Source organism: Paenibacillus sp. Y280 (assembly GCF_056786335.1).
On the sequence record NZ_JBXCIW010000004.1, the window covers coordinates 288,358 to 336,909 of the forward strand.

Consider the following 48,552-nt stretch of genomic DNA (forward strand, 5'->3'; position numbering starts at 1 on the left):
TCGCCTAATACTTTAACATACGCCCAACAATTGGGGCAACCTTTACCCTATCTTAAAATATTAATATTTTTTCAGAATGTCCATCATCTGACCGTATTCGGTCTTGTCGAGATGCTGTGCCATGATTTGCTGAATCGCCGTCAGCTCTTGCTCCGTCAGCCCATTTTCAACATATTGAGAGATCGTTTGCAATGATTCCTGGGGCAGCTTGGTCATCAATAGTTCGAACAGCGCCTCCTTGTCGTCATCGCTCATTTGCTCCTTTACCTCGGTCAAATCTTCGGTCGTCATCGCCGTTTCGGTATCATCAGCCGACATACCCGCTTCGGTATCATCCGTGCCTGCTGTTCCCTCCTGCACCTCTCCGCCACCTGCCGCAGCACCTCCACCCGCCTGTGTACCGCCCCCAATGCCAATATCTGTTAGCGGAGGATCAGTAGCCTCGCTAAACGCATCTACCGATGCTGGAGGCTCGCTCTGCTCATTCGTGCCCGCTTGAGAATCAGGCGTTTCCTCTTTGGAGCCTTGTGTTTCATCATGAATAGGCGGAGTCTCTTCTTTCCCAGCCGTATCCGTCGTTACGAGCGGATCTGCGCCCCAGAGCTTCCCCCAAACGCCAGTCATCGCCATCGGCGGCACCTCAAGCGGCAAATTAAACTGTTTTAGCAGCGTTTCTACATAACTTGTAACAATATAGCCCGTCGTCCATATCGACAAAAAGCTTAAAATCAGTCCTGCCGCAACTAACTTCCCAAGCCATCCGATTCTCTTTAACACGCTCGCACCAATCCTCTCGATCAGCAGCCGAAGGTTGCCCTTTCTATCAGCTGCTATTTCCCATAATCTGTTACATACTATTATGGTCAAGTTTAGAGAGAGACATTCCCTCCTCACGGGCTATATTCCAAAGACAAACAAAAAAAAGGATGACCTCAAAGGGGCCATCCTCCGCTAAGCTCGTATTTTATTCGTAGATCGGACGAACAGGGTTTGTCTGCTCGCGGTTGCGGCCTACCGAGAAGATTGCGATCGGAATGCCTGTAAGCTCGGATACGCGGTTCAAGTAGTTGCGCGTATTTACCGGAAGATCGTCGAGCGTTTTTGCGCCGGAGATGTCCTCAGACCAGCCTGGGTGCTCCTCATAGATCGCTTCGCACTCGGATACCATTTTCAGGCTTGCTGGATAAGTCTCGATAACCTCTCCGCGCAATTTGTAGCCTGTGCAAATCTTAACCGTTTCAAGACCTGTCAATACGTCAAGCGAGTTCAGGGACAGACCCGTAATACCGCTAACGCGGCGCGCGTGGCGGACAACAACCGTATCGAACCAGCCAACGCGGCGAGGACGGCCTGTTACCGTACCGTATTCATGGCCTTTGTCACGAATCAATTGACCGATCTCGTTGTCCTGCTCCGTTGGGAACGGGCCATCGCCTACGCGAGTCGTGTACGCTTTGGCAACGCCGATAACTTGCTTGATTTTCGATGGACCAACGCCTGAACCGATACAAACGCCGCCTGCCGATGGGTTGGAGGATGTTACGTATGGATAAGTTCCTTGGTCGATATCAAGCATAACGCCTTGAGCGCCTTCAAATAGCACCTTCTGACCGGCATCGATTGCATCGTTCAGAATAACTGAAGTGTCGGATACATATGAACGCAGTACTTCAGCATAGCCGAGGTAATCACGAACGATGGAGTCAGCATCAAGCGGCTCGCCGCCGTATACTTGCTCGATCAGTTGGTTTTTCTCAACGATAATGCTGCGAACTCTTGCTTCGAATTCCTCAGCGTCCATCAAATCAGCGATACGGATACCGTTGCGAGCCGCTTTGTCCATGTAGCAAGGGCCGATCCCTTTGCGTGTCGTACCGATCTTGTTATCGCCCTTGCGGTCTTCCTCAAGGCCGTCAAGCACAAGGTGGTAAGGCATAATCACATGCGCGCGATCGCTAATTTTCAAATTGTCGGTTGAGAAGCCATTATCATGAATATAGTTAATTTCGTCGATCAGCGCTTCTGGATTAATAACCATTCCGTTGCCGATAACGCAAGTTTTATTATGATTGAAAATACCCGATGGAATCATCGTCAATTTATATTTTTTGTTATCAATAAGGATCGTGTGTCCGGCATTGTTTCCTCCTTGGTAACGAGCGACGACGTCGGCTCCCTCTGCCAAGAAATCAGTGATTTTGCCTTTACCTTCGTCTCCCCACTGTGTACCAACAACAACAACCGTAGACATAATTATAACCCCCGTCCGGTGTTTATAAACACCGAAAATTACCGTCAAAATGCTGTAGCACGAAATTTCCTCTTTTTGAAGGCTTCATGTTTTCAGTCAAAAGACAGCATTAATAGTGTAGCAGTCCATCATCGAGAAGTCAAACTAAAAAACGAACAATTGCATAGCTACCCCTGCAATTGTTCGGATATTCATGATGCTTGCATCGGATCCTGATGCGCGCGGTCAATACTTACGAATTTATTGTATTTTTTCAGAAAGACCAGCTCTACCGTGCCTACCGGCCCATTCCGCTGCTTGGCGATAATGATCTCGATAATGTCTTTTTTCTCGGACTCTTTATCGTAGTAATCATCCCGGTACAGGAACGATACGATATCGGCATCTTGCTCGATCGACCCCGATTCCCGAAGGTCGGACATCATCGGACGCTTGTCCTGCCGCTGCTCAACGCCCCGGCTGAGCTGCGAGAGCGCGATAACCGGAACTTCAAGCTCACGCGCAATTTGCTTCAATGTACGCGATATTTCAGATACCTCTTGCTGCCTGTTCTCGCCCGCCTTGCCGCGGCCGGAAATAAGCTGCAAGTAGTCGATCAGAATCATGCCAAGCCCTTTTTCCTTCTTCAAGCGGCGGCATTTGGCGCGAATCTCGGCGACCGTAATCCCCGGCGTATCATCAATAAAGATTTGCGCCTCGGATAACGAGCCTATCGCCATCGTCAGCTTCTCCCAGTCGTCGCCCTCGAGGTGGCCTGTCCGCATGCGCTGCGCATCCACATTCGCTTCCGCGCAAATCATACGCTGAACCAGCTGTGCCGCTGACATCTCGAGACTGAATATCGCGACGGTCTCGCGGGCGCGTACGCCTACGTTTTGGGCAATGTTAAGGGCAAATGCCGTTTTACCTACCGAAGGACGCGCTGCAACGATAATAAGGTCACTCCGCTGGAAGCCCGCCGTCATCCGGTCAAGATCCGTGAAGCCTGACGGTATGCCCGTTGTGCCGCCTTTATTGGCGTACAGCTGCTCGACCTTCTCGAATACTTCCATCAACACATCGCGGATGGAAATAAACCCGCTGCCTGAGCGGCGATTCGATATTTCGAGAATTTTCTTCTCCGCGTCGCCGAGCAGCACCCCAACATCCTCCGAATTGGCATAACCATCGGATACGATGTTCGTTGCTGTTCGGATAAGCCGCCGCAGCATCGATTTCTCTTCTACGATTTGCGCGTAGTAATCGACGTTGGCCGCGGTCGGCACCGAATTGGCCAGCTTCGCCAAATAGCTGACGCCGCCTATTTCTTCAAGCAAATGCTGATCCTGCAAATGCGCGGTCAAGGTTACGAGGTCAACCGGCTGGTTGTTCTCGGCGATCTCGACCATCGCCTCATAAATTTGTCGGTGAGGACCGCTGTAGAAGTCTTCGCTGCGCACCCGCTCCATCGCTGTAATAAGCGCTTCCGCTTGCAGCAATATCGCTCCGATGACAGCCTGTTCCGCTTCTAGGTTTTGCGGTGGAACACGGTCAAACATCAGCTCTGTACTCATGGGTCCCTCCTAAAAGGTTGCGAAGCAACCTACTTCGTACGCATATGCCAAGTTTTTCTTAGAAAACCTACTTCTATTCCTCAGACACCTGAACGCTTAGCTTAGCTTTCACTTCAGGGTGAAGCTTAACCACAACCTGTGTAACGCCTAGCGTGCGAATCGGATCTTCCAGTTCGATTTTACGTTTATCGATTTTGATGCTTTGCGCTGCAAGAGCTTCGCCGATTTGCTTGCTTGTGATGGCGCCGAACAATCTTCCGCCCTCGCCAGCTTTTGTCTTAATGACTACCGTCATCTCTTCCATCTTCTTGCCAAGCGCCTCGGCATCTTCCTTTTCCTTCTCCTTGCGCTTTTGCTCAGAGGCATGCTGTACCTCAAGCGTCTTCAGATTGCCATCCGATGCCAGCTTCGCCAGCCCTTGCGGCAATAGAAAATTGCGCACATACCCTTCGGATAGATCCTTTACTTCCCCTTTTTTCCCTTGTCCTTTAACATCCTTCAAAAAGATCACTTTCATTCAAATAAACCCTCTTCCGTTTCAATTTCGTCCAAAACCCGCTTCAGACGCTCGGCTACTTCAGCCACTGATCCTTCAAGCTGAGCGGCAGCATTCGTTAAATGGCCGCCTCCGCCCATTCTCTCCATAACTACCTGCACGTTCATATGGCCCAGCGAACGCGCGCTGATGCCGATAAGACCGTCTTGTCGCTCCCCAATTACGAAGGAAGCAAGTATATCCGTCATATTCAGCAGCGTATCCGCCGATTGCGCGATGAGCAGCTGCGAATATTTACGTCCGCTTTCCGTTACTGCAATAGCCACATGCTCGTAGAGCACCTCGGCATGCTTAATGATTTCCGCCTTGCGCACATACTCTTCAAGGTCTTCCTTCAACATTCGCTGAATCATCATCGAATCCGCCCCGTTGCGGCGGAGGAAGGAAGCAGCCTCAAACGTCCGAGCTCCCGTACGAAGCGAGAAGCTCTTCGTATCTACCGTAATGCCGGCAAGCAGTGCCGTAGATTCCCTGACATCCAGCACGACGCGGTCATGAATGTACTGCAGCAGCTCCGTTACGAGCTCGCACGTTGATGAAGCGTAAGGCTCCATATACACAAGGATCGCATTCGCAATAAACTCCTCGCTGCGGCGATGATGATCCACGACAACGATGCGCTCCGTTTGCGTGAGCAGCTTCGGCTCCTTCACCATCGATACCTTATGCGTATCGACGACCACCGCAAGCGATTGCGGCGTAATAAGCGCGGAAGCTTGCTCTGGCGATACGAACCGCTTCGACAGCTTCTCGTCTTCCTTGATAAGCTCCATCATCTTCTGAATCGCCGGATTGACGCCTTCAAGGACGATATAAGCTTCTTTGCCGAATAGCTGCGCCGCCTTCATTACGCCGATCGCTGCACCGATTGCATCCATATCGGGCATCTTATGCCCCATAATGACAACGTTGTGGCTCTCTTTTATGAGATCACGCAGCGCATGAGCGACAACCCGCGCGCGCACGCGCGTCCGCTTCTCTACCGCATTGGATTTACCGCCATAGAAGGACTGGCGGCTTCCCACCTTAACGGCCGCCTGATCGCCGCCTCTTCCGAGCGCGATATCCAGGCTCATATGCGCCCATTGGCCAAGCTCAATGATGTGCTCGGCGCCCGCTGCGAAGCCAATGCTGAGCGTAACCGGGATTTTATGGTCGCCAGTAATTTCTCTCACTTCATCCAGAATAATAAATCTGGATTGCTCCAGATGCTTCAGCGTCTTCTGGTCGGTGACAAGCAGGAAACGGTCGGACGTTAATCTTTTCAAATAAACATGAAATTTTTGCGCCCATTCCGTAATCTCTGTCGTAACCTTCGAGAGCATGGAGCTGCGCTGATGATCGTCGAGGCCCTGCGTCACTTCCTCAAGGTTATCGATCATGACGACCCCTAGAACAAGCTTCTCATCATCGTATTTCCGCCCAAGCTGCCAGCGCTCCGTAATGTTTTGGACGTACAAAATCCGCTCCTTAGGCTTAAAGATGAGCTGGTACACGGAAGATCCGATCGTCGCTTCGATCGTACCACCCTCCCGCTCCTTCACCTGCTGCAAAGTCGGAAACAGCTCCGCAAGCGGCACGCCGATCACGTTTTCCCGCTCCACGATTCCTGCAATATAGGGATTATGCCATTCAACAATTCGATCTTCGTTATATAAAATAATGCCGAAAGGCAGCTCGCTCACAACATCGTTGCCCGCCTTCTTCACCCGATAGGACAACGTGCCCAAATACGATTTGAGATCTTTGCGGAACGCCCGCTCCGCCATCACGGTATAAAACAATACCCCGCCAGTCAGCAGCAGCCCGAGCAGTCCGAGCAGCCACTCGAACCAGGCAAGCGCCACCGACAGGAGCACCATTAAGACGAAAGCCCATATCTGATGCATGCCGTGCCAACGTGTTACCAAAAACTTAGGCATTTCCAATCCGCTCCTGTGCTATGGTTTCGTAAACGACTTGCGGATCGGGAAAGCGGTATCCAGGACACCAATTAAGCTTAGCGGCGGGATTAAAAGCACCGGAATCGCAATAAGGATCGGCACCGCTTTATTCCATCCTCGCTGATTTGCAAGGAAAAAGAAAAATCCGACAGCCTGAAACGTAAAAACAAAACTAAGCAGAGGAACCAAATTCATTAAAGCTACTGCAAAAAAAGAATCGCTCGTCCTTGATGCAAACAATTCCATTACATAAGTAAGCAGGTACAAAACAACGAGCAAGCGTGGCAGACGCCAATCCTTGGCACGCGTAAACCTTGGCACTTCTGGTCCGCCGCTCCACTTAACGGCTCTGCGCGAGACAAACTGCGAAATGACGGTAAGCCCGAACGCGATCATAATAAAGGTAACAGGGATCGAATTGATCATCGTGTGAATGACGATATCCGTCAGCTCTGAATCCCATTCCGTAGGCAGATAGCGCTGCGCCATTAGCTCCTCTACCGTCGAACGTACAAATGTGCTTAATTCTCCAAGGAGTGAAATATCGAGGAACACCTCGAAAATAAGCAGCTCCAGCATCAATTGAGCGAGAATTACGACACCGACCGTCCGAACAACCTTTGATGCGGTCGCTTGCTTTATGAACAAGTGGCCCATCACAATGGACGGTATGAGGAAAAACAATCCGATAATAAGTGTAGCCGGTCCTCCGATAATGAACGCCAGCACCCATACGGGAAGCAAATGCAATGCAATCGATTTTGGCGGCAAAGTCGTGTACAGCACGACATAAGGCACCATAAGCAGCAGCATAGCAATGACGTTAAAGAGCGGTACGAGAAGAGACAATAATAATAAGAGTGCCGCACAACTCCACAGCACTGGTTTCAAGCCGGTTTTCAAACCGTTCACCTCTTGCTTATATAATCTGGTTTCTTACGAAACTTTTACAACTCATTATAGCATAAAAGCTCAACATATCACGTACAATCCCACTCACTCGCTATTAGGATGAACACCCGCTTCGCCGCTCATACAAAAACAAAAAGACGGAACAGCAATCCCATTCCGCCTTAACTTCTTCCTATAATACCCCATTAGCTTTGAAAATAGTACCTTAAAACGGGCTGGCTTCGCCACCGTCTTAGTTATTATCCTGCAGCACTTTATGATGCTCCATAATAATTTTTTGGCAGTAATCGATAATCTCACTTCTGCGGACAATTCCGATAAAACGGTTCATGTCGTCGACGACCGGCACGAAATTTTGCAGCTTGGCCAGCGAGATCAGATCATCCATATTGGCATCGATTCGCACCGTCTTATTATTCATCCGAAGCGGCACATCCATGAGCCTTATTTTATTGGTCTGCTCAAGCGTCAGGTCAGCATGCTCCTTAATGTACCATAGCAAGTCGCCTTCCGTAACCGTGCCTGCATAGCCGCCATCATCGTTAATGATAGGCACCGCCGTATAACGGTGGTATTCCATTCTCTCAAGCGTTTGTCTTAATGTTGTGTCCTGCGTTAAGCATACGACATCCTGCTTCGGCAACAAAAAAAACGCAATATTCATTTCCTAACAACTCCGTCCCGTTTGCTCATTCCAACCTTTTTTGCCCTAGGCAGCAGACGGACGGAGCAAGCAGCCTTTATGGCTGCTTTAGCGTCGTCTCACTGCTCGATAGCGTCACTACCTCTTTTGGCTTGTTCACTGTATACTTATCCGGCAAAATAAGGCTGGACGCAGGCGTATCTTCGTTTAACCAGCTTTTGATCATCGCCTGCACCTTCGCCAAATCATCCTCATCGGCAAAATAATACCATGCTCCGCCGCTTCTCAAGCGGTGTCCGCTGCCAAGCAGCGAGTGGCTGTAAATATTACGCTCCTTCGCCTGCAGCATGCCTTGACTAAAGTCGACAAGCTGCTGGGGACGCATATCCGTGCTAAAGTTGTCGCCCATAATATCCAAAAGCTGCGGAACTTTAGACCATTGATTCAATTGTTTCGCTTTATCCATTAGAAGTCCTAAAAAAATCTGATGCCGCTCCGTACGATTCACATCGCCGCCAGCATCCTCCCGGTAACGGACATAATTAAGCGTATCCTTGCCGTTATAGCTTTCCTGGCCCGCTTTGATGACAAATTTCTCGTGATCCGGATCGTCATTGACCATATCTTCTTCAATAGGAAGCGCGATACCGCCGAGCGTGTCGATCACTTGCCGAAAGCCTTCAAAATTAATAGAAGCATAATAATGAATAGGCGCGTCTAAGAAGTTTTCTACAGTATCCATGGCCATTCCCGCTCCGCCGAAAGCGTAAGCGTGCGTAATCTTATCCTTCTTGTCCTTCCCAATGATCTCCACATACATATCTCGCGGAATCGAGACCATGAGCAGATCACCGTCATTCGGACGAACAACCGTATAGATCATCGTGTCCGAGCGTCCAATTTCTTTGCCGCGCTGGTCAACCCCTAGCAGCAATACGGAGAACGGGTCCTGCTCCTTATCTATTGTACTAACCGGAACGGGTTCCCGTCCATCGATCGGTTTATAAGATTGTTCTAATTGTTTTTCAACATGGCTTTGCAAGAACCAATCAAATCCAAGTGCGGCCAAAGCCCCTCGGTTAAAAAAACCTGCAATAAGTAGAATAACGACTGCGGCAGACGCCGTGTATAACCATTTGCGTTTATTCATAAATGATGACTTCTCCTATCTATTCTATTCTATTCTTTTATAAATGGCTTTCTCAGTTTAGACGATAAAATGTCGAAACAGGTTACAAAACTTTTACAACGGATGGATACCATTTTGGATTTTTTTTATAAAGCAAAAAGGTCTATTGACTTTCAATGACGAATACAATCATTTCAAGTATATGAATAGAAAGGGTGACAATCTTGAACTTACCTCCCTCCATTCAACCGGACAAATCATCAACTGGTCTTGACCCTAAAGTAGCAGGCTTGCTTTGTTATCTAGGGGGCTTTATTACCGGTATTATATTTCTTATCCTCGAGAAGCAAAGCCGCTTTGTCAGACTGCACGCCGTTCAATCCATCGTCGTTTCCGTTTCCCTTTTCGTACTAAACATTTTTCTTGTATTTATTCCAATCCTCGGTGCAATTTTGGGCTTTCTTCTTCCGATTGTCGGCTTCGTCCTGTGGATCGGACTTATGCTGCTTACGCTGCAAGGCAGACTGGGCAAGCTTCCCATTATTGGCGATTGGTCGGAGCAGCAAGCCAACAAATTTTAACCTTTCTTTTCGTTCAAAAATGGGACGGCCTGCTGCCGTTCTTTTTTTGTTTGGCCTATAAGTTCATATGAACCATTCATTAAACCATACAAGTGATCTCGTAAAAACGAGGTATTGGCTAATATTGATCTATTGCTGCCTTAAAATCGGTTTTATTGGCTCTTTGAAGCCTTTTATCCGTGATTCAACGGTTTGATGAATGGGCTGAAAGTTCGTACTATTAAAGTAACTGAATACAAAATTGATTAAAAAGGATTGTGAACATTAATTATGGGTATAGGACTTAATCTATTTTTGGTTGCTTTACTGGTTGCGTTAACCGCTTTTTTCGTAGCTACAGAATTCGCTATCATTAGACTACGTTCCAGCCGCGTTGACCAATTGGTCGTTGAAGGAAAGAAAAATGCACTTGCCGTTCAACGAGTCGTAAGCAATTTGGATGGTTATCTGTCCGCCTGTCAGCTTGGCATTACCATTACAGCACTCGGCCTTGGTTGGCTTGGTGAGCCAACAGTTGAAAAGCTTCTGCTCCCTTTATTCGAACATTGGCAGATAAACAGTGATCTTAGTCATATTTTATCGTTTATAATTGCCTTCATCGTCGTCACCTTTATCCACGTCGTCATTGGTGAGCTGGCTCCTAAGAGCATTGCGATTCAAAAAGCAGAGCTTGTCAGCTTTGCGGTGGTAAAGCCGATCATCTTCTTCTACAAAGTCATGTACCCATTTATCTGGGTTTTGAATGGCTCTGCCAACGCTCTCGTTCGTTTGTTTGGCCTAAAGCCAGCAAAGGAGCATGAAGAAGCACATTCCGAGGAAGAAATTCAAATCATTCTAAGCGATAGTTTAGAAAGCGGAAAAATTAACAATACGGAATATGGCTACGTCAACCGGATCTTTGCTTTTGATGAAATTTTATCCAAAGAAATTATGGTTCCGCGTACCGATATGTCCGTCTTATATAAGAACAATACTTTGCAAGAGAACATGGCTATTATTCGCAAGGAACAATATACGCGTTTCCCGGTTGCCGGCGACAGCAAAGACAATATTATCGGAATGATCAACACAAAGCAGCTGTTTCTACAATACCAAGTAAACAAAGAAATTGATTTTCAAACGCTTATTCAGCCTGTCATGTCTGTTTCCGAAGCACTGCCGGTGAAGACGCTTCTAACCAGAATGCAGCAAGAGCGCGTCCACTTTGCGATCGTCGTTGATGAATATGGCGGTACGTCAGGGCTTGTAACCATTGAGGATATATTAGAAGAGATCGTCGGCGACATTAGAGACGAATTTGATGCGGATGAACGCAAGGACATTGAGATGCTGTCGGATACGTCCTACCTTCTGGATGGGAAGGTGTCTCTAACGGAGCTAGGCGATCTAATCGGCACTGAGCTGGAGCATGAGAAGGTCGATACGATTGGCGGCTGGCTGTACAGTGAAATGGAGGACGCTAAGCCCGGCAAGCAATTCAGCTTCCTTAACTTAACCTTCACAGTACGCGAGGTTAGCAAGCATCGCATCAACAAGGTGGAACTATCGATCGCTCCGCATGACAAACTGCTTCAATCGAGGTAGGATAAACCTTTTATACGAGTACAAAGACGGTGTCTGTCGACACCGTCTTTGTTTTTTTAGAAAGGCGCATGCTGAAAACGGTTAAGGGAACTCTAATAAAAAAACATAGAGGAGAGGAATTTGAGATGCTGGATAATGAGATGCTGGTTAATACCATTTTCGGATTCATTATTCCTTGGCTTGCTGGGATTTACCTCGTTCGAAAAAGCCCAAAAATACTGCTGCTGATTTTCCCCGTTGGCGCCCTTATTTCGATGATTATCAATTCGCTCGGCTTTCAAATGAGGTTTTGGGACTTCACGCCCCTCATACCGGATGACCAGTCTGTATCTGCGATGCCGCTCGATCTTGGACTATACCCGCTATTGGCATGCTTTATGATACGGACCATCCTCTTGCATCGAAACAAAACAGCGCTCATTATTTTTTTGTACGTGCTGTTTACGACGCTGCTTGAGTATATAGGACTGCTGATTGGAAAAGTAACGTACGGGAACGGATGGAATATTGGCTTTACCTTCCTGTCCTATTTACTTGCCTTGGGCTGCGTTTATCTATACTTTAGGCTGCTTGAGCGGTTTCGCGTATTATAAATTTTTCTCGCCGCGCTCCTCTTTGTAGAGCGAGGAGCTGTTCTTGAACCATGTGAACAAATGGAGAACGACAACCTTTAATACTGCATATCCCGGCACGGCCAGTACGATTCCAGCGAGTCCAAACAAATTGCCTGCCGTCAAAATGACAAATATAATGGTGATCGGATGGATTTGCAAGCTTTTGCCCATGATCTGCGGTGAAATAAATTTGCCTTCAATAAGCTGTACGATCGTCCATATGACGATCAACTTCAGCAGCATGACGGGAGAAGTTACGAGCGCGACAACTAAGGCAGGCGTAATCGCGATTGCCGGTCCAAGATAAGGAATGACGCTGGTACAGGCTGCGACCAAGGCTAGCACAAGCGAGTATTCAAGTCCAATGACCAAATAACCCACGTACAATAGCAGCCCAATACAGAAGCTTACAATAATTTGCCCCCTAATATAGCTGCTGATTTGATCATTCATCTCCGCCATAATTCGTTTCGTTTGCGGCTGCAGCTTGTTAGGCAGGAATCCAACAATCGTTTGCGGCAGCTGCTTTCCGTCCTTTAACAAATAAAATAAAATAAACGGCAGCGTCACAATCGCAAGAATAATCTCCTTCAGTGCCCCCACAATAGAGCCTAAGCTCGAAAATGTTCGATTTAGCAGCGATGTAGCTTGCTCCGTAATATTCCCCGTCAGCTTCGACGGATTTAAATTGAACCACTCCTGTATTTGAATAAAGCTGTTGCTGCCCATAAACTCTTCGAAATTTTGTCGCAGCTGATCCCCATATTTAGGAAAATTATGTGCGAAGCTTACAGCTTGTCCATTTAGAATTGGAATAACAATAACCAATAGGATCGTAATGAGCCCTGCGCCAAGCAGAAAGAGAGCAATAATGGAAATTATCCGCTTAACCCCCTTTCGCTCCAAATAATCGACAGCCGGATTTAGCAAATAATAAGCAATTCCAGCCAATATGACTGGCAGCAGCAATGTTTTGAGGAGAACGGTAAATGGTGTGAAAATGTAGGAAATCTTCGTAAATACCATAATGTTGAGCCCAGCGAGCAGCAATACAAGCAGGAACAATACGAATTTATTGTTTAAAATAAACGTTTTGAACCGCTCGGTGCCTGTTCTGACATTTTCCATAATGATGTACCTTCTTTCTTCATATGCAGGTGTTTATTTTCATTAATTGTAGCATTACGGTAAATATAAATGCGAATGGCGTCCATTCCTCATTTGCTTGCAACTATTTTCATCCGCTGCGCGTATCATTACTTATGTGCACTACAATCCAAGGAGGGATTTCAATGTCTATATTTAAAAGATTGCGTGACCTTACTTTATCAAATGTTTACTCACTTATTGAGAAAGCAGAGGATCCGATTAAGCTCACTGACCAATATATCCGCGATATGCAAGAGGATCTATCGGATGCAGAGAAAGCTGTAGCCGCACAAATTGCAATCGAGAAGAAATTTAAGCAGCTTTATGAAGAACAAGCACAGCTTGTAGAGAAGCGCGGAGAGCAAGCGCATCTTGCGGCACAATCCCAAAACATCGACCTCGCAAGGCGCGCCCTGGAAGAGAAGAAATCAGCCGAGCAGAAGGCTTCCGAGTACAAGGCGAATTTTGACCAGAATAAACTGCTTGCAGATAATCTTCGTGGCAAGCTTGATGAGATGCGCAAGCAGCTCACGGAGCTTAAGAATAAGCGTGAAACGCTTGTGGCTCGTTATAACGCAGCCAAAGCTCAGACTGAAATCAATAAAGCGATGTCGGGATTCGGAACCGATTCGGCGGCAGCCGGCATGAAGCGCATGGAAGAGAAAATGCTGCAAATGGAAGCGCAGGCCGAAGCGAGCAACGAGATCAACGCCAAGGGCAAGTCGCTAGATGATGAATTTGAGAAGCTTGGCAAAGACAAAGCGGTGGAAGATGAGCTGGCTGCTCTAATGAAGCAGTACGAGAAACAATAGTTCTTCCATTTATCTAACAATTAATGTATAGTATGACCGCTGGTGTTATAAATCGGATTACCGGTTTTAACGGAAGGCGGTCATTTTTTCTAAACTTGAAACTTTGGAGGAACTAACTTATGTCTTGGATTGATCTTATTCGAATTCCGGTTTGGACAGGTGCAGGAGCCATTTTATTAGTCATTATTATGTTTTTGGATTCGCGCTTCACGAAGTACAATGATTTGCAGGAGATTAAGAACGGAAATACCGCAGTGACTACCCGCTTCGTATTGAAGCTGTTCGCGCAAGCGTATATCTTGTCGCAGTCGATCAGCAAATCAAGCGAAATGTGGGAGGCTCTCGTCATCTCGCTCGTCTCATTTGTCCTCTTGCTTGTGCTGGAGTGGATTGTCGAGAAAGTCGTCATTGCCATCAGCGGCATGAAGCTGGAGCAAGGCATTCATGAGGGCAAGGTCGGATACGCTTTGTTCGCAGGCTCGCTCCATATCGCTGGTGCGTTGATCATCGGATCTATCTAACTTTTTAGAAGGAGCATATAAAATGAGCTTGTTCAAAAGAATCAAAAACCTGCTTACTCCGGCGGAGCCTCCAATCGCAGAGAAAAGCATCATGACGCTGTCGCCTGGCGATGCATGCGAGGTCTCCTTAGTTACCTATAACATAACGGGCAGAACGCATAACCGTGCCCGCAATGCCATTGTTCTCACGCTCCAAGATGGCATAGCCATTCGATATTTGACCATAGAGGAACGGGAAAGAACCGTATATGCGCTGTATGACTCGATTGATGGGCGACTTGATTCCATTGACGAGGTACCTACCATTTTGGAGCTGGATGACCGCACTTATCATATGGAGGAGCAATTCTCCGGATTCATCATAGCAAGCGGCAAGACGCCTTACATGCAGGGAGGCGAACAGCATGTCTGGCAATATCAATCTGACGATATGAAGCTTCTTCGTATTGAATGGCAAAACGGACGCTTCATGCTCTATGAAGGAGAAAGCGTTCTGCCTGCCGATGTACGCGTGCTACGCGGCGGATAGGAGGAATACGATGAACAAATGGTGGCATCAATCGATTAAGTACCTGCTTCTCTTGAGCTTTATCGTCCCTCTTCTCACGGCTTGCGCCGTTTCGGATACGGTCAAGGAGCAATATCCGTTAGAATCGGTCAATGGCTCAGGCAATCAAACCTCATATGTGTATCGTGCTGAGAATCGTTCCGTCCCTGATGTCGCTAATGATTTTATCGATCAGCGCAATCCGGAGCAGCAGAGCGAAGTAAGCACAGAGCGGATGTTTCTTGTCTATTCCGATGAAATTATCCATTTGCAGCAAGCTCCAGACGTGCCGGAAGATACGCTTATCGAAATCGATTCAACCGAATATGTACGTCAAAATTATAGCTCAGGCTTTCTCCAAGGTTACTTAATCGCCAGCGTGCTCGACGATATATTCGATAAGGGCAAGTACGGCAAGGGTAAGTACCGCGGCTACTCCTCAAAGGATAAATACAAGCCTAAAACGACGTACAGAATGCCTACAGTTGAGGATAAGAAGATCGCTCCTCCCGTAACCGTGAATCGTACAGGATCGGTGTTCAAACGCTCGAAGGATGCCAATGCATCGACATCGACTTCATCAACTGCACCTACTACGAATAACGGTTCACAAACGAGTACCACCGTTAATAAGAAGAAAAGCTCGATCACGACTAAGCCCCCATCCAAAGGAAAAATCGTGAAAGACACCAAACAAAAAAGCAGCTCAAGCAAAGTATATAAGAAGCCGCGAACCTCAAAGCCATCGGTGAAGACCGGCAAAAGCCGCATCACCCGGCGTCGCTGAGCCAAATAGCAAGAGCAGTATCCTCGTTGAGGATACTGCTCTTTTCTTTGTGAATGGCTGGATAGGCTTATCAATAGCTTTCTTCAAGAACGTTCCTTTAGTAAATGCTTGATTCTTTTCAGGTCCTTGTTATTGGCCCTCTTCATCATCAACGACATAAATGGAGAAAATAACATCGAGAACCCGGTTGGATTGCCTTTGTTTCGCAAAGTCATTCGGGTTGATTGCTCGTCCGCAGATTCCCAAGTGTATGTCGTTTCCATCGGAAATGGACCGTCGTCCGTACTCATTACAAGCTTTTTCCCCGGGATATATTCGGCAATTTGATACACATAGGAGAGTTGTTTTCCGAGAAAAGCCGCTTTAAATGCAACTTTAGAACCGACCACAAGCGGCTTTGGCGTTTGCCATTCTGCCGAATGAATATTGACATACCATTCAGGGGCATTATCGGGGTTAGCCGCATATTCCGAAACGGTATCACGAGGACATTTTATTACGATTTCGGTAAATACATCTACCATTATTGTCTGACACCTCCTTAGAAAAAATGAAAGACGCGCATAAGACTCGCGCGCCTTACATCTAAATTAAGCTAACTGCTTCGCTATAGGCTCCCAGTAATTGTTGTGCCATCCGGATGCCAAATGCTCGCCTTGACCTTCCGGAAAACCGGAGTGGTCAAATATTAGCACTGTTCCGCTGCCTTGCTCCTTGAGCTCGAATTTGATTACGGAGTAAACGCCTTCCTCCCAATTAGCAACACGCCATGCTTGTACAACGCGCTTATTAGCTACGAGCTCGATGTTGCGTCCCAAGATCATGCCTCCGAAGCAAGAGAACCTTCCGCCTTCTTCTGTGCTGATTTCAGTTGGAGCGCCGCCGGTAGCCTGACTGAATTGCTCGCTGCTAATAAGGATGCCGTAAACACGCTCAGGACTAGCCTTAAACGTAATTTCTTGATGAATCGTTGCGCTCATCGTTACGCACCCGCCTTTAACTGCTCATCCTTGTTCATGAGCCACTGCTCAAGCATCTCAACAGTCATGCCTTTAAGCATATCCGTGTGGTCTTGAATGGCGTGATGCCACATTGCTGCTTCTACTTTATACTTGTTTTCATCCGTAATTTCAAACCCGCAGCTGCATGATAATGTAGTCATTGATGGATAGCCTCCTATTCATTTACTATTTTTGCATTAATGCATGGCTTGTTCTGACCAAGGATCGACGCCTGGGTCCTCGCCTTGTGCTATCGATTGCAGACGAGGCATGTAATGCATCCAGCCTTGTTCATGTGAGGCAACTTCCGTTGCCGGCAGATCGTAGTGTGTCAAGACAAGAAGAGTACCGTTATCTTTAGGGATTAGTTTGAATTCAACGTTACTAGATCCGGGAGGCACCGCCTTCGATTTCTCCCAGCCCCATGTCATGACGATTTTCTCGTTCGGGATAATTTCCTTATATTCACCCATTGCAATGTCGCTACCGTTAACATCAATGCGGTATTTGCCGCCAATACTTGGTTCGAGCAATACGTGACGCCCCATCCAACGTACTAATTTCACAGGATCGGTAAAAAATGAGAACAGTGTCTCCGGGCTGCATTCGATAAATATCTCTTTCTTGATCGAGTTATTGCTGCTGATTGATGTCATATTTTCTCCTTTCCTCCTCTTCCGCGGCTGCTTTGAGCAGCATTAAGCTGTCATCCCAGAAGCTCTCGATATACTGCATCAATTCTGCGAACCCTTCCCTCCTAATGCTATAAAATCGTTTGGTGCCCGCTCGCCTCACAATGACGAGTCCTGCTTCTTCTAAAACTTTAAGATGCTGCGAAATAGCTGGTGCTGAAATGTCAAAATGAGATGCAATGGCGCTGGAGGTCAGCTCCTCATTACGCACGAGATGTAAAATATCTCTGCGCCTTGGTTCCGTTATGGCTTGAATGGCTTTATCGATCATGCTATTAATTTAGCATACACTTAATTAAGTGTAAACTTAAATAAATGGCGATATCTTTTTTTGGCTGACCTTGAGCTTTACTATCCTGATTACAATTGATTAGATCTCCCACATCGCTTTGTGATATTTTATACATGTATAGAAAAAAATAAAAAAAGGAGTAATAATATGTCGATAACACTTGGTACCAAAGAAAATCCATGGAAATTAAAGACTCCTCCACAAACCTCCGAATATGAAATGTACAAAGATGAGAAAGATGGCAAAGCTATTATCGTTTGCACGGTAGGCAAAACCGTTCTACATTACGACAATCGCTGCATCGATGACTTATACGCTATGCTCAAGGAACATGGAGACTGGATAGAACTAGGCAGTGCTGATGAACAGAAACCAGCAAAAGAAGGCACGGTTGAGGCCTGGGGACGCTCTCCTGAAAATCCGATTGGCGGTTGGTACGGCTTGAAGAAAGGATTTCGCGGCCGATTCGGCATGTATGTCCCACCGTTAATGGAGGCATTGGGGCTTGCGGAAGTCGAACACAATGCTAGGAACAATCGTATGAGAGCAATATAACTAAGATATCATAGATCGCTTTCTCAGTATTGGAATAGCAAAATGGCGGTACAGGACTAGCCCCTGCATCGCCATTTTTCATGATTTAAATCATTTATATTCTATCTATTTTGTAAATTCCTTTGTGCTTTGATCCTGCTGCTTATGTGGAAAGACTAGCTTCAGCATTGGCGGAGTTACAAGCGTCGTCACAATAACGACCATAACGACCGATGTAAAATATTGAGGCAGCAGCAGCCCTGACTCTAGGCCCGTCGCTGCGATAATGAGCGCCACCTCTCCCCTAGATATCATGCCAGCGCCTATCGCAAGCGACGAATGATTATTAAATCCAGTCAGCCTAGCGCCTAATCCTCCGCCGAGCAGCTTCGTAACGATAGCAACAAGCGATAACAGTATAATAAAGACGATCTGGCTGCCTACGCCGTCGAAGGTAATGTTTAAACCGATGCTGACGAAGAAGACCGGAACAAATAACGTATAGGCTATCGGCTCCACCTTCGATTCCACATCATGCTTAAACGACGTCTGCGAGATCGCGATACCGGCTGCAAAAGCACCAATAATGCCGGCAACGCCCATTTTCTCGGCAAAATAGGAAAAGGCAAAGCAGGCTATTAAAGCGGCGCTCATCGACGCTTCCGTAATTTTGAAACGAGCGAACAGCTTCATAAAATGCGGAATAACCCAAATACTGACCGCGATTATAATAATAAAGAACAATACCTTCTTCCCAATCAATAAAGGGATGGAAACATTATCGGTTGTTCCAAGCAAGCTCATCATAACGGCCAGCAGTACGACGACGACGACATCATCCACAACTGCGGCGCCAAGTATGGTCGTACCCTCTTTAGTTCCCAACTGATTCATCTCCTTCAGCGTTTGAACCGAAATGCTGACTGAAGTCGCACATAGCAATAAACCTAAGAACAGCGCCTCGGAATTCGAAAGACCGAGTGCTGCTGCTACCGCATACCCTCCTACAAACGGCAGAATGATACCGCCTACCGCAACAGCAAAGGAAGCTTTCCAATTTTGTCGGAGCTGCTCCACGTCTGTCTCCAAGCCTGCAATAAACATAAGCAGAAGAACGCCGATTTCTGCAAAATGACCGATGAAATCATCGGGCTGAACCCACCCTAGCAGTGCAGGCCCAATAATAATGCCAGCTAGGAGCTTGCCTAGTACTGCCGGCTGCCCTAACCGTACCGACAAATGTCCAGCGACCTTGGTGGATATGATAATAAGTGCTAAATAAAATACGAACTGCATGCACACACACTCCTTTCGCTACCCATGAATTATCATGCAACAAAAAAGAGCCCGTATACATACGGGCTCTTGCAAAAAAAGCAAAAGGAGCCCTTGGTGACAGGCTCCTCCGCTTTCGTACATATTCACTTATCGACCTATTCAGTCGTGTAAGGAAGCAATGCGATTTGACGTGAACGTTTAACTGCGATTGTAAGCAAGCGTTGGTATTTCGCGCTTGTTCCAGTCACACGACGTGGCAAGATTTTGCCGCGCTCGCTAATAAACTTTTTCAGTAAATCAACATCTTTATAGTCAATTTTAGAAATTTTGTTTACAGTGAAGAAACACACTTTACGGCGTTTGTTGCGTCCGCCTTTACGTCCGCTGAACTTACGTTCTGGACGCTCGTCGCCACCGTTATCTCTTTGCTTGAAAGCCATGATGGATATCCTCCTTATCGTTGAAAATATTACAATTACACAACGGCTTTATCTCGCAATAAAGGCTGTGCAACCGTTCCATTGATACGCGAAGTAGATGCTACTCCGTTATCAAAATGGCAAATCATCCTCTGATATATCAATCGGGCGTCCGTCATCCTGAAACGGATCACGGCTGTCGTTACGTGAGTTATTACCAGATGGACGGTTACCACCGCTTTGGGAAGCGTTGTTGCCGCCGCCGAAAGATCCGCCGCCGCCGCTGCTTGCACCGCCGCTGTAGCTGCTTCCGCCTTCTTCTCGCGAGCCTCCTCCGCCTTCTCGATTGGATTCCAAGAACCGAACGTTATCAGCGATAACTTCCGTCACGTAGACACGTTTGCCTTCGTTGTTCTCATAATTCCGCACTTGAATGCGACCTTCAACCGCTGTTAAGCGGCCTTTGCGCAAGTAGTTGGCGCAGGTCTCGGCCAGTTGACGCCACGTTACAACCGGAATAAAATCCGCTTCACGCTCACCTTGACCGCCGCTCGTAAACGGACGATCTACCGCTAGCGTAAATTGTGTAACAGCAACGCCTGCAGGCGTATATCGAAGCTCTGGGTCTCTCGTCAATCTACCAATTAAAATAACACGATTCAACATCGTTTCTGACCTCCCAATCGAACAATCCAGCGTGGATTAAGCGACGTCTCTGACGATCAACGAACGGATAACTTCATCCGTAATCTTCATGATGCGGTCAAGTTCATTCACAACTTCAGTCGTTGCGTTGAAATGTACCAGTACAAAGTAACCATCACGAAGCTTATTGATCTCATACGCAAGACGACGTTTTCCGCTCACATCTTGCTTTGTGACCTCTCCGCCGTTGGAGATAATGCCATGGAATTTGTCAACGATCGCTTGCAAGGCTTCTTGCTCAACGTCTGGACGAACGATGTACATTACTTCATATTTGCGCATATTGTTTCACCTCCTCTTGGACTAACGGCCCCATAAATGGAGCAAGGAACGAGCTTCTGCTCGCATCTCTATACTATATCAAATCTAATCGCCTATGACAAGCGCAAATAACAGAAGCATACGATTATGCATAGATATGCAAATGGAAATGGAACTTACAGCCGTTATCTGCTACTTATGCAAATCGACTTCGCAGCAAATACTATAGCAGCGGCTTGATAAAACCTTATCAGTTCCGCTCTAACAAAATGAGGAGGGTGATCATAATGGGTGAAGGTACAATTTTCTCGCCAGGGGATAAAGCTCCTAATGATGGCACATACATCGAAGATGGGGTGAACTCCTTTCATATGGGCATTCAAAATCCGAAGAAGGTACATCTAAGCAAAGGTGAACGCTTTCCAGACACAACGAATCATGAGCGTAAATGGAAACGAATGGGCCATTAGATTTTAACAGCGCTTCTTGAATATTAGAGCTTGGCTCGGGACATTCTATGATCGACATTCACACACGCGCATTCGAGCATCGTTACGCTAAACCGTTCAAGCGGATACGTATCATTGTGCTCAAAAGGGTTTAATGAAGCAACTGCTGATTTTCTCCGATTGCCGAATGAAGGCTCTAAGGTTTCACATGCTTGCAGTGAGAAATTGAGCGACACAACAACCACGGTCAAGAGGAGGGCTCGTGAGAGCCCTCCTCTTGAAGCTTCTATTGATGTCTTCTTATGGTGCTTAAACAATTAATGATTTTTATTCGTGCCAAGCTTTGCTTGGCCGATCAGCGGGATAACCATACTGTTTTCTGTATGCTTTTCTCTCCGCCGTAAAATCCCACCACTGCTTATCGCTTCCTGGATCGTTCGCATGATGCACAGCAAGCCGCATAACGTCTTCGACGCACGGGTCCATCCAAACGCCGTGTAGACGTTCCAGACGCTCCACAAGCTGCGCTCCTCTCTCTCCGCCGCTCTTAATCTGCTCCAGGGAATAAAAGCCTAACTCCACTAGATTATTCGCGAGGCTTGGGCCAATGGAAGGCACGGCTTGAAACTTTGCAAGCGCTAGCAAAAGGTTCGCCCTTATTTTAGGTACATTTAAGCTAACGCTAAGTTCATCTGCCGAGAAACCTGCTACATCGATGAGCTTGATTTTTGCTTGTCGCAACCGCTTCCGTTCATCATCCGTTAATGGCAGCTTTGGCGTACTCAATGAGCGTACCTCCTTATTTAGAGATGAATACATAAAAAAAACGATTCGTCGATCGAATCGTTTGGCTGTTGTTATATAATGGCGGAGAAGGTGGGATTCGAACCCACGCACGGTTTGACCCGCCTAGCTGATTTCGAGTCAGCCCCCTTGGGCCTCTTGGGTACCTCTCCGCATGTAAAAATTATTGTATCACACGCCATGTCCTCACGCAAGTACTTGTCCAAAATAATTCTAGTATTCGGTTTGTTTCCGACTATATGCCGGTTATGCCATCATCCGATATTTTTGAACGAAGCACCTTCTTCATGTTCTTCTCAAACTTTGCTCTTGGTATCAGGACACTATGCTTGCAGCCTACGCACTTAATGCGAATGTCCATCCCCATTCGAATGATCTCCATCTCATTAGAGCCGCATGGATGCTGTTTTTTCATTTGAACGACATCACCAAGCTCAAACTGCTTACGCTCCATCTTTTACGCCTCCCTTTTCATTGCGATGATATGTAACCATTCGTGGATATGGAATTTCAATTCCGCTGGCGTCCAGCGCCTTCTTAATTTCCATATTCAGCTTCCGAGCTACGATAGGATGCGTATTAGGACGGCATTCTGCGATTACGCGCAAGGTTACTCCTGTAGGAGCAATCGCTTGTATGCCCAGCACCTCTGGCGCATTGATAAGATTATCATCCTTCATCGTAACCATCGTATAGCGAATGACTTCAAGAGCGCGATCAACCTCTTCCTCATACGCAACCGAGATATCTACGACAGCAATCGTATTATTTATGGAGAAATTCGTAACCTCATTAATCATGCCATTGGGAACAATATGAACCTCTCCCGTCCAGCTCTGAATCCGCGTCGTTCGAAGTCCGATTACCTCTACCGTTCCTTTAAATTGCCCCGTTTGGATCACATCTCCAACTGCGAATTGATCCTCGAGCACAATAAAGAATCCTGTAATAATATCCTTCACCAAGCTTTGAGCACCAAAACCAATGGCAAGCCCCAGTACGCCTGCCCCCGCGAGCAATGGTCCCAAATTAATGCCGAACTCAGACAAGATTAGCATGACCGTTATGAAATAGACAACATAAGAAACGACATTTTTCAGGAGCTTGCATACGGTTGTCATGCGCCTTGTATGGTTTGGAGGCCGCTTGCTTTCGCGTTCAAGCACAACTCGATCGATGGTTTTATGTATGATCCATACCGCAAAACGTCCCACAATCAAAAAAAGTATTACGCGCAGCGCTGAACTGCCGAAAGCCTGCCATACATTATTGTCTGTCAACCATATAACAGCTTTGTCGTATCGTTCTGTGATTGACATCGTCATTCCTCCTCGACCGCACTATTCGCGCTTAAATCTCTAGTTGTTCATACCCAGATTGCAATGGTTTGAATATGCCTCTAATTTCTACATTTTCCTGCTCAATAACTTCCTTCACCAGAGACAAATCCTCTTCTGGAAAATGTATTGACAACGCGCAGCCTGCCGTTATTTCCTTTGGCGTTGGACAAATGTCGATTTCTATCTCAGCGTATTCGAGCAGCATCTCTGCACGCAGAGCCTGCTGAGTGGAATCAAATGCAATTAACACGAGCAAGACCCCCATTGGTTTGCAGCGGCAAACATCCTTCATCGGCTTAGCCTTAAATATCAAACTACCTGACGTATAAAATGGTTGTCCCATCCATATACTAGTATCATATCGGTATTATCGGAGGGATTCTATGAAGCTTCCATTTATTAAAGAGACGCCATTAAAGGTACCCTATACGACCCCTAACGTTATCGGCATGCTGGTCAATCGCCTTACGACCTTCCTTGATGATATGGCGGATAACCGCCCTATTGTTGTCGTATGCGTTGGAACGGATCGCTCCACTGGCGATTCCTTGGGACCTTTAATCGGAACGTCCTTGGCAAAGTACCGCAGCCCTCATTTTTCATTATTCGGCACCTTAGAGAATCCTGTCCATGCCATGAATCTGGATGATACACTTTTAGAAATCAATCGTCGTTTCCATAAACCGTTCGTTATCGGAATCGATGCTTGTCTTGGCCAAGTATCGAGTGTAGGCAGCATTCAACTTGGAATCGGTCCTGTTCGCCCAGGTGCTGGCGTCAATAAGGATCTCCCTCCGGTTGGCGATATCCATCTAACCGGCATCGTAAATGTAGGCGGTTTTATGGAATACTTTGTCCTGCAAAATACACGTCTCCATCTCGTTATGAAGATGTCCGAAATTATTGCAATCAGCTTATTTACAGCTATTGCAAACCATGCCCATCTCTCCACCAGCGTTCTTGAGCAAACGGCCGCGGCTGACAATATTTAAGTTTAACTATGCCGCATTATTTAGCTTCCAATATAGCTTTACGCTCTTCCGGTGTAAGCGGGTATGCGGATTCCCCTTTTTCAAGCGGCTTTGCATACACATACGTATTGTCCCGGCTGTGGATGCCCGTAAAAACAGCACCGTCCTTCTCTTCATTAACGATAGCGATTGAGAAGCTGAGATCACTACCCTGCTCGGAAAAAGCATTGTAACGAATGATGCCCACTTTACCTTTCTGATTGGGGAGTGACGTTTGCACAACAGCTAGCTGATCCTTCAATTGTTGGTTCGCTTGCTTCTGCTCAGCCAGCCCTTCCTTCAACTCAACGATGACATCTTCCATATTCGTTAAACCTGTATTCCCCATGACCGCTGTATATTGCTTCCTAAGCTTTTTCAGCCGCCCGCCAACAATTGCTATCCAAATAAATAAAATGATGACCAATAAAGCTAATACCACCGATACAGCATTCATCGGATTTGATGTCCAGTCTTCCATCGTTGTTGTTCCGCCCCCAATTCATTGCTAAGCCCCATACTGTTGTGCTATTTCCTTAATAGCATCCGTTAAAGCATCAATTTCCAAATCCGTTGTATAAATACCTACACTAGCACGTATCGCACCCGTTGCTGTCGTTCCTGCGCTAGCATGTGCGAGCGGTGTACAATGAAAGCCTGCTCGCACCGCAATTCGGTAATGCTGATCCAATATAAACGACAGCTCCGACGGATCGACATTTTGTAAATTAAAAGCTACAATTCCTGTTCGATTCTCGCCTAATTCCGGACCAAGCAGCTTGACTCCCTTCACCGGCAAAAGACCTTGAATAAGCCTTTGCGTCAGAGTCCATTCCTTAGTATGGATGTTCTGTACCGTCTCATTCAGTACATGCTGAACACCCGCTTTGAGCCCTGCCAAACCTGGCGTATTTTGCGTACCTGCCTCGTACCTGTCCGGCCTAACCTGAGGCTGCTCAAGCGCCTCAGATTGGCTCCCAGTTCCTCCATGCAGCAACGGCACCAATTCCAGCTCCGGATCGATGTACAGCCCTCCTGTGCCCTGTGGACCAAGCAACCCTTTATGCCCTGGGAACGCAAGCATATGAATGCCCATCGCCTTCACATCAACTGGAATAATCCCTGCACTTTGTGCAGCATCCACAAGCAGCTTAATGCCATGTTTTCTTGTGAGCTCCGCAATATCAGCAACCGGCATAATCGTTCCCAACAGGTTTGAGCTATGATTCACGACAACCAGCGTTGTATGAGGACGTATCGCTTTAGCAACGTCATCTATATTTAGGTTTCCACATTCATCGGATTCTACATAGGTTACTTCAATGCCAATTGTTTGCTCCAAAAAATATAGCGGCCTTCTGACCGAGTTATGCTCAACCGATGTGGCAATAACGTGATCACCTGGTTTAAGCCAGCCTTTAATCGCCATATTAAGCGCCATCGTCGTATTGGATGCAAATGCAATATCATTTGGGTTTTTTATGTTAAACAGCTTTGCTAGCTGCTTGCGCGTTTCAAACAATACACGGCTTGCTCGCACAGCCATTGCATGGCTGCCTCTTCCAGGATTAGCAGCATCATTCAACATGGCATTTACGACCGCATCCGTTACAGCAGCCGGTTTAGGCCAAGAGGTTGCCGCATGATCCAAATAAATAACCGTTTGTTCATTGTTTATCACGATTTTCACGCCTTTCCAAGCTAACTAGTCACAACAATGGCATACCTTAGTTTAATCTTTCAAAAGCAAGATTTCAACTTAGGTATGCCATGGTTTGGTATAGCTATGCCATATACTGAAGCAGCTCTAGCAATCTTTCTAAATCCTGTTTGCTATAATACTGAAGCTCTATTTTGCCTTTATCTTTTTGCTGTTTTATCTTCACCGTTGTCTTGAATCGTTCCCTAAGCGATTCCTCTAAATGGTCGATGTAAGGATCGCGTTTTTTCTGATTCGGCTTTGTTTTGTCCTCAGGCTGCTTCGTATCCAGCTTCTGAATCGCCTCTTCCAGCTCGCGCACGCTCCACTCTAAGGAAACGGCAAGGTCGGCTAATTCCTTCTGTACCTTATCATCCTTAATGCCAACCAAAGCTCTTGCATGTCCCATGGAAATTGTTCCACGTGAAACATTGTCCTTGATTTCTGTTGGCAGTGAAAGCAATCGAACAAAGTTTGCGATGTGAGAACGAGATTTTCCAACCTTCATGGACAGTTCCTCTTGTGTAAGCTTGAACTTGTCAATGAGTGCTTGGTAAGCAATGGCTACCTCAATAGCGTTCAAATCCTCACGCTGAAGGTTTTCGATTAAAGCAATCTCCATAACCTGTTGATCGGTAAAGGATCTTACTACAGCAGGAATCGTTGCATTTCCGCAAAACTGAGAAGCTCGGAAACGTCTTTCCCCTGCAATGATCTCATAGCCCTTCAACACGGTACGTACAATAATAGGTTGAATGATGCCATGCTGCTTAATCGATTCCGCTAATTCCTTAATGGAATCCTCGTCGAATGTTTTCCTTGGCTGATACGGATTGGGTCTTAATTGAGTTAATGAAATTTCAACTACTTTGTCATCGTCATTAACAGAAAGCGATGGGATAAGCGCATCCAGCCCTCTACCTAGCCGCTTGCTCATACATAATCACTTCCTTTGCGAGTTCAAGATAAACTTCCGCACCTTTAGATCGTGGATCATATGTGATAATAGCTTGACCATGCGATGGCGCCTCACTTAAACGGACATTGCGAGGGATAATCGTTTGATAAACCTTCTGTTGAAAATACTTTTTTACCTCTTCAATAACTTGAATACCAAGATTCGTTCTTGCGTCCAGCATCGTGAGAAGAACGCCTTCGATCTGAAGGGTTGTATTCAAATGCTTTTGAACGAGTCTCACTGTATTTAATAGCTGACTTAATCCTTCAAGCGCATAATATTCACACTGAATAGGAATAAGTACAGAATCAGCTGCGGTCAATGAGTTAATCGTCAATATACCGAGCGAGGGAGGGCAATCGATTAGAACATAATCGAATTCATCCTTAACCAAATGCAACGATTTTTTCAGACGCAGCTCACGAGATATCGTTGGAACTAGCTCGATCTCCGCTCCGGCCAATTGAATAGTCGCAGGTATGATTTTCAAGCCTGGAACGCTAGTTTCGAACATAGCATCATTTGGATGGACATCATTAATAAGTACATCATAAATACAATTTGTTACATCGCCCTTGTTGATACCTAGTCCACTCGTTGTATTTCCTTGTGGATCAATATCAACTAGCAGTACTTTTTTACCAAGCGATGCTAAACAGGCAGCTAAATTGACAGACGTTGTCGTTTTTCCGACACCGCCCTTCTGATTGGCTATTGCAATAATTTTCGACAAAACCGGCTCACCTCTATGTGTAAAACTTATATGTGCTGTTTTCATGTTGACTGAACGAAAATGAAACTTTAGCTAAAAATGGCATCGCCGCCCTCAGTGAGGGCGGCACTAAATAAGTATAATATGAATGATTTTAAAGCATTCTATAACTATCGTTTAGGGATCTGAATGACAATTTCATAATGGTCATCATGATCCTTTTCGTTTGTCTTTATTTGCAATCCGGATCCTGAAACCATTTCAATCGATTGTCTAATGGTATTAAGAGCTAAACGTACATCCTTCGTAAAGGATATGCGTTTCGCTTTTTTCAGTTTCGTCGATTCCTTTAAGAAGGCGATTCTGACTTCCGTTTGCTTTACATTAAGATCTTTTGTAGTGATTTCTTCTAATACTTTAAGCTGTAATTCCTCTGTATCTAGCGACAGCAATGCTCTCGCATGACGCTCGGTAATTTTACGTTCCATTAACGCCATCTTAATCGTATCATTTAGCATTAATAATCGCAATTTATTTGCAATTGTGGATTGACTCTTGCCGAGGCGTTGAGCCAAGCTCTCTTGCGTTAGCTGATGAAGCTCAATCAGCTTCTGATACGCGACCGCTTCTTCAATAGCTGAGAGATTTTCACGTTGAAGATTTTCTATTAATGCAATAGATGCCGTCTGTGAATCATTGAATTCACGAACAATGCCTGGAATCGTATCATACCCAAGCTTAGTAACGGCGCGCCACCGACGCTCCCCCGCAATAATTTCATATCTTCCATTACGCATACGAACAACGATAGGCTGAATAACGCCATGCGTTTTTATCGTCTGGCATAACTCTTCAATTCTGTCGTCATCAAAAATCGTACGCGGTTGAAAAGGACTCGCATCAATTTCCTGAATCGGTATTTGCCGAACTTCTTCTTGAGGTATGCGCTGCTCGGACAGGCCGAACAATCGAGAAAATTGTTCTTTCATATCGCTAATTACCACCCGATCATGAGATAAACCTTGTTTTTAATCACTTCAAATGAAACCATTTTCTCCACTTAGCGTCGAAAACAATGAGTTTCATATAAAATATCAGCATATTTCCATATCGTGCCCAGAATATACTATTATTCTATTAAAAAGCAATTACAAGGTTTTTGCAATAAATACGCTTCAGCAGTAAGATTGGTTCATTGCCAATTAGATTATTTTCGGTCGCTAGAACCTCTCTCAGGTAATAATCGTCAACTGCACGGCGAACATCCATAACAATATTCATTCGGTAATGATAGGAGAGGCATCATTTAAAATATAATCAGGTATAGCCTATAACCCTTATACGATGCTTATATTCACCCGCATTACGAAGTATGGCTGCACGATGGCAACCGCAATCGTACTCGCTAACCTAACGGATCGTCCTGTCTCTTCATCTACTTAATAATTCGACTACAGCTGAACGATCTCCTGCTTGACACTTCTTATGAACAAATAATTGTTGTATAAATATGGCGATAATTCTACTTACTCTTAATGTTTCACGTGGAACATATCACTACTACTAAATTAACGGTTGCTTAAGCGGTGTCCCTGCTTTTCTAGGGTATTTACGCGGAGTGCCTTCATGCTTCTCGATTAAAATAATATGACGCTCGGACTGCTCGTTTGGAAGAGACAACTGATGCTGAGATTTAATTTTGGCTTTTAGCTCTCTCAAACTAAAGGATGCTTCTCTGACCTCTTCATCAGTTTGAGAACCCTTCATCGCGGCGAACAAGCCGCCCTTCCTCACAAAAGGCAAACAAAATTCATTCAACACATTCAACCGTGCAACTGCTCTTGCTGTTACAACGTCATAGCTATCGCGATGCTCGGGCAGTTGTGCAATATCTTCAGCTCGACCATGCAAGCAAAGTACATCATCCAAACCAAGCTGCTCCTTTAGATGCGTGAGAAACTGAATTCTTTTGTTTAAAGAGTCAACGATCATCACCTGCAAGTGCGGGAAACAGATCTTTAAAGGAATACTCGGAAAACCCGCTCCAGATCCAATATCGGCAAGCTTGCGCACGCTGCTCATATTTGTATAGAAGGAAAGCGAAACCGAGTCGTAAAAATGCTTTTCGTAAACGGCATCTCTTTCCGTAATGCCAGTCAAATTCATCTTTTCGTTCCACTCGACAAGCAGCCGGTAATAAAGCTCAAACTGATTGAGTTGAACGGGAGAAAGCGGAATTCCACTCTCCTCCATTCGTGTCGTAAACCATTTCAATGTTTCATCCATATTATGAACCTCTCGCTGCCGTTACACGGTTATAATGCTCCAAGTAAACGAGTAGAATTGAAATATCCGCTGGTGTTACGCCGGCAATGCGAGATGCTTGCCCAATCGAAAGCGGCCGAATAAGACTAAGCTTCTGCTTCGCCTCCGAAGCCAAACTGCGAACATCACCATAATCGATATCATCTGGTATCCGCTTTTTCTCCATTTTGTTGAGACGCTCAACCTGTACAAGCTGCTTCTCAATATAACCAGCATATTTAATTTGAATTTCGACCTGCTCTTTCATTTCCTCCGACATTTCCGGAACGGAAGGAACGACAGTCTCAAGCATCGCATACGTAACTTCCGGACGACGAAGCAGCGATAAGGCATCCGTTCCATGCTCCATCGGCGCTGTACCAGCAGCTGTCAGCATATCATTGACTTGGTCCGGCTTTACCTTTGTTCCACGCAAACGTTCAATGTCGATTTCAACTAACTCTTTTTTACGCAAAAATTTATTGTAACGCTCTTCCGAAATAAGACCGATCTCATAGCCAGTTGGCGTCAAGCGCAGATCCGCATTGTCGTGACGGAGCAGCAATCGATATTCCGCTCTTGAAGTAAGCAAGCGGTAAGGATCATTTGTACCTTTCGTAACGAGATCATCGATCATGACCCCGATATAACCTTCAGAACGGCCAATGATAATCGGTTCTTTGCCTTGCACTTTACGTGCTGCATTAATGCCGGCCATAACGCCTTGTCCTGCTGCTTCTTCATATCCAGAGGTTCCGTTAATTTGTCCAGCTGTAAATAAGCTATCGATCACCTTTGTCTCCAAGGATGGCCATAGCTGAGTAGGCACCACGGCATCATATTCAATCGCATAGCCGTTACGCATCATTTCAACTTTTTCCAAACCTGGTATTGATCGTAAAATGCCGAGCTGTACATCCTCTGGCATACTTGTAGATAGACCCTGCACATAATACTCGGAAGTATTTTTACCTTCAGGCTCCAGGAAAATTTGATGTTTAGGCTTATCCGCGAAACGTACAATTTTGTCCTCAATAGAAGGGCAGTAGCGTGGACCTGTTCCCTCGATAGCGCCCGAGAACATTGGAGCACGATGCAAGTTGTCATTAATAATTTTGTGCGTCGCTTCTGATGTATACGTCAACCAGCAAGGAAGCTGTTCATTCGTTGATGACTCAGTTTCATGGGAGAAAAACTTAGGCTGGTCATCACCTGGTTGAATTTCGGTTTTGGAGAAATCAATCGAATCCTTATGCACGCGCGGAGGCGTACCCGTTTTAAAACGAACGAGCTCCAATCCGTTTTCTTTCAAGCTAGCGGATAATCGAATTGAAGGTTGTTGATTGTTCGGACCGCTCTCGTACATCAGCTCGCCCATAATAATTTTACCGCGCAAATACGTACCTGTTGTAACCACCGTTGTACGTGCGCGATATTCCGCACCTGTTTTGGTTACGATTCCTAAGCATTTTCCGTCTTCAACAATAAGCTCCTCCGCCATCCCTTGACGAAGCGTCAAATGCGGGGTTTCCTCGATTGTCTTTTTCATGACATGCTGATAATCAAATTTGTCGGCTTGTGCACGAAGTGCATGCACAGCCGGTCCTTTACCTGTATTGAGCATTCTCATTTGAATAAAGGTTTTATCGATATTGCGTCCCATCTCGCCGCCCAGCGCATCAACCTCACGCACAACATGCCCTTTTGCAGGACCGCCGATCGATGGATTACAAGGCATAAAAGCAACCATGTCTAAATTTATCGTAAGCAGAAGCGTCTCGCAGCCCATACGAGCCGCAGCAAGCGCAGCCTCACAGCCAGCATGCCCCGCTCCGATGACGATAACGTCATATTCACCAGCTAAATACCTCATTGTCTTTTTACCCTCCTAAAGGTTTTCGAAGAAAACCTACTTCGTAAGCATTATCTTAGGTTTTCGGAGAAAACCTACTTCGTAAGCATTATCTTAGGTTTTCGGAGAAAACCTACTTCGTAAGCATTATCTTAGGTTTTCAAAGAAAACCACATCGTAAGCTTGCAACAACAACTTAAGCTTTAATATTTGAAGAAAACCTACATGATCAACTAGCTAGGCTTTAACTGCTATTATAAATTGAAACTCAGTTAACGCTTCAATATACACCTTACTCTATAAGCATAATTCAATTTTACCGAAATAGCCTACTTCTAGCCTGTTTCCATCTATTTACCTAAGCAAAACTGCGAAAATATTTGGTCAATCAATGAGTCGCCGGCTTCATCGCCAAGTATTTCGCCAAGCGATTCCCACGCCGAACGCGCATCGATCTGTATAAGATCTATGGGAATGCCGGCATCCGAAGCTTCAATTGCATCAACCAACGATTGTTTTGCCCGCTTCAATAAAGCAATATGTCGAACGTTGCTGACATATGTCAGATCACCAGATTCAAGCTGACCTTCAAAAAACATCTCGCTAATCGTATTCTCTAAACGATCGAGCCCGTCTTCCTCAAGAACCGACATTTTTACGATGGAATCGGCAGAAATCGACTCCTCCACCATCTCAATTTCTAATTGACGCGGCAAGTCAGTCTTATTTATGATCGCAATGACGGGTCGATCCTTCATTTGCCGCAAAAGTTCAATATCCTCTAATTGCAGCGGCTCATTATAATTAAGCACGAACAAGATGAGATCCGCTTCTTCCAGCGCGTTGCGCGAACGCTCTACTCCTATTCGCTCAACCACGTCCGTCGTTTCACGAATGCCCGCAGTGTCCAGCAGCCTAAGTGGAATTCCGTTCAACGCTACAAACTGTTCAATGACATCGCGTGTCGTACCAGGGATATCGGTAACGATCGCCTTATTTTCTTGAGTCAACACATTCATAAGCGAGGACTTGCCGACATTTGGCCGTCCTACGATAGCCGTCACAATGCCTTCTCTTAATATTTTGCCTTCATTCGCCGTTTTTAACAGACGATCTATTTCATCAATAGCAGAATCGCATTGGTCACGAATGAACGAGCTCGTCATTTCCTCTACGTCATGCTCAGGATAATCAATGTTCACTTCTATATGAGCAAGCAGCTCAATAACCGTCTGCCTTAAAGCTTTGATCCGCTTGGATAGAACACCTTCCGCCTGCTTCCTTGCAACCGAAAAAGCACGATCTGACTTGGATCGAATCAAATCAATAACAGCTTCTGCCTGCATCAGGTCGATCCGACCATTCAGGAAAGCACGCTTCGTAAACTCACCAGGCTCCGCTGTCCGGTAACCCTCGAGCTGTAATACAACATCAAGCACCTTCTTAACGGCAATGACGCCGCCATGCGCATTAATCTCAACGACATCCTCAGCCGTAAAGGAGCGAGGACCACGCATAAGCGTCACGAGAACCTCTTCCACCTCTTCGCCTGTCGCTGGGTCAATGATATGACCATAATGCAGCGTATGCGTTTGTGCATCCTTCAAGCTTATTTTCGAACGAAATACGGTTGTGATTCCGGCAATTGCCTCCGGTCCGCTTACTCTAATAATGGCGATGCCGCCTTCTCCGACTGCTGTCGATATGGCTGCTATCGTATCGTGTACCATTGCTGTCAGCACCTCTCAAATGGAAAAACAGCAATGACCATTATGAGCCATTGCTGTGGATAGCGTATAGTTTCTTATAAAGTTGTTTAATGATTACTGCCTAAGTGCTATGACAACTCGCCGATTCGGCTCGTCGCCTTTACTGAACGTCTTCACCTTAGGGTGATTCTGCAGCTGCGAATGAATAACTTTGCGCTCATGGGGCGACATTGGCTCCAGGACAACTTCCTTCCTCGTGCGAATGACTCGTCCCGCCAAACGGTCGGATAAATCCGCTAACGTCTTGCGGCGGCGCTCCCGAAAATCCTCTGCATCAAGCACGATACGCAAATGACTGTCTGAGTAACGATTAGCCACAATATTAACCAAGTACTGTAATGCATCCAACGTTTGTCCGCGACGTCCAATCAGCATACCAAGGTCTCCGCTGCCCGATACGGCAAGCTGGGTACCTTCTCTTGTTTGCTTTCGATCGATGTTTACTTGCAGCCCCATTGTACCAGCTACTTCACGGAGAAATTGCTCCGCTTCCAGCATAGGATCGGGAATTAGCTCAAGCTCAACTTTCGCTTCCTTTGCGCCGAACAGTCCAAAAAAACCTTTAGTGGGCTGTTCCAACACAACTTGTTTAACGCGGTCTTCAGTTACTTGCAATTGTGACAAACCGTTACGTACAGCATCTTCTACCGTTTTTCCTGATGCAACGATTTTCTTCATTTCGCAGGGGCCTCCTTACCCTTGTCAGATGAACGAACGTACAGGAAGTAGTTCTGAACAATGGTGTAAATGTTGCTGTAAACCCAATAAAGAGGAAGAGCTGCTGGGAATGAAAGTGCCATTACAAATATAAGCACAGGGAAAATCGTCAGCATCATGCCCATACCCGGCATCGTTTGTGTTTGCTGCTTCTGCATCATCTTCGACTGAATGAAAGTCGTTGCTGCTGCAAGTAACGGTAGAATGTAATAGGGATCCTTCTCCCCGAGCTCCAACCATAAGAAGGTATGCTCGCGAATATCAGGATTTTTGTAGATGGAATTGTACAATGCGATAAAAATCGGCATTTGAACAATCAGCGGCAAGCAGCCCGCCATCGGATTAACCTTATGCGTCTGGAACAGCTTCATTGTCTCTTCTTGCTGCTTCTGCGGGTTATCCTTGTGCTTCTTCTTAATTTCTGCCATTTGCGGCTGCAGCGCCTGCATCGCTTTCGAGCTGCGGTACTGTTTTAGCGTTAATGGTAAAATCAACGTTCTTACAATAATCGTCAGGAGCAATATAGCAAGTCCGTAGGAGTCGCCAAACCAGCCTGCGAACGTATCAAGCGTCAAGGCAAAATAGTAGACGACATGTTTATCCCAGAAGTTCCCCTTCAATAAATCAGCGGTTTCCGTCGTCTGGTTTGTTGGAGCGCCGCATCCTGCCAGCACACCCATAAGTAGAACCAGTCCCGCTACTAAAATCCACTTTTTGTTTTTTGTCCAAAACAACAACTTTAAAACTCCTCTCTAAGAGCCATTACATCAAGCGATAACGGCTATGGCCGTACCCTTGCGGCAAAGCATTTGTTCATGACGAAATATAGGCATTATATATCTTATACAAGCGTATATTTTCATTCTAGACTATACCATAATTTATAGGACAAAGAAACAACGAGACTATTCATGCATCCGCTTTCTTCACTCAGAGCGAATAGCGTATTTTAGGTACGCAAAGCAAGCCTGCAGAATAACGCTAATCTGCCTGCTTCGCCTTCGTGCTGCTCGCGTTGTTTGAGTTCTTCAGCAATCCAGCCTTCTTTAATACATGAAGGACGCTCTTCTCCATTTCCTTCATCTTCATCATCGTAGCTGGCTTTCTTACTATTAGTATGAAGTCGGTTTTGGGGACGATCCGATTTGCTTGATGACGCACGATTTCCTTTATCATTCGGCGCATGCGATTGCGCACAACCGCATTGCCTATCTTTTTGCTGGCAGACACACCTAAGCGAAAAGGCTCCGCCGATGGCTGCTTTGACCAATAGACGACAAACTGCCCATTCGCAAACGATTTGCCGCCTCGATAAATTCGGCTAAAGTCTTCACGATTGCGAAGACGCAATTTTCTATGCACGACTGATGGCCACCGTTCTCTCGTTGATCTTCTAAGTATCGCCAGCAAGTGAGCAGGCTAAGCAGCCTGCTACCCACTCCTCATCCTCACAAGCAAAAAAAAAAGACCACCGGACGTGGTCTTCTGCTTATGCGCTCAGTACTTTTCTTCCTCTTTGACGACGCGCTGCCAAAACTTTACGTCCGTTCTTCGTGCTCATCCGTTTGCGGAATCCATGCACTTTCGCGCGTTTGCTTACATTAGGTCTAAATGTAGGTCTCATCGTTCTGCACCTCCTATACTGCGTGTTTCCAAATCAAGCGTAAACGGCTCTCGCCGCCATCATTTGACGGAGCAGCATCGTTTCGCGGTGAAATATAAGCAGCTTCATAAGCATACGACTTACAAGGCCTTATATTTAAAAAAACGCTTTTTTTATTAAACCACGTTGGCAGTCAAAAGTCAATGACCCAGTTGATCTCCTTCCTGTTGATAAAAATTTGGGATTACCGTCTGTGGATAAACGCATGAAAAGGCGCCGTTTATAAAAAACTAATAACATGTGCACAATCCACAGACAGCCAAAAAGAACTTTGTCGAAATCTTAACAAGATATAAACAATATGTAGTGGTGTAGATAACTTTTATGCACAACCAGTTGAGAATGTGGATAAAATATGCGAATTCGTTGAAATATAAGGCATCTTTTGCTATGATAATTATGTTTTCACTGTGGATTAGATCAATATTGCCTCAGTTTTATCAACAGCCTGTGGATAACATTGTGAACAAACTCATCCCCTATTTATAACTCATTCGCAAATTCTTCTGTATAATGTGGATGCTTTCGTTATAAAACCCTGATTTTCGACATTTTTTCTTGTAACTGCGCCATTCGAGGCGATTGGATAAGGAGTGACAGTCTGTGGACAGCCATACCTATGATTTATGGCAGCAAGTGTTGTCAATCATCCAGACTAAATTAAGCAAGCCGAGCTTTGACACCTGGTTCAAAGCGACGAAGGCTTCTTTTGTCGATGATTCTATGCTTGAAGTAACAGCGCCGACAACATTTGCGGCCGAATGGCTGGAGGGCCGTTATACGAAGCTAATTCGAACGACACTGTTCGAGTTTTTGGGAAGACAGGTAGATGTTCGTTTCTCTATAGAAGAACTTAAGGGCGCGGAACCGGCTTATATGTTTCCGCCGAGAATGGTAAATTCCCCTGTCATGAACGAAGAAGCAACGCCTACTCATATGCTTAACCCGAAATATACGTTTGATACATTCGTAATCGGAGCGAACAACCGTTTTGCGCATGCAGCATCGCTTGCTGTTGCGGAAGCACCGGCCAAAGCTTACAATCCATTATTTCTGTATGGTGGCGTTGGGCTGGGAAAAACCCACTTGATGCACGCAATTGGCCACTACATCATGGATCATAACCCCAATACCAGGGTTCTATATATCTCGTCAGAGAAATTTACGAACGAATTCATCAACGCCATCCGCGATAACCGCGGCGAGAGCTTCCGTACGAAATACCGCAATATCGACGTTCTGCTTATTGACGATATTCAATTTCTAGCCGGAAAAGAGCAGACGCAGGAGGAGTTTTTCCACACCTTTAATGCACTGCACGAGGAACGAAAGCAAATCGTCATCTCAAGTGATCGCCCGCCTAAGGAAATTCCGACGTTGGAAGATCGGCTCCGCTCCCGCTTTGAATGGGGACTCATTACCGACATTCAGCCGCCGGACCTGGAGACGAGGATCGCCATTTTGCGCAAGAAAGCACGAGCCGAAAATTTAGATATTCCGAATGAAGCAATGATCTATATCGCCAATCAAATCGATACGAACATTCGTGAATTGGAAGGCGCCCTTATTAGGGTAGTCGCCTATTCCTCCTTAATAAATGCTGACATTACGTCGCATTTGGCGGCCGAAGCGCTCAAGGATATCATTCCTTCCAGCCGGCCTAGAATGATAACGATGCTTGATATTCAGACAAAAGTTGGAGAGTTCTACGGACTGCGGCTTGAGGAGTTCAAAGCGCGGAAACGGACGAAGGCCGTAGCCTTTCCGCGGCAAATCGCAATGTATTTATCGCGGGAGCTGACGGACTTCTCGCTGCCTAAGATCGGTGAGGCATTCGGAGGCCGTGACCATACGACCGTCATCCATGCCCATGAGAAAATTACGCAGCAGCTAAAGATCGATCAGGACCTGTACAAAATCATTCAAAACCTGACCGAAAAAATCAAAAATCATATGTGAACAACTAAGCAAGCCTATGCACACGCTATGCACATGTGGATAGGCTTGCTTTATCGGTCTTCCACGGGGTTATCCACATATTCAGGGCCCCTACTACTACGACTACTAAAAATCTTTAAAAAAACATCATCAAACAAGCGTAAACGGCTGACGCCTTTTCTGAAAGGCAAAAGCTCGTTTCGCGCAGAAATATAAGCATCGTATAAAGATCAAATTTATACATCCTTATATTTAAAGCGTAAACGGCTGTCGCCTCTTGAACCCAACAACATTGGTTCGTGCGAACTCATACTTGGATGAATTTATAAGAACGCTAGGAGTGAAACCATGAATTTAACAATCTCAAAAAATGAATTAAACGACGCGATCCAGCAAGTAGCGAAGGCTGTTTCCTCCCGCCCTGCCATACCGATCCTCGGAGGTATCAAAATCGAAGTTACGCACCTTGGGGTAACACTAACCGCAAGCGATACCGATATATCGATTCAAAGCTATATCCCTGTGGAGAGAGATCAATTCGTTATTGCACATGTGGATAAACCCGGAAGCGTCGTTTTACCAGCCAAATTTTTTGTCGAAATCGTAAAAAAGCTTTCTTCCGAACAAGTCGTAATCGAAGTGAGCAATACGTATCAAACGATCATTCGCTCCGGTTCAACTGAAATCCAAATGGTCGGACTAGATCCAGAGGAATTCCCAGTGCTTCCGTCTATTGAACAAAATGAAGTGCTTCAATTGCCTGGCGATTTATTAAAAGCGATGATTCGTCAAACCGTTCTTGCAGCTTCGACTAGCGAACAAACACCTATTTTGACGGGCGTATTATGGAACTTGCTTGAAGGCGAGCTGAAATTTGTCGCAACCGACCGCCATCGTCTGGCAAGCCGCACTGCACAAGTCGACACAGACTCCCAGTTCAAATTCAGCAATGTCGTTATTTCGGCTAAAACGCTTATTGAGCTTTCGAAGCTTGTTCCTGAGCAAAATGCGCTTGTCGATATCGTTGTAGCAGACAATCAGGTTCTATTTAAGCTTGGAAACATGTTGTTCTATACGCGTATTCTCGACGGAACCTATCCCGATACTTCTAAGATTATTCCGCAAACGTTCAAAACAGAACTTGTACTTGATACAAAAAATGTAATGGACTCGATTGACCGTGCCTACTTGATGTCCCGTGAGGAAAAAACGAATATCGTTCGTCTTATGACACTTGAAGACGGGTCCATCGAAATATCATCCAGCTCGACCGAGCTTGGCCGCGTAACCGAGCAGCTCGAAGCGATAGAGTTTAACGGAGAACCGCTAAGAATCGCTTTCAACTCCAAATATATGCTCGATGTGCTTAAGGTTATTGACAGCGAGCAGTTGTTCATTGGCTTTACAGGCGCAATGAGCCCGATTATCATTCGTCCTATGGATCATGCGTACAGCATGTATGTCATCTTGCCTTACAGAACGACAGGCTAACCAAGCGCTTAAGCGAAGAAAGGGATGACCCATCTCGATGAAGGAAATCGGCATTAAGACGGAATATATAACGCTCGGCCAGTTTTTGAAGCTTTCGGATTGCATCTCAACCGGCGGTCATGCGAAGTTTTTCCTTCAGGAGAATACCGTCATGATCAACGGGGAAGCAGATAACCGCCGAGGCAGAAAATTGTATGCTGGGGATAAAGTAGAGGTTGAAGGCTGCGGCGTTTTTACGGTAAGCAAAGCGTAGCGCACCAACGGACCGGGAGGTCAAAACATTGTTTTTAACAAGCATACAGCTGCAAAATTATCGGAACTATAGCGATCTCGACCTGCAAACGCCTAATAAGGTGAATGTATTTCTTGGTCCTAACGCCCAGGGAAAAACAAATTTGCTTGAAGCGATATTCGTGCTTGCGCTAACCAAGTCGCACCGCACGTCGAAGGACAAGGAGCTTATTGGCTGGCAGGCCGATTCCGCTCGCATATCGGGCGAGGTAGATAAGAAATACGGATCGATGAAGCTGGATCTGCTATTTTCCGCTCAAGGAAAGAAAGCGAAAATAAACGGGCTCGAGCAGCGAAAGCTCAGCGACTTCATCGGTTCGGTCAATGTCGTTATGTTCGCGCCAGAGGATCTCGAAATTGTAAAAGGCACGCCGGGTATACGAAGACGGTTTCTCGATATGGAAATCGGACAAGTACAGCCCGGCTATTTGTATACACTGCAGCAGTATGGAAAAGTGCTTCAGCAGCGCAACAACTTTTTGAAAGCCGCCTATCCTGGTGGAGCGAATCAGACGATGCTGGATGTGTGGAATATGCAGTTGGCAGAGCATGGTGTTAAAATTATGAAAAAAAGGAAACACTTTATACATAAATTACAAACGTTTGCAGAACAAATTCATTCGGGCATAACGAACGGTGCTGAGCAGCTCACGATTGAGTACCGTCCTTCATTTGACGCGGATGCCCAGCAAGATGAAACTGTTTTATTTGATCAATTTATGATAAAGTTAACACAGGTGAGAGATCAGGAGATTCGCAGAGGGGTTACGCTTGTGGGTCCGCATCGCGATGATTTGGCGTTTTTTATAAACGGCAAAGAAGCGCAAATATTCGGCTCTCAAGGGCAACAGCGAACGACGGCCCTATCTTTAAAATTGGCAGAAATAGAGCTCATTAACGAGGAAATCGGCGAATACCCGCTTTTGCTGCTTGACGATGTGCTGTCGGAGCTTGATCAGAATCGTCAAACCCAGCTTATTGAGACATTTCAAAGCAAAGTACAAACCTTTATTACAACGACCGGCCTTGAAAGCGTGAATGTGAGCAGGCTTCAAGATGCCGGCATCTATCATGTGCATGACGGCCGAGTGACACGTTAAATTGCGAATAGGAGAGGTGAGAAAGAGGGCATGTACATCCATTTGGGCGGCGAGAAAATAATTCGGGCTGCAGAGCTGGTGGCCATTTTTGATATATCTATCGAGCAGTCCTCTAAACTATCCAAGCAATTCGTTGCGGGAGCACGCAAGCGCAAGGACGTTGAGACGATAGGCGAGGAAGAGCCGAAATCGATCGTTGTAACGAAGCAGAAAATATATTATTCGCCGATTTCATCCTCTACGCTGAAGAAAAGAGCCCATCATTTTGCGGCAAACGGCTAGAGCGAAGGCGGTCAGGAAGAGCAGTTGAGAGGAGCAGTGAAGTTGCATGTCTTTGGAGCAGCATACGTATGACGAGAGTCAGATACAGGTCCTGGAAGGATTAGAGGCGGTACGCAAACGTCCGGGGATGTATATTGGCTCCACTAGTGGAAAAGGTCTTCACCATCTCGTATGGGAGGTTGTCGATAACAGTATTGACGAGGCTTTGGCCGGTTATTGCTCGAGAATCGAAGTTATCGTGCATGAGAATAACAGCGTGACCGTTATTGATAATGGACGGGGTATTCCCGTAGGCGAGAATGCAAAACTGAAAAAATCGACGCTAGAAGTCGTTATGACTGTTTTGCATGCGGGTGGCAAGTTCGGCGGAGAAGGCTACAAAGTTTCCGGCGGCTTGCACGGGGTCGGCGTATCGGTCGTAAACGCATTGTCCGAGCTCGTCATTGTTCAAGTAAAACGCGATGGCAACATCTATCAGCAAGAGTACCGCAAGGGTGCTCCGCAGTATGATATCAAAATCATTGGCGAAACGACGGAGACAGGAACTCAGGTTACGTTTACGCCGGATAGTGAAATTTTTACGGAGACTACCGTATTCGACTATGAAACGCTGCAATCGCGTATTCGCGAGCTGGCGTTTTTGAATAAAGGGATTGAGATTGTGCTTTCCGATGAGCGTACAGGCGTATCGAATACGTTTATGTACGACGGCGGCATTATCGAGTTCGTTAAATATTTGAACCGTACTCGCGAGCCGCTTCATGAGCTGCCGATCTATGTTGAAGGATCGAAGGACCATATCCATGTTGAGGTCGCTTTGCAATATAACGACAGCTATACCGAGAACATTTATTCATTTGCGAATAATATCAATACCCATGAGGGCGGAACGCATGAGTCCGGCTTTAAGAGCGCACTGACACGGATCATTAATGACTATGCCCGCAAATCGAACCTGATCAAGGACAACGATTCCAACTTCTCCGGCGACGATGTGCGTGAAGGCTTGACGGCGATTATTTCCGTGAAGATTCCTGAGCCGCAATTTGAGGGACAAACGAAGACGAAGCTTGGGAACAGTGAAGTCCGCGGGATCGTAGAATCCTTTTTTGCCGAGAAGCTGCAAGAGTTCCTTGAGGAAAACCCAGCGGTATCGCGCAAAATCGTAGAAAAAGGCTTGCAAGCCGCACGTGCCCGCGAAGCAGCGCGCAAAGCGCGTGAGCTGACTCGTCGCAAGAGCGCGCTTGAAGTCGGCTCTCTGCCAGGTAAGCTTGCCGATTGCTCCTCCAAGGACGCTTCGATAAGCGAGCTCTACATCGTAGAAGGTGACTCCGCCGGCGGTTCCGCGAAGCAAGGTCGCGATCGTCATTTCCAGGCGATTTTACCGCTGCGCGGTAAAATTTTGAACGTTGAGAAAGCGCGCCTCGATCGGATTCTTGGCAATGCGGAGATTCGGGCTATTATTACGGCGCTCGGCACAGGCATTAGCGATGATTTTGACCTATCCAAAGCGCGCTACCACAAAATTATAATTATGACCGATGCGGACGTCGATGGTGCGCACATTCGCACCCTTATGCTAACGTTCTTCTATCGCTACATGCGCCAAATTATAGATGCGGGCTATATTTATATCGCACAGCCGCCGCTATTCAAAATTGAGCGCAATAAAGTAATCCGCTATGCGCAGACCGAGAAGGAGCGCGATAAAATTATTGCGGAATTCGGCGAAGGCGTTAAAGTAAACGTACAGCGCTATAAAGGACTTGGCGAGATGAACGCTACTCAGCTATGGGAAACAACGATGGATCCGGAAAGCCGTACGATGCTGCAGGTAACGATCGAAGATGCGATTGAAGCCGATGTCGTATTCGATACGCTCATGGGAGATAACGTTGAGCCTCGTCGTGATTTCATTCAGAAATACGCTAGATATGTAACAAATCTAGACTTTTAATGACATGAACTGCAAGAAGCAGCCGCCCATTATGGACGTCTGCTTCTTTTTTTTAGGCGGCCGTATGCTGCGGCGTAGCGATATACTTTTTGAAATACACTTTGATCGGGCAGCTTCCGGAAGATGTAGAGGTCAGGACGCGTATTCACTTCCAAAATCCATGGATGCAGCTTCGTATCGATTGCGATATCGACGCCCAGCTCTTTCAAATTCGGATAAGCCGCTTGCAGGTTATTCGCAATAGTGATGCTCAGCTTTCTAAGCCGGTTGTTAAATGCTTCAAGCTCAGAAGGCGAAGCGTGATCGGCCATAAGTCTATCAAGACCCATTGGCGTGCCGCCGCTATGGTAATTCGTCACGATTTTGGCTGGATGGGCGAGTCTGCCGATAATACCGGTCACTTCCCATTCATGGCGCAAGTTTTTTTGAACCATGACGCGGATATCGAAGCGGCGCTTCTGGTGCTTGAGCAGATGGATCCCTTTCTGAACAAGGTATCTCCGTTTTTTCTTTTTCTTAACCAGCCTTTGATAAAGATGCTCAAAGCTTGGGGAAAACATGACCTTTGTATCTAGCTGGTAGCGATATCCAAGAGCAGGAGTGTTTGTTCGTTCAACACGAATGACGCCATTGCCAGCCGTACCGTTTATCGGCTTGACGTAGACCATGCCATATTCGCTTAGCATCGAATGAAGGCTGCCGCGGTTGAATAGCTTTGATGGAGGCATATATTGGCGTAAATAATCCGATTTGAGCATGATTTTTGATTTAGTCCATTTACTCGTAACGCGTTGAATGCTCAACGATATTTCTCCTCTCGCAATGCTTTTTACTTGTAATGGATTTCAAATGATGCAGGAGACAGACATAGAATTGAGTGGTATAATGAAAGTTGGGTCTGTTTATTTTATGGCGGTTTTACCTGTATGGAGAGCGGTAATACACCTATTTTTAACGACAAATGAAACTAGTTTTGCGGGAATTCCAAAAGCATGAGCAAAAAAGGTTTATATGCTCGCTTTTTGAGAAAGTAATATAAGGGTTATGTTGATTTAAGAGTAGCTATAGATAGCGTCAGGGAGGTAAATCATGGCGGAAGAACAACGTATATCTATAAGAGATCGGGATATTGGTACGGAAATGCGTGATTCCTTTATGGATTACGCAATGAGTATCATTGTTAGCCGTGCTCTTCCCGATGTTAGGGATGGTCTAAAGCCTGTGCATCGACGCATTTTGTTTGCGATGTCTGAACTAGGCATGTCACCGGACAAGCCGCATAAGAAGTCCGCGAGAATCGTAGGCGAAGTAATCGGCAAGTACCATCCGCATGGTGATTCGGCAGTATATGAATCGATGGTACGGATGGCGCAGGATTTCTCCATGCGTTATATGCTCGTGGATGGACACGGAAACTTTGGTTCAATTGATGGTGACTTTGCAGCAGCCATGCGTTATACGGAAGCCCGGCTTTCGAAGATCGCGATGGAACTGCTTCGTGACATCAACAAGGACACGATTGATTTCGCGCCCAACTATGATGGAGAAGAATCAGAGCCGGTTGTATTGCCAGCTAGATATCCGAACCTGCTCGTAAACGGGGTTACGGGCATTGCCGTTGGTATGGCCACAAATATTCCTCCTCATAACTTAAACGAGGTTATTGACGGGGTGCAGGCTCTAATTGTCAACCCTGATATTACGCCAGTCGAGCTAATGGATTATATTAAAGGTCCCGATTTCCCGACAGCCGGATTTGTAATGGGTCGCCAGGGAATTCGCCAAGCCTATTTGACAGGCCGCGGATCGGTAACGATGCGGGCAAGGGCGACAATTGAGGAGAACAACGGCAAAGCGCGCATCATCGTGCATGAATTGCCATATCAAGTCATTAAGGCCCGTTTAGTTGAAAAAATAGCTGAGCTCGTTCGCGAGAAGAAAATTGAAGGCATCACCGATTTGCGAGATGAATCTGACCGCAACGGTATGCGTGTTGTCATAGAGCTTCGTCGTGATGTGAACCCAAGCATCGTGCTGAATAATTTGTACAAGCATACGCAGCTTCAATCCAACTTCGGTATCAATATGCTGGCGCTCGTAAATGGTGAGCCTAAGACGCTTAACATTCGAGATATGCTCTATCATTATTTGCAGCATCAAATCGAGGTTATTCGCCGCCGTACCGAGTTTGAGCTGAAGAAGGCTGAGGCTCGTGCGCATATTCTCGAAGGCTTGCGAATTGCGCTTGACCATTTGGATGAGGTTATTGCCTTAATTCGCGGCTCCCAAACGGCTGATCAAGCACGTGAAGGATTGATTACAAGATTCTCGCTCAGCCATGAGCAAGCGCAAGCGATTTTGGATATGCGCTTGCAGCGTTTGACTGGTCTGGAAAGAGACAAAATCGAAGCAGAATACGCAGAGCTTATGCGTAAAATTGCTGAATATAAAGCGATTCTTGCCGATGAGCAGCTTGTGCTTGATATAATTAGCACGGAGCTTAACGAATTGAAAGAGCGTTTCGGCGATGAGCGCCGCACAGAGCTAATGGCAAGCGATGAAGAAATTCTCGATGAGGACCTTATTCCACGTGAGGATGTAATCATCTCCATTACGCATACGGGCTATATCAAGCGTTTGCCGGTCGGTACTTATCGCAGCCAGAAGCGCGGCGGTAAAGGCGTAGTCGGCATGGGCACAAAGGATGATGATTTTGTCGAGCATCTGTTTGTATCCAATACGCATCACTACCTGCTGTTCTTCACGAACAAAGGCAAGGTATACAAGCTCAAAGCCTATGAGATTCCTGATCTCAACCGCACAGCTCGCGGAACGCCGATCATCAACCTCATTCAAATCGAACAAGGCGAGACGATCAATGCGGTAATTCCGGTTCAAGAATTTGATTCGGAGCACTTCTTGTTCTTTGCTACAAGACAAGGGGTTGTGAAGAAGACTCCGCTTGATGACTACGTCAACATTCGGAAAGTTGGATTAATCGCGATCTCGCTTCGTGAGGACGATGATTTAATCGGCGTGAAGCTGACTGACGGCAACAAGGAGATCATCATGGGAACAGCACAAGGGATGTCCATCCGTTACTCGGAGCAGGATGTTCGTTCGATGGGACGTTCCGCTACCGGCGTAAAAGGTATTGCGCTTGATGATGACGATACCGTAATTGATATGGACGTCATCGTGCCGGATAAGGATATTCTTATCGTTACCTCCAAAGGTTACGGCAAACGGACTCCAGTGGCCGATTACCGTATTCAGAACCGCGGCGGCAAAGGGATCAAGACGCTTAACGTAACGGATAAAAACGGACCAATCGTATCGCTTAAGGTCGTTGAGAACGATGAGGACCTTATGATTATGACGGCATCCGGAACGATGATCCGCACCAGCATGGAAGGCATATCGACGATGGGCCGGAATACGCAGGGTGTAAAACTCATTAATACGCGTGAGGATGATACGGTAGCGACAGTTACCCGTGTTGCCCGCAGCGAAGAAAATGAAGTTTCCGATGAGAGTGAAGAGCAAGAGGGCGGCGAGGAGCCGATCGAATAAGCGGGTTGAAGGCAGCTGATGCCGATGCATAACGGCATCAGCTTGCTTTTAGCTTTTTAATATAAGGTACAGCCATACATACTATTCAAGCACAGAGGGAGAGGACTCTCGTGGCAGCGGTAACGTTATCACATCTTAAGCTAGGCGACAAAATCATTGAAGATGTCCTCACCCCGCTAGGCGGTACTCTATTTCATAAGGGAAAGATCGTTACGGCCAAAGAAATAGAAATACTGCAAGCTTTCCTTATCATAAGTGTTGAAATTGAAGCGAACCAAGCAGCAAGCAAAACAGGTGAAGATGATGAGGCTGCAGTTCAGGAACCTACACCTGTATTCGTCGAAACTCTCCTACATGATGAGTACGACAAATTGCTTAATGTGCTGCGTAAAGTATATAACTCTTTTATAGGGGGGCAAGCCTTGCCTGTCTTGGATATCCGAAAGCAGCTTGAAAAGTTGCTGGAGCATATTAAGAGCTATAACTTGCTGACGTTTACACCGCGACAATTCATGGAGAAGGATTATTTGCTTCATAACAGTATTACCTCTGCACTGACTTCCTATCTGATTGCACAATGGACCGGCTTTCCTCAAAAAGATTGGATGCAAGTTGCATTCGCAGGTTTATTCCATGATATCGGGAACGTCAAAATCGACAGAGCAATTCTGATTAAGCCAAATCCATTATCGCCAGAAGAAAAAGAAGAAATGATGCGACATACGGTTCTTGGATATCAATTACTTAAAAATGTTCCTGCTCTTAATGAAGGCGTGAAAATGGCTGCGCTGCAGCATCATGAGAAGGTAGACGGAACGGGGTATCCGCTTGGGATCGATGCGACAAAAATCCATCCTTACGCCAAAATTGTAGCTATTGCTGATATTTTTCACGCTATGACTTTGAACAAGGCATACAGGAAGGCAACATCACCTTATCTTGTTTTGGAACAAATTCAAAGCGATGCATTCGGAAAGCTGGATCCGGCCTACGTTCGAACCTTTGTAGAGAAAGCCACTCAGTTCCATAATGGAACAATCGTGAGGCTTAGCGATGAGCGGATTGGTGAAATTGTATTTTCGGATCGCAATCATCCAACCAGGCCGTGGGTATCCTTGGACGGAATAATCGTAAATCTTATCGTTGATCGACATCTACATATAAAAGAAGTGTTCAGATAAGATCGCTTCTTTTGAAATGGACAGTAAGTACGGATCATTGCAGAGAGGGGATTGACCTCAAGCAGTGTGCACCGTACTTACTGTTTTTCTATTGTAGAAGGTTAGTGCAAAACATAGTCAGGTTTAGAGCTAAAATGCTAAGGCAAAAACTTTTTCACTAAAAATGAAAAAAATACTTGCATTGGCTTAGGCGCTTGTGATATATTATCTAAGTCGCCAATGAGACACACGGCCGACACGAAAGAAAAGATTGCTCTTTGAAAACTGAACAACGAGTAATAACTGCCCTTACGATTCTAACGAATTGTAAGAAAAAGCGATAAAAAGTAATGAGCATTTCAAACACATGAAGCTTTCTCTTCGACATCGCGTCGAAGCGAAAACTTCCATTTGGAGAGTTTGATCCTGGCTCAGGACGAACGCTGGCGGCGTGCCTAATACATGCAAGTCGAGCGGATCTTGTCCTTCGGGATAAGATTAGCGGCGGACGGGTGAGTAACACGTGGGTAACCTGCCTGTAAGACTGGGATAACATTCGGAAACGAATGCTAATACCGGATACGCGATTTGGTCGCATGACCGAATCGGGAAAGATGGAGCAATCTATCACTTACAGATGGACCCGCGGCGCATTAGCTAGTTGGTGAGGTAACGGCTCACCAAGGCGACGATGCGTAGCCGACCTGAGAGGGTGATCG

The 48,552-nt window shown here is 46.0% G+C and carries 53 protein-coding genes, 1 tRNA gene and 1 rRNA gene; 19 read left to right on the top strand and 36 right to left on the bottom strand.

The genetic code is table 11. The features are described from left to right. Positions 1 to 60: 60 nt before the first annotated feature. From AC1TPC_RS07530 to AC1TPC_RS07565, 8 genes are all read right to left on the bottom strand, one after another. On the bottom strand, positions 61 to 777 hold the full coding sequence (locus tag AC1TPC_RS07530) for a hypothetical protein (RefSeq protein ID WP_482066241.1): 717 nt from the start codon (positions 775 to 777) through the stop codon (positions 61 to 63). A gap of 187 nt (positions 778 to 964) precedes the next feature. Beyond that, on the bottom strand, positions 965 to 2,251 hold the full coding sequence (locus AC1TPC_RS07535) for an adenylosuccinate synthase (protein ID WP_482066242.1): 1,287 nt from the start codon (positions 2,249 to 2,251) through the stop codon (positions 965 to 967). A gap of 191 nt (positions 2,252 to 2,442) precedes the next feature. Continuing rightward, positions 2,443 to 3,804 carry a replicative DNA helicase gene (dnaB, locus tag AC1TPC_RS07540; RefSeq protein WP_482066243.1) on the bottom strand — a complete coding sequence of 454 codons (1,362 nt, stop codon included), beginning with the start codon at positions 3,802 to 3,804 and terminating at the stop codon, positions 2,443 to 2,445. 73 nt (positions 3,805 to 3,877) lie between these two features. Next, positions 3,878 to 4,321, bottom strand: a complete 444-nt coding sequence (gene rplI, locus AC1TPC_RS07545) for a 50S ribosomal protein L9 (RefSeq protein WP_482066244.1) — start codon at positions 4,319 to 4,321, stop codon at positions 3,878 to 3,880. Continuing rightward, positions 4,318 to 6,282, bottom strand: coding sequence for a DHH family phosphoesterase (locus AC1TPC_RS07550; RefSeq protein ID WP_482066245.1), 1,965 nt, complete (start codon positions 6,280 to 6,282; stop codon positions 4,318 to 4,320). Before AC1TPC_RS07550 ends, rplI begins: the two co-directional genes overlap by 4 nt. Positions 6,283 to 6,300: 18 nt before the next feature. Beyond that, positions 6,301 to 7,206, bottom strand: a complete 906-nt coding sequence (locus tag AC1TPC_RS07555; RefSeq protein WP_482066246.1) for a DUF2232 domain-containing protein — start codon at positions 7,204 to 7,206, stop codon at positions 6,301 to 6,303. Between the two features lie 241 nt (positions 7,207 to 7,447). Beyond that, positions 7,448 to 7,879, bottom strand: coding sequence for a CBS domain-containing protein (locus AC1TPC_RS07560; RefSeq protein WP_482066247.1), 432 nt, complete (start codon positions 7,877 to 7,879; stop codon positions 7,448 to 7,450). 76 nt (positions 7,880 to 7,955) lie between these two features. After that, positions 7,956 to 9,008 (bottom strand): LCP family protein, encoded by a 1,053-nt coding sequence (locus AC1TPC_RS07565; RefSeq protein ID WP_482066248.1) that lies wholly within the window; start codon positions 9,006 to 9,008, stop codon positions 7,956 to 7,958. Between the two features lie 203 nt (positions 9,009 to 9,211). On the opposite strand from AC1TPC_RS07565, the gene AC1TPC_RS07570 reads away from it, so the two are divergent. The 3 genes from AC1TPC_RS07570 (at position 9,212) to AC1TPC_RS07580 (ending at position 11,745) form a co-directional block, all read left to right on the top strand. After that, complete coding sequence (locus AC1TPC_RS07570) at positions 9,212 to 9,568, top strand: DUF4870 domain-containing protein (RefSeq protein WP_482066249.1); 357 nt, start codon at positions 9,212 to 9,214, stop codon at positions 9,566 to 9,568. 270 nt (positions 9,569 to 9,838) lie between these two features. Next, on the top strand, positions 9,839 to 11,152 hold the full coding sequence (locus AC1TPC_RS07575; protein WP_482066250.1) for a hemolysin family protein: 1,314 nt from the start codon (positions 9,839 to 9,841) through the stop codon (positions 11,150 to 11,152). A gap of 125 nt (positions 11,153 to 11,277) precedes the next feature. Beyond that, positions 11,278 to 11,745 (top strand): CBO0543 family protein, encoded by a 468-nt coding sequence (locus AC1TPC_RS07580; protein ID WP_482066251.1) that lies wholly within the window; start codon positions 11,278 to 11,280, stop codon positions 11,743 to 11,745. On the opposite strand, the gene AC1TPC_RS07585 is transcribed toward AC1TPC_RS07580, so the two are convergent. Next, positions 11,740 to 12,894, bottom strand: coding sequence for an AI-2E family transporter (locus AC1TPC_RS07585; protein WP_482066252.1), 1,155 nt, complete (start codon positions 12,892 to 12,894; stop codon positions 11,740 to 11,742). The genes AC1TPC_RS07580 and AC1TPC_RS07585 overlap by 6 nt on opposite strands. A gap of 164 nt (positions 12,895 to 13,058) precedes the next feature. Between AC1TPC_RS07585 and AC1TPC_RS07590 the strand changes: the two genes are divergently transcribed. The 4 genes from AC1TPC_RS07590 (at position 13,059) to AC1TPC_RS07605 (ending at position 15,582) form a co-directional block, all read left to right on the top strand. After that, positions 13,059 to 13,727, top strand: a complete 669-nt coding sequence (locus AC1TPC_RS07590) for a PspA/IM30 family protein (RefSeq protein WP_482066253.1) — start codon at positions 13,059 to 13,061, stop codon at positions 13,725 to 13,727. Positions 13,728 to 13,846: 119 nt separating this feature from the next. Continuing rightward, a complete protein-coding gene (locus AC1TPC_RS07595) occupies positions 13,847 to 14,248 on the top strand; it encodes a DUF350 domain-containing protein (protein WP_482066254.1) in 402 nt (133 codons plus the stop codon). A gap of 22 nt (positions 14,249 to 14,270) precedes the next feature. Then, a complete protein-coding gene (locus tag AC1TPC_RS07600) occupies positions 14,271 to 14,777 on the top strand; it encodes a DUF4178 domain-containing protein (RefSeq protein ID WP_482066255.1) in 507 nt (168 codons plus the stop codon). Positions 14,778 to 14,787: 10 nt separating this feature from the next. After that, positions 14,788 to 15,582 carry a DUF4247 domain-containing protein gene (locus AC1TPC_RS07605; protein ID WP_482066256.1) on the top strand — a complete coding sequence of 265 codons (795 nt, stop codon included), beginning with the start codon at positions 14,788 to 14,790 and terminating at the stop codon, positions 15,580 to 15,582. Between the two features lie 83 nt (positions 15,583 to 15,665). On the opposite strand, the gene AC1TPC_RS07610 is transcribed toward AC1TPC_RS07605, so the two are convergent. The 5 genes from AC1TPC_RS07610 to AC1TPC_RS07630 form a co-directional block, all read right to left on the bottom strand. Beyond that, positions 15,666 to 16,106 carry an SRPBCC family protein gene (locus AC1TPC_RS07610; protein ID WP_482066257.1) on the bottom strand — a complete coding sequence of 147 codons (441 nt, stop codon included), beginning with the start codon at positions 16,104 to 16,106 and terminating at the stop codon, positions 15,666 to 15,668. 66 nt (positions 16,107 to 16,172) lie between these two features. Next, complete coding sequence (locus AC1TPC_RS07615; RefSeq protein WP_482066258.1) at positions 16,173 to 16,562, bottom strand: SRPBCC domain-containing protein; 390 nt, start codon at positions 16,560 to 16,562, stop codon at positions 16,173 to 16,175. A 2-nt stretch (positions 16,563 to 16,564) separates the two neighbouring features. Further along, complete coding sequence (locus AC1TPC_RS07620) at positions 16,565 to 16,744, bottom strand: hypothetical protein (protein ID WP_482066259.1); 180 nt, start codon at positions 16,742 to 16,744, stop codon at positions 16,565 to 16,567. A 36-nt stretch (positions 16,745 to 16,780) separates the two neighbouring features. Next, entirely contained in the window at positions 16,781 to 17,239 is a 459-nt protein-coding gene (locus AC1TPC_RS07625) for an SRPBCC family protein (protein ID WP_482066260.1), read from the bottom strand. Beyond that, positions 17,217 to 17,546, bottom strand: a complete 330-nt coding sequence (locus AC1TPC_RS07630; RefSeq protein WP_482066261.1) for an ArsR/SmtB family transcription factor — start codon at positions 17,544 to 17,546, stop codon at positions 17,217 to 17,219. The genes AC1TPC_RS07625 and AC1TPC_RS07630 overlap by 23 nt, the downstream gene beginning before the upstream one ends. A gap of 168 nt (positions 17,547 to 17,714) precedes the next feature. On the opposite strand from AC1TPC_RS07630, the gene AC1TPC_RS07635 reads away from it, so the two are divergent. After that, on the top strand, positions 17,715 to 18,122 hold the full coding sequence (locus tag AC1TPC_RS07635; RefSeq protein ID WP_482066262.1) for a DUF6855 family protein: 408 nt from the start codon (positions 17,715 to 17,717) through the stop codon (positions 18,120 to 18,122). 105 nt (positions 18,123 to 18,227) lie between these two features. On the opposite strand, the gene AC1TPC_RS07640 is transcribed toward AC1TPC_RS07635, so the two are convergent. From AC1TPC_RS07640 to rpsF, 4 genes are all read right to left on the bottom strand, one after another. Beyond that, entirely contained in the window at positions 18,228 to 19,397 is a 1,170-nt protein-coding gene (locus AC1TPC_RS07640; protein WP_482066263.1) for a cation:proton antiporter, read from the bottom strand. Positions 19,398 to 19,534: 137 nt separating this feature from the next. After that, positions 19,535 to 19,819, bottom strand: coding sequence for a 30S ribosomal protein S18 (rpsR, locus tag AC1TPC_RS07645; protein ID WP_056637907.1), 285 nt, complete (start codon positions 19,817 to 19,819; stop codon positions 19,535 to 19,537). 111 nt (positions 19,820 to 19,930) lie between these two features. Continuing rightward, positions 19,931 to 20,464 carry a single-stranded DNA-binding protein gene (gene ssb, locus AC1TPC_RS07650; RefSeq protein ID WP_482066264.1) on the bottom strand — a complete coding sequence of 178 codons (534 nt, stop codon included), beginning with the start codon at positions 20,462 to 20,464 and terminating at the stop codon, positions 19,931 to 19,933. Positions 20,465 to 20,500: 36 nt separating this feature from the next. Continuing rightward, positions 20,501 to 20,785, bottom strand: a complete 285-nt coding sequence (rpsF, locus tag AC1TPC_RS07655) for a 30S ribosomal protein S6 (protein ID WP_053373427.1) — start codon at positions 20,783 to 20,785, stop codon at positions 20,501 to 20,503. A 266-nt stretch (positions 20,786 to 21,051) separates the two neighbouring features. Between rpsF and AC1TPC_RS07660 the strand changes: the two genes are divergently transcribed. After that, positions 21,052 to 21,234: a YjzC family protein gene (locus AC1TPC_RS07660; protein WP_482066265.1), complete on the top strand. Its 183-nt coding sequence runs from the start codon at positions 21,052 to 21,054 to the stop codon at positions 21,232 to 21,234. Between the two features lie 306 nt (positions 21,235 to 21,540). Here the strand turns inward: AC1TPC_RS07660 and AC1TPC_RS07665 are convergent, their stop codons facing one another. From AC1TPC_RS07665 to AC1TPC_RS07685, 5 genes are all read right to left on the bottom strand, one after another. Then, positions 21,541 to 21,999: a helix-hairpin-helix domain-containing protein gene (locus AC1TPC_RS07665; RefSeq protein ID WP_482066266.1), complete on the bottom strand. Its 459-nt coding sequence runs from the start codon at positions 21,997 to 21,999 to the stop codon at positions 21,541 to 21,543. A gap of 79 nt (positions 22,000 to 22,078) precedes the next feature. Then, positions 22,079 to 22,169, bottom strand: a tRNA-Ser gene (locus tag AC1TPC_RS07670). Between the two features lie 83 nt (positions 22,170 to 22,252). Then, a complete protein-coding gene (locus tag AC1TPC_RS07675) occupies positions 22,253 to 22,471 on the bottom strand; it encodes a DUF951 domain-containing protein (RefSeq protein WP_482066267.1) in 219 nt (72 codons plus the stop codon). Beyond that, on the bottom strand, positions 22,461 to 23,336 hold the full coding sequence (locus AC1TPC_RS07680) for a mechanosensitive ion channel family protein (protein ID WP_482066268.1): 876 nt from the start codon (positions 23,334 to 23,336) through the stop codon (positions 22,461 to 22,463). The genes AC1TPC_RS07675 and AC1TPC_RS07680 overlap by 11 nt, the downstream gene beginning before the upstream one ends. Before the next feature lie 31 nt (positions 23,337 to 23,367). Continuing rightward, a complete protein-coding gene (locus AC1TPC_RS07685) occupies positions 23,368 to 23,622 on the bottom strand; it encodes a putative Se/S carrier protein (protein ID WP_482066301.1) in 255 nt (84 codons plus the stop codon). A 118-nt stretch (positions 23,623 to 23,740) separates the two neighbouring features. Between AC1TPC_RS07685 and yyaC the strand changes: the two genes are divergently transcribed. After that, entirely contained in the window at positions 23,741 to 24,349 is a 609-nt protein-coding gene (gene yyaC, locus AC1TPC_RS07690) for a spore protease YyaC (protein ID WP_482066269.1), read from the top strand. 16 nt (positions 24,350 to 24,365) lie between these two features. Here the strand turns inward: yyaC and AC1TPC_RS07695 are convergent, their stop codons facing one another. From AC1TPC_RS07695 to rpmH, 12 genes are all read right to left on the bottom strand, one after another. After that, positions 24,366 to 24,848: a DUF4446 family protein gene (locus tag AC1TPC_RS07695; RefSeq protein ID WP_482066270.1), complete on the bottom strand. Its 483-nt coding sequence runs from the start codon at positions 24,846 to 24,848 to the stop codon at positions 24,366 to 24,368. Between the two features lie 27 nt (positions 24,849 to 24,875). Further along, positions 24,876 to 26,045: an aminotransferase class V-fold PLP-dependent enzyme gene (locus AC1TPC_RS07700; RefSeq protein WP_482066302.1), complete on the bottom strand. Its 1,170-nt coding sequence runs from the start codon at positions 26,043 to 26,045 to the stop codon at positions 24,876 to 24,878. A 106-nt stretch (positions 26,046 to 26,151) separates the two neighbouring features. After that, the gene (locus tag AC1TPC_RS07705; protein WP_482066271.1) at positions 26,152 to 27,003 is read right to left on the bottom strand and encodes a ParB/RepB/Spo0J family partition protein; all 852 of its coding nucleotides are present in this window, start codon (positions 27,001 to 27,003) and stop codon (positions 26,152 to 26,154) included. Continuing rightward, positions 26,984 to 27,757, bottom strand: a complete 774-nt coding sequence (locus AC1TPC_RS07710; RefSeq protein WP_482066272.1) for a ParA family protein — start codon at positions 27,755 to 27,757, stop codon at positions 26,984 to 26,986. The genes AC1TPC_RS07705 and AC1TPC_RS07710 overlap by 20 nt, the downstream gene beginning before the upstream one ends. A 149-nt stretch (positions 27,758 to 27,906) precedes the next feature. After that, positions 27,907 to 28,725 carry a nucleoid occlusion protein gene (gene noc, locus AC1TPC_RS07715; RefSeq protein ID WP_482066273.1) on the bottom strand — a complete coding sequence of 273 codons (819 nt, stop codon included), beginning with the start codon at positions 28,723 to 28,725 and terminating at the stop codon, positions 27,907 to 27,909. A 574-nt stretch (positions 28,726 to 29,299) separates the two neighbouring features. Next, positions 29,300 to 30,022, bottom strand: coding sequence for a 16S rRNA (guanine(527)-N(7))-methyltransferase RsmG (gene rsmG / locus AC1TPC_RS07720; RefSeq protein WP_482066274.1), 723 nt, complete (start codon positions 30,020 to 30,022; stop codon positions 29,300 to 29,302). Position 30,023: 1 nt separating this feature from the next. Continuing rightward, positions 30,024 to 31,913, bottom strand: a complete 1,890-nt coding sequence (gene mnmG / locus AC1TPC_RS07725; RefSeq protein WP_482066275.1) for a tRNA uridine-5-carboxymethylaminomethyl(34) synthesis enzyme MnmG — start codon at positions 31,911 to 31,913, stop codon at positions 30,024 to 30,026. A gap of 329 nt (positions 31,914 to 32,242) precedes the next feature. After that, entirely contained in the window at positions 32,243 to 33,622 is a 1,380-nt protein-coding gene (gene mnmE / locus AC1TPC_RS07730; protein ID WP_482066276.1) for a tRNA uridine-5-carboxymethylaminomethyl(34) synthesis GTPase MnmE, read from the bottom strand. Between the two features lie 93 nt (positions 33,623 to 33,715). Beyond that, positions 33,716 to 34,339 (bottom strand): RNA-binding cell elongation regulator Jag/EloR, encoded by a 624-nt coding sequence (gene jag, locus AC1TPC_RS07735; protein WP_482066277.1) that lies wholly within the window; start codon positions 34,337 to 34,339, stop codon positions 33,716 to 33,718. Further along, entirely contained in the window at positions 34,336 to 35,058 is a 723-nt protein-coding gene (locus AC1TPC_RS07740; RefSeq protein ID WP_482066303.1) for a YidC/Oxa1 family membrane protein insertase, read from the bottom strand. Before AC1TPC_RS07740 ends, jag begins: the two co-directional genes overlap by 4 nt. Positions 35,059 to 35,359: 301 nt before the next feature. Next, positions 35,360 to 35,740, bottom strand: coding sequence for a ribonuclease P protein component (rnpA, locus tag AC1TPC_RS07745; protein ID WP_482066278.1), 381 nt, complete (start codon positions 35,738 to 35,740; stop codon positions 35,360 to 35,362). 127 nt (positions 35,741 to 35,867) lie between these two features. Continuing rightward, positions 35,868 to 36,002 (bottom strand): 50S ribosomal protein L34, encoded by a 135-nt coding sequence (rpmH, locus tag AC1TPC_RS07750; protein ID WP_054025773.1) that lies wholly within the window; start codon positions 36,000 to 36,002, stop codon positions 35,868 to 35,870. 642 nt (positions 36,003 to 36,644) lie between these two features. Between rpmH and dnaA the strand changes: the two genes are divergently transcribed. From dnaA to gyrB, 6 genes are all read left to right on the top strand, one after another. Further along, positions 36,645 to 38,000: a chromosomal replication initiator protein DnaA gene (gene dnaA, locus AC1TPC_RS07755; protein WP_482066279.1), complete on the top strand. Its 1,356-nt coding sequence runs from the start codon at positions 36,645 to 36,647 to the stop codon at positions 37,998 to 38,000. Positions 38,001 to 38,327: 327 nt separating this feature from the next. Continuing rightward, entirely contained in the window at positions 38,328 to 39,470 is a 1,143-nt protein-coding gene (gene dnaN / locus AC1TPC_RS07760) for a DNA polymerase III subunit beta (protein WP_482066280.1), read from the top strand. 37 nt (positions 39,471 to 39,507) lie between these two features. After that, positions 39,508 to 39,723 carry a S4 domain-containing protein YaaA gene (gene yaaA, locus AC1TPC_RS07765; RefSeq protein ID WP_482066281.1) on the top strand — a complete coding sequence of 72 codons (216 nt, stop codon included), beginning with the start codon at positions 39,508 to 39,510 and terminating at the stop codon, positions 39,721 to 39,723. Positions 39,724 to 39,751: 28 nt separating this feature from the next. Then, positions 39,752 to 40,861: a DNA replication/repair protein RecF gene (recF, locus tag AC1TPC_RS07770; RefSeq protein ID WP_482066282.1), complete on the top strand. Its 1,110-nt coding sequence runs from the start codon at positions 39,752 to 39,754 to the stop codon at positions 40,859 to 40,861. Positions 40,862 to 40,891: 30 nt separating this feature from the next. Next, positions 40,892 to 41,143, top strand: coding sequence for an extracellular matrix regulator RemB (gene remB / locus AC1TPC_RS07775; protein ID WP_012772007.1), 252 nt, complete (start codon positions 40,892 to 40,894; stop codon positions 41,141 to 41,143). Between the two features lie 46 nt (positions 41,144 to 41,189). Beyond that, positions 41,190 to 43,100 carry a DNA topoisomerase (ATP-hydrolyzing) subunit B gene (gene gyrB, locus AC1TPC_RS07780; protein ID WP_482066283.1) on the top strand — a complete coding sequence of 637 codons (1,911 nt, stop codon included), beginning with the start codon at positions 41,190 to 41,192 and terminating at the stop codon, positions 43,098 to 43,100. Positions 43,101 to 43,129: 29 nt separating this feature from the next. On the opposite strand, the gene AC1TPC_RS07785 is transcribed toward gyrB, so the two are convergent. Further along, entirely contained in the window at positions 43,130 to 43,903 is a 774-nt protein-coding gene (locus AC1TPC_RS07785; RefSeq protein ID WP_482066284.1) for a YheC/YheD family protein, read from the bottom strand. A gap of 286 nt (positions 43,904 to 44,189) precedes the next feature. Between AC1TPC_RS07785 and gyrA the strand changes: the two genes are divergently transcribed. The 3 genes from gyrA to AC1TPC_RS07800 all read left to right on the top strand — a co-directional run. Then, entirely contained in the window at positions 44,190 to 46,673 is a 2,484-nt protein-coding gene (gene gyrA / locus AC1TPC_RS07790) for a DNA gyrase subunit A (RefSeq protein ID WP_482066285.1), read from the top strand. Between the two features lie 110 nt (positions 46,674 to 46,783). Then, positions 46,784 to 47,854: an HD-GYP domain-containing protein gene (locus AC1TPC_RS07795; RefSeq protein ID WP_482066286.1), complete on the top strand. Its 1,071-nt coding sequence runs from the start codon at positions 46,784 to 46,786 to the stop codon at positions 47,852 to 47,854. Between the two features lie 387 nt (positions 47,855 to 48,241). Then, positions 48,242 to 48,552, top strand: a 16S ribosomal RNA gene (locus tag AC1TPC_RS07800); the annotation flags it as partial.

What these genes read in the sequence shown, in the direction of transcription:
- AC1TPC_RS07535 (WP_482066242.1), bottom strand. Translation starts at nt 2,251, where the DNA reads ATGTCTACGGTTGTTGTTGTTGGTACACAGTGGGGAGACGAAGGTAAA.
- dnaB (WP_482066243.1), bottom strand. Translation starts at nt 3,804, where the DNA reads ATGAGTACAGAGCTGATGTTTGACCGTGTTCCACCGCAAAACCTAGAA.
- rplI (WP_482066244.1), bottom strand. Translation starts at nt 4,321, where the DNA reads ATGAAAGTGATCTTTTTGAAGGATGTTAAAGGACAAGGGAAAAAAGGG.
- AC1TPC_RS07550 (WP_482066245.1), bottom strand. Translation starts at nt 6,282, where the DNA reads ATGCCTAAGTTTTTGGTAACACGTTGGCACGGCATGCATCAGATATGG.
- AC1TPC_RS07560 (WP_482066247.1), bottom strand. Translation starts at nt 7,879, where the DNA reads ATGAATATTGCGTTTTTTTTGTTGCCGAAGCAGGATGTCGTATGCTTA.
- AC1TPC_RS07565 (WP_482066248.1), bottom strand. Translation starts at nt 9,008, where the DNA reads ATGAATAAACGCAAATGGTTATACACGGCGTCTGCCGCAGTCGTTATT.
- AC1TPC_RS07575 (WP_482066250.1), top strand. Translation starts at nt 9,839, where the DNA reads ATGGGTATAGGACTTAATCTATTTTTGGTTGCTTTACTGGTTGCGTTA.
- AC1TPC_RS07580 (WP_482066251.1), top strand. Translation starts at nt 11,278, where the DNA reads ATGCTGGATAATGAGATGCTGGTTAATACCATTTTCGGATTCATTATT.
- AC1TPC_RS07585 (WP_482066252.1), bottom strand. Translation starts at nt 12,894, where the DNA reads ATGGAAAATGTCAGAACAGGCACCGAGCGGTTCAAAACGTTTATTTTA.
- AC1TPC_RS07590 (WP_482066253.1), top strand. Translation starts at nt 13,059, where the DNA reads ATGTCTATATTTAAAAGATTGCGTGACCTTACTTTATCAAATGTTTAC.
- AC1TPC_RS07595 (WP_482066254.1), top strand. Translation starts at nt 13,847, where the DNA reads ATGTCTTGGATTGATCTTATTCGAATTCCGGTTTGGACAGGTGCAGGA.
- AC1TPC_RS07600 (WP_482066255.1), top strand. Translation starts at nt 14,271, where the DNA reads ATGAGCTTGTTCAAAAGAATCAAAAACCTGCTTACTCCGGCGGAGCCT.
- AC1TPC_RS07605 (WP_482066256.1), top strand. Translation starts at nt 14,788, where the DNA reads ATGAACAAATGGTGGCATCAATCGATTAAGTACCTGCTTCTCTTGAGC.
- AC1TPC_RS07610 (WP_482066257.1), bottom strand. Translation starts at nt 16,106, where the DNA reads ATGGTAGATGTATTTACCGAAATCGTAATAAAATGTCCTCGTGATACC.
- AC1TPC_RS07615 (WP_482066258.1), bottom strand. Translation starts at nt 16,562, where the DNA reads ATGAGCGCAACGATTCATCAAGAAATTACGTTTAAGGCTAGTCCTGAG.
- AC1TPC_RS07620 (WP_482066259.1), bottom strand. Translation starts at nt 16,744, where the DNA reads ATGACTACATTATCATGCAGCTGCGGGTTTGAAATTACGGATGAAAAC.
- AC1TPC_RS07625 (WP_482066260.1), bottom strand. Translation starts at nt 17,239, where the DNA reads ATGACATCAATCAGCAGCAATAACTCGATCAAGAAAGAGATATTTATC.
- AC1TPC_RS07630 (WP_482066261.1), bottom strand. Translation starts at nt 17,546, where the DNA reads ATGATCGATAAAGCCATTCAAGCCATAACGGAACCAAGGCGCAGAGAT.
- AC1TPC_RS07635 (WP_482066262.1), top strand. Translation starts at nt 17,715, where the DNA reads ATGTCGATAACACTTGGTACCAAAGAAAATCCATGGAAATTAAAGACT.
- AC1TPC_RS07640 (WP_482066263.1), bottom strand. Translation starts at nt 19,397, where the DNA reads ATGCAGTTCGTATTTTATTTAGCACTTATTATCATATCCACCAAGGTC.
- rpsR (WP_056637907.1), bottom strand. Translation starts at nt 19,819, where the DNA reads ATGGCTTTCAAGCAAAGAGATAACGGTGGCGACGAGCGTCCAGAACGT.
- ssb (WP_482066264.1), bottom strand. Translation starts at nt 20,464, where the DNA reads ATGTTGAATCGTGTTATTTTAATTGGTAGATTGACGAGAGACCCAGAG.
- rpsF (WP_053373427.1), bottom strand. Translation starts at nt 20,785, where the DNA reads ATGCGCAAATATGAAGTAATGTACATCGTTCGTCCAGACGTTGAGCAA.
- AC1TPC_RS07660 (WP_482066265.1), top strand. Translation starts at nt 21,052, where the DNA reads ATGGGTGAAGGTACAATTTTCTCGCCAGGGGATAAAGCTCCTAATGAT.
- AC1TPC_RS07675 (WP_482066267.1), bottom strand. Translation starts at nt 22,471, where the DNA reads ATGGAGCGTAAGCAGTTTGAGCTTGGTGATGTCGTTCAAATGAAAAAA.
- AC1TPC_RS07680 (WP_482066268.1), bottom strand. Translation starts at nt 23,336, where the DNA reads ATGTCAATCACAGAACGATACGACAAAGCTGTTATATGGTTGACAGAC.
- AC1TPC_RS07685 (WP_482066301.1), bottom strand. Translation starts at nt 23,622, where the DNA reads ATGGGGGTCTTGCTCGTGTTAATTGCATTTGATTCCACTCAGCAGGCT.
- yyaC (WP_482066269.1), top strand. Translation starts at nt 23,741, where the DNA reads ATGAAGCTTCCATTTATTAAAGAGACGCCATTAAAGGTACCCTATACG.
- AC1TPC_RS07695 (WP_482066270.1), bottom strand. Translation starts at nt 24,848, where the DNA reads ATGGAAGACTGGACATCAAATCCGATGAATGCTGTATCGGTGGTATTA.
- AC1TPC_RS07705 (WP_482066271.1), bottom strand. Translation starts at nt 27,003, where the DNA reads ATGAGCAAGCGGCTAGGTAGAGGGCTGGATGCGCTTATCCCATCGCTT.
- noc (WP_482066273.1), bottom strand. Translation starts at nt 28,725, where the DNA reads ATGAAAGAACAATTTTCTCGATTGTTCGGCCTGTCCGAGCAGCGCATA.
- rsmG (WP_482066274.1), bottom strand. Translation starts at nt 30,022, where the DNA reads ATGGATGAAACATTGAAATGGTTTACGACACGAATGGAGGAGAGTGGA.
- mnmG (WP_482066275.1), bottom strand. Translation starts at nt 31,913, where the DNA reads ATGAGGTATTTAGCTGGTGAATATGACGTTATCGTCATCGGAGCGGGG.
- mnmE (WP_482066276.1), bottom strand. Translation starts at nt 33,622, where the DNA reads ATGGTACACGATACGATAGCAGCCATATCGACAGCAGTCGGAGAAGGC.
- jag (WP_482066277.1), bottom strand. Translation starts at nt 34,339, where the DNA reads ATGAAGAAAATCGTTGCATCAGGAAAAACGGTAGAAGATGCTGTACGT.
- AC1TPC_RS07740 (WP_482066303.1), bottom strand. Translation starts at nt 35,058, where the DNA reads ATGGGTGTGCTGGCAGGATGCGGCGCTCCAACAAACCAGACGACGGAA.
- rpmH (WP_054025773.1), bottom strand. Translation starts at nt 36,002, where the DNA reads ATGAGACCTACATTTAGACCTAATGTAAGCAAACGCGCGAAAGTGCAT.
- dnaN (WP_482066280.1), top strand. Translation starts at nt 38,328, where the DNA reads ATGAATTTAACAATCTCAAAAAATGAATTAAACGACGCGATCCAGCAA.
- yaaA (WP_482066281.1), top strand. Translation starts at nt 39,508, where the DNA reads ATGAAGGAAATCGGCATTAAGACGGAATATATAACGCTCGGCCAGTTT.
- remB (WP_012772007.1), top strand. Translation starts at nt 40,892, where the DNA reads ATGTACATCCATTTGGGCGGCGAGAAAATAATTCGGGCTGCAGAGCTG.
- gyrB (WP_482066283.1), top strand. Translation starts at nt 41,190, where the DNA reads ATGTCTTTGGAGCAGCATACGTATGACGAGAGTCAGATACAGGTCCTG.
- gyrA (WP_482066285.1), top strand. Translation starts at nt 44,190, where the DNA reads ATGGCGGAAGAACAACGTATATCTATAAGAGATCGGGATATTGGTACG.